The sequence below is a fragment of the Phytohabitans maris genome (assembly GCF_031085175.1).
GTDB lineage: Bacteria > Actinomycetota > Actinomycetes > Mycobacteriales > Micromonosporaceae > Phytohabitans > Phytohabitans maris.
Map to the genome: position 1 here is coordinate 57,231 of NZ_JAVHUY010000035.1, position 47,770 is coordinate 105,000.

At 72.6% G+C, this 47,770-nt stretch carries 32 protein-coding genes, 1 tRNA gene, 2 rRNA genes and 4 pseudogenes (1 of these 39 running past the window's edge); 9 read left to right on the top strand and 30 right to left on the bottom strand.

Translation table 11 applies throughout. The features are described 5' to 3' along the window. Both RB614_RS30740 and RB614_RS30745 read right to left on the bottom strand, forming a co-directional pair. A protein-coding gene (locus tag RB614_RS30740; protein ID WP_308716185.1) for a fibronectin type III domain-containing protein crosses the window boundary here: on the bottom strand, window positions 1–2,679 show its 5' portion. Its footprint begins 2,454 nt before the window's first position; only the first 2,679 of its 5,133 coding nucleotides appear in the window; it begins with the start codon at window positions 2,677–2,679; the stop codon falls past the left edge of the window. Window positions 2,680–2,866: 187 nt separating this feature from the next. Further along, window positions 2,867–3,124: a hypothetical protein gene (locus tag RB614_RS30745; protein WP_308716186.1), complete on the bottom strand. Its 258-nt coding sequence runs from the start codon at window positions 3,122–3,124 to the stop codon at window positions 2,867–2,869. 117 nt (window positions 3,125–3,241) lie between these two features. Between RB614_RS30745 and RB614_RS30750 the strand changes: the two genes are divergently transcribed. The 3 genes and pseudogenes from RB614_RS30750 to RB614_RS30760 form a co-directional block, all read left to right on the top strand. After that, window positions 3,242–6,274, top strand: a complete 3,033-nt coding sequence (locus tag RB614_RS30750) for an AfsR/SARP family transcriptional regulator (RefSeq protein WP_308716187.1) — start codon at window positions 3,242–3,244, stop codon at window positions 6,272–6,274. A gap of 338 nt (window positions 6,275–6,612) precedes the next feature. Then, on the top strand, window positions 6,613–6,891 hold the full coding sequence (locus RB614_RS30755; RefSeq protein ID WP_308716188.1) for a hypothetical protein: 279 nt from the start codon (window positions 6,613–6,615) through the stop codon (window positions 6,889–6,891). Window positions 6,892–6,905: 14 nt separating this feature from the next. Further along, window positions 6,906–7,022: pseudogene (locus RB614_RS30760) on the top strand (ATP-binding protein); the annotation flags it as partial. A 194-nt stretch (window positions 7,023–7,216) separates the two neighbouring features. Here RB614_RS30760 and RB614_RS30765 read toward each other — a convergent pair. Beyond that, window positions 7,217–8,140 carry a hypothetical protein gene (locus RB614_RS30765; protein WP_308716189.1) on the bottom strand — a complete coding sequence of 308 codons (924 nt, stop codon included), beginning with the start codon at window positions 8,138–8,140 and terminating at the stop codon, window positions 7,217–7,219. A 39-nt stretch (window positions 8,141–8,179) separates the two neighbouring features. On the opposite strand from RB614_RS30765, the pseudogene RB614_RS30770 reads away from it, so the two are divergent. Further along, a pseudogene (locus RB614_RS30770) lies at window positions 8,180–8,683 on the top strand (tyrosine-type recombinase/integrase); the annotation flags it as partial. A gap of 26 nt (window positions 8,684–8,709) precedes the next feature. Here the strand turns inward: RB614_RS30770 and RB614_RS30775 are convergent. The 3 genes from RB614_RS30775 to cmk all read right to left on the bottom strand — a co-directional run bounded on the left by RB614_RS30775 (window position 8,710) and on the right by cmk (window position 11,080). Continuing rightward, window positions 8,710–8,783 (bottom strand) — tRNA-Pro (locus tag RB614_RS30775). A 97-nt stretch (window positions 8,784–8,880) separates the two neighbouring features. Beyond that, entirely contained in the window at window positions 8,881–10,260 is a 1,380-nt protein-coding gene (gene der, locus RB614_RS30780; RefSeq protein ID WP_308716190.1) for a ribosome biogenesis GTPase Der, read from the bottom strand. Window positions 10,261–10,393: 133 nt separating this feature from the next. Further along, entirely contained in the window at window positions 10,394–11,080 is a 687-nt protein-coding gene (gene cmk, locus RB614_RS30785) for a (d)CMP kinase (protein WP_308716191.1), read from the bottom strand. A gap of 139 nt (window positions 11,081–11,219) precedes the next feature. On the opposite strand from cmk, the gene RB614_RS30790 reads away from it, so the two are divergent. The 3 genes from RB614_RS30790 to RB614_RS30800 are packed head-to-tail and all read left to right on the top strand — an operon-like array spanning window position 11,220 to window position 14,041. Beyond that, window positions 11,220–12,113 (top strand): DMT family transporter, encoded by an 894-nt coding sequence (locus RB614_RS30790; RefSeq protein ID WP_308716192.1) that lies wholly within the window; start codon window positions 11,220–11,222, stop codon window positions 12,111–12,113. Between the two features lie 10 nt (window positions 12,114–12,123). Then, window positions 12,124–13,146 (top strand): ROK family protein, encoded by a 1,023-nt coding sequence (locus tag RB614_RS30795; protein WP_308716193.1) that lies wholly within the window; start codon window positions 12,124–12,126, stop codon window positions 13,144–13,146. 4 nt (window positions 13,147–13,150) lie between these two features. Next, window positions 13,151–14,041 (top strand): TIGR03619 family F420-dependent LLM class oxidoreductase, encoded by an 891-nt coding sequence (locus tag RB614_RS30800; protein WP_308716194.1) that lies wholly within the window; start codon window positions 13,151–13,153, stop codon window positions 14,039–14,041. Between the two features lie 15 nt (window positions 14,042–14,056). Here RB614_RS30800 and RB614_RS30805 read toward each other — a convergent pair whose 3' ends face one another. The 7 genes and pseudogenes from RB614_RS30805 to ald form a co-directional block, all read right to left on the bottom strand. Then, on the bottom strand, window positions 14,057–14,803 hold the full coding sequence (locus RB614_RS30805) for a phosphotransferase family protein (protein WP_308716195.1): 747 nt from the start codon (window positions 14,801–14,803) through the stop codon (window positions 14,057–14,059). Between the two features lie 651 nt (window positions 14,804–15,454). Then, window positions 15,455–16,216: a pseudouridine synthase gene (locus RB614_RS30810; protein ID WP_308716196.1), complete on the bottom strand. Its 762-nt coding sequence runs from the start codon at window positions 16,214–16,216 to the stop codon at window positions 15,455–15,457. Beyond that, on the bottom strand, window positions 16,203–16,982 hold the full coding sequence (gene scpB, locus RB614_RS30815) for an SMC-Scp complex subunit ScpB (RefSeq protein WP_308716213.1): 780 nt from the start codon (window positions 16,980–16,982) through the stop codon (window positions 16,203–16,205). Before scpB ends, RB614_RS30810 begins: the two co-directional genes overlap by 14 nt. A gap of 1,508 nt (window positions 16,983–18,490) precedes the next feature. Then, a pseudogene (locus RB614_RS30820) lies at window positions 18,491–19,519 on the bottom strand (segregation and condensation protein A); the annotation flags it as partial. Window positions 19,520–19,560: 41 nt separating this feature from the next. Further along, complete coding sequence (locus RB614_RS30825; RefSeq protein ID WP_308716197.1) at window positions 19,561–20,490, bottom strand: ParA family protein; 930 nt, start codon at window positions 20,488–20,490, stop codon at window positions 19,561–19,563. A gap of 314 nt (window positions 20,491–20,804) precedes the next feature. Further along, on the bottom strand, window positions 20,805–21,734 hold the full coding sequence (locus tag RB614_RS30830; RefSeq protein WP_308716214.1) for a site-specific tyrosine recombinase XerD: 930 nt from the start codon (window positions 21,732–21,734) through the stop codon (window positions 20,805–20,807). Beyond that, a complete protein-coding gene (gene ald / locus RB614_RS30835; protein WP_308716198.1) occupies window positions 21,731–22,846 on the bottom strand; it encodes an alanine dehydrogenase in 1,116 nt (371 codons plus the stop codon). The genes RB614_RS30830 and ald overlap by 4 nt, the downstream gene beginning before the upstream one ends. Before the next feature lie 349 nt (window positions 22,847–23,195). Here ald and RB614_RS30840 point away from each other — a divergent pair, with 349 nt between their 5' ends. After that, window positions 23,196–23,519 carry a TM2 domain-containing protein gene (locus RB614_RS30840; RefSeq protein WP_308716199.1) on the top strand — a complete coding sequence of 108 codons (324 nt, stop codon included), beginning with the start codon at window positions 23,196–23,198 and terminating at the stop codon, window positions 23,517–23,519. Between the two features lie 270 nt (window positions 23,520–23,789). Here the strand turns inward: RB614_RS30840 and RB614_RS30845 are convergent, their stop codons facing one another. The 13 genes from RB614_RS30845 to RB614_RS30905 form a co-directional block, all read right to left on the bottom strand. Then, window positions 23,790–24,347, bottom strand: coding sequence for an NUDIX domain-containing protein (locus RB614_RS30845; protein WP_308716200.1), 558 nt, complete (start codon window positions 24,345–24,347; stop codon window positions 23,790–23,792). Continuing rightward, window positions 24,344–26,122: a CTP synthase gene (gene pyrG, locus RB614_RS30850; protein ID WP_308716201.1), complete on the bottom strand. Its 1,779-nt coding sequence runs from the start codon at window positions 26,120–26,122 to the stop codon at window positions 24,344–24,346. The genes RB614_RS30845 and pyrG overlap by 4 nt, the downstream gene beginning before the upstream one ends. A 48-nt stretch (window positions 26,123–26,170) precedes the next feature. Beyond that, complete coding sequence (locus RB614_RS30855; protein ID WP_428983142.1) at window positions 26,171–28,573, bottom strand: hypothetical protein; 2,403 nt, start codon at window positions 28,571–28,573, stop codon at window positions 26,171–26,173. Further along, window positions 28,570–29,709: a glycosyltransferase family 4 protein gene (locus RB614_RS30860; RefSeq protein WP_308716203.1), complete on the bottom strand. Its 1,140-nt coding sequence runs from the start codon at window positions 29,707–29,709 to the stop codon at window positions 28,570–28,572. Before RB614_RS30860 ends, RB614_RS30855 begins: the two co-directional genes overlap by 4 nt. Further along, window positions 29,706–31,292, bottom strand: coding sequence for a murein biosynthesis integral membrane protein MurJ (gene murJ, locus RB614_RS30865; RefSeq protein ID WP_308716215.1), 1,587 nt, complete (start codon window positions 31,290–31,292; stop codon window positions 29,706–29,708). Before murJ ends, RB614_RS30860 begins: the two co-directional genes overlap by 4 nt. Before the next feature lie 103 nt (window positions 31,293–31,395). Further along, complete coding sequence (locus tag RB614_RS30870) at window positions 31,396–32,301, bottom strand: hypothetical protein (RefSeq protein ID WP_428983143.1); 906 nt, start codon at window positions 32,299–32,301, stop codon at window positions 31,396–31,398. Continuing rightward, window positions 32,298–33,239 carry a copper transporter gene (locus tag RB614_RS30875; RefSeq protein WP_308716204.1) on the bottom strand — a complete coding sequence of 314 codons (942 nt, stop codon included), beginning with the start codon at window positions 33,237–33,239 and terminating at the stop codon, window positions 32,298–32,300. Before RB614_RS30875 ends, RB614_RS30870 begins: the two co-directional genes overlap by 4 nt. Before the next feature lie 15 nt (window positions 33,240–33,254). Continuing rightward, window positions 33,255–34,433: a putative cytokinetic ring protein SteA gene (gene steA / locus RB614_RS30880; protein WP_308716205.1), complete on the bottom strand. Its 1,179-nt coding sequence runs from the start codon at window positions 34,431–34,433 to the stop codon at window positions 33,255–33,257. 965 nt (window positions 34,434–35,398) lie between these two features. Continuing rightward, complete coding sequence (gene recN, locus RB614_RS30885; RefSeq protein ID WP_308716206.1) at window positions 35,399–37,108, bottom strand: DNA repair protein RecN; 1,710 nt, start codon at window positions 37,106–37,108, stop codon at window positions 35,399–35,401. A 72-nt stretch (window positions 37,109–37,180) separates the two neighbouring features. Then, window positions 37,181–38,068: an NAD kinase gene (locus tag RB614_RS30890; RefSeq protein WP_308716207.1), complete on the bottom strand. Its 888-nt coding sequence runs from the start codon at window positions 38,066–38,068 to the stop codon at window positions 37,181–37,183. After that, window positions 38,065–38,850, bottom strand: a complete 786-nt coding sequence (locus RB614_RS30895; RefSeq protein ID WP_308716208.1) for a TlyA family RNA methyltransferase — start codon at window positions 38,848–38,850, stop codon at window positions 38,065–38,067. Before RB614_RS30895 ends, RB614_RS30890 begins: the two co-directional genes overlap by 4 nt. Beyond that, window positions 38,850–39,095 carry a hypothetical protein gene (locus tag RB614_RS30900; protein ID WP_308716209.1) on the bottom strand — a complete coding sequence of 82 codons (246 nt, stop codon included), beginning with the start codon at window positions 39,093–39,095 and terminating at the stop codon, window positions 38,850–38,852. Before RB614_RS30900 ends, RB614_RS30895 begins: the two co-directional genes overlap by 1 nt. After that, window positions 39,095–39,730: a phasin family protein gene (locus tag RB614_RS30905; RefSeq protein WP_308716210.1), complete on the bottom strand. Its 636-nt coding sequence runs from the start codon at window positions 39,728–39,730 to the stop codon at window positions 39,095–39,097. The genes RB614_RS30900 and RB614_RS30905 overlap by 1 nt, the downstream gene beginning before the upstream one ends. Window positions 39,731–39,844: 114 nt before the next feature. Between RB614_RS30905 and RB614_RS30910 the strand changes: the two genes are divergently transcribed. Further along, entirely contained in the window at window positions 39,845–40,183 is a 339-nt protein-coding gene (locus tag RB614_RS30910; RefSeq protein WP_308716211.1) for an SCP2 sterol-binding domain-containing protein, read from the top strand. Window positions 40,184–40,256: 73 nt separating this feature from the next. Here the strand turns inward: RB614_RS30910 and RB614_RS30915 are convergent, their stop codons facing one another. From RB614_RS30915 to RB614_RS30930, 4 genes and pseudogenes are all read right to left on the bottom strand, one after another. Next, entirely contained in the window at window positions 40,257–41,255 is a 999-nt protein-coding gene (locus RB614_RS30915; RefSeq protein ID WP_308716212.1) for an HAD-IIA family hydrolase, read from the bottom strand. Window positions 41,256–41,653: 398 nt separating this feature from the next. Continuing rightward, a pseudogene (locus RB614_RS30920) lies at window positions 41,654–42,448 on the bottom strand (hypothetical protein); the annotation flags it as partial. Window positions 42,449–44,348: 1,900 nt separating this feature from the next. After that, window positions 44,349–44,465: ribosomal RNA gene (gene rrf, locus RB614_RS30925) — 5S ribosomal RNA — on the bottom strand. 94 nt (window positions 44,466–44,559) lie between these two features. Then, a 23S ribosomal RNA gene (locus tag RB614_RS30930) occupies window positions 44,560–47,679 on the bottom strand. Window positions 47,680–47,770: the final 91 nt, after the last annotated feature.

Consider the following 47,770-nt stretch of genomic DNA (forward strand, 5'->3'; position numbering starts at 1 on the left):
CCCTTGGTCCAGCGTCTTGCCTTTGATGGTGGGCTGCCTGCGGCGGACCGCCGGCGACGTGGCGACGAGGCCGGCGATGTCCGCGTCGCCGAGGTCGATCGTCGTGGTCAGGTCGGCTTCGTCGAAGACATCGGTCAGCGGCGTCTGCCGGGTCGCGATCCGCAGCAGGCTCCCGTCCCGGGAGACGCTGGTCACCGTGCGGAGCAGGCCGCGGGGGCTGTGCTCGTGCGGCGCGACGGCGAGGATGGTGCCGTTGCGGAGCGCCGTCAGCGACGCGGGCGGGTTGGCGAAGACCAGAGTGGTGTCGCCCTCCACCGCCGCGAAGGCCGCGAGCTCGGCGGCCGAGAGGATCCGGGGTGCCGTCCTGATCTGGAGTGCGGGCCGGATCGGCCGGGTGGTCGTCGCCGCCGGGCCGGTACCGGCCGGATTGGTGGCGGCGACGGTGAACAGGTAGCCGGTCTCCGGGTCCAGCCCGGTGATCCGCGCCGTGGTGCCGGTCGCCGTGACCGTGGTACCGCCGGGGCTGGCCGTCACCCGGTACGAGGTGATGGCGCCGGTGCCGACGTCGACCGGCGGCGCCCAGGCCAGCTCGACGGTTCCCGCCGCGACAGCGGTGGCGCGCAGATCGACGGGGGCGTCCGGGGCGCGCGCCGCGCTGGGGCGGACCGCTGTGGCCTCCGCGGCCTCCCCGGTTCCGGCGCTGTTCGCGGCGGTGACCCGGACGGTGTACGCAGTGCCGTTGGTCAGTCCCTCGATCTTGGCGACGGTGGTGTCGGCGGCTACGGCGACCCGGTGACCGCCGGGTTCGGCGCTGACGGTGTACCCGCTGATCGGGGCTCCGCCGTCGGCCGGCGCGACCCACTGGACGTCGATGCGGCGGTCGAGCGCGACGGTCAGCAGGCCGGCCGGCGGCAGCGGCGCGTCGGCCGGACGCGGGGTGGCGTACTCGGAGGGGAACGAGGCCGCACCCGCGCCGTTGGCGTTGCCGGCGGTGACCGTGAACCGGTACGCCGTACCGTTGCTGAGCCCGGTGACCACGGTCTCGGTGACCGTCCCGGGGACCGTGACCTCACGGCCGCCGGGGGTGGCGCGGATCCGGTACGAGGTGACGCTGTCCGCGCCGTCGGGCGGCGCCGCCCAGGTCACCCGCACGGCCGCGTCCCGGGGAAGGAGGTACGTGACGAACGGCGCGCCGAGCGTGGGCGGTGGCCCGGGTGTCGTGGGGCTGGACGGGGCGGACGGCGGCGACTGCCGCGTGCCGCTGTGCGCGACGACGGTGAAGGTGTACGCGGTTCCGTTGGTCAGGCCGTCGACGATCGCGCCGGCGGCGTTGCCGGGCGCGGTGACGACCTTGTCGCCGGGGCTGGCGGTGACGGTGTACTGCGACAGGGGCACGTCGCTGGCGGGCGGGGTCCAGGAGATCGCGGCGAACCCGTCGCCGCCGGTGGCCGTGACGTCGGCCGGGGGCGGCAGAGGCCGCGGATCGCGCAGGTAGCAGGTCGCGTCGATGGCCAGCCGTCGCGCGTTCGAGCTGGGGTTGTAGATTCTGATGCCGCCGTTGGTGCCGAGCTTGACGTATCCGGATGTACTGGCCCGCAGCCCCCGCAGTGAGGTGGCGCTGATCCCGGCGGGCCGGCTGGCACCGGTGGCGTAGACCGTGAGCCGGCTCGCGGCCGTGGTCGTCGTTGGCTCCGGGTGCACCGTCAGGCAGATCCCGGCGGCGTCCGCGGGCACGCCACCGGCGCCGGCCACCGCGACGTCGACGGTTCCGAACGCGTTCACGGAGAGGACGTCCCTGACCCGGGCCGGTGTGATCGGGACGACCGCCAGCCCCGGCGCCGCTGGCTGGGCGGCGGCGTAGAAGCCGCTCGCGTGCAGGTCGACGGTGACCGGGGCGGCGCTGCTGTTGGTGACGGTGACGGACCCGTCCGGCCCCGGCGGCACCAGGGCGTGGCTGGTGACGGGCTGGCCCTCCGCCAGTTCGAGCTGCGGCATCCTCGCTGGCGACCCGGTGGGATGGACGGTCACCTGACCGGCGGCGGATCCGGTCGCCGAGACGGTCAGCGCCAGCGCACGTACCCCGCTGGTCGGCAGGGCCGACGCGGCCGGTGTGACCGCGGCGGCGGCGCCGGCGGGCACGACCAGGCCGGCCGCGACCGGGACCGGGCCGATCGGGGTCAACGTCGACGCCCCGGGGTCCGGGGCCGAGGTGACGTACCCGCTGGCCTCGACCGAGACCGTCGCGACCGTGGCCGTCCGGTTGGTCAGGTTGACGCGGCCCTGGTCATCGAGGCCGACGATGCCCGCGCCGCGGGCCCACCGCCCCGGATCGAGTCCAAACGCGACGGCCGGCGGCGCGGTCGTCGCGCTCGGGTACACGGCCAGCGTCCCACCTGCGTCGGATCGGGCGCTGACCGTGACCGCCACGCCCGCAGCCCCGGCCGGCACCACCCCGTCCTCGTCGACGTCGACAGTCACCGTCCCGTTCGCCGGGATCGCGACGGCGTCGGCGACCAGCCGCGGTGCGATGGCCACCAGCCGCCCGCTACCCACGGCGTCGGGCGGCGCGGCGACCGCCGCCGACCCACGATCGACGACGTACGACAGGGCGACGAACTGGCTGAGGACAGCGACGAGCGCGGCGGCTCGACGCGACATCCGCGACGATGAACGTGCCATGAGACCTCTACTTCGACGAGGCGGGCGACCGTCTGGCCCGAGCCGGGGTGGCAGAGCGACAAGGGTCATGGCCTCGGCCGCCTCCAGGAGTTACCCGGGGGAGGAGACGGCCGAGGCGGTCGATTGGTCGGCGCCAGCGGCCAGCCGGCCCGGACGCGGCCGCAGGCTTGGCGGGATCAGGCGGAGCTCAGAGGTCCTGCCACATATCGACGCTCATGTCCTGCCAGATGCGGCCGACAAGGCTCATGTCGTACCAGATGTCGGTGTCCAGAGACATGTCGTACCAGATGTCGGTGTCCGGGAGCGCGCCGCGCTGGATCTCGTAGGCGGTGCCCCGGTCGGGGCTGGCTGCCGCCGGAGCCGCCGCCGCGCCTACCGCCAGCCCGGTGGCGGCGGTGGCGGCCGCGATGCCCCGGGCAATTCGTCGGAATGCCGCTTGGTTCATGTCGTACTCCTCGATGGACTCTCAGATCACCGGGTGTTAATACGGAGCCTGTGGGTCCGCGCCATCCACCACTCATCCGTGCGCCATCCATACGTGATCATGGATTTTGGGGGAACGATGCGCTTCCGGCTGCTGGGGACGGTCGAGATCCGCGCGATCGACAGCTGGGTGCGACTCGAACGCCCGCGACGGCGGGCCGTCCTCGCCTACCTGCTCCTGGCCGCGAACCGGACGGTCACAGCCGGGGAGCTGGCCGAGGCGATCTGGGGCGCGCTGCCACCGTCCACGGCGCGCACCCAGACGCAGAACGACATCGCCGCGATCCGCAAGGCGCTCGCGGCGAACGGCCACCCCGCCTCGATCGTGACCAGGACCGGTGGATACGAGCTGATCACCGAGCCTGACGATGTCGACTACCACGTATTCCGGCGCCGGGTGGCGGCAGCGGCGGGCGCGGCACGACACGCGGACTGGCCGGCCGCGGCCGACGACCTGCAGGCCGGTCTGGCGCTGTGGCGCGGCCCGGTACTGGCCGACATCGTCGCGGCATTCGTGGAGCCCACCCGAGCCCGGATGGCCGACCAACGGCTGGACGCCGTCGAACGGCTCGCCGAGGCACGGATCACCATGGGCGCGCACGACGAACAGATCCCGGTGCTCCGCGAACTGCTCGGCGACCATCCGCAGCGGGAGCGACCCGCGGCGCTGCTGATGCTCGCCCTGCACCGGGCCGGGCGGCGTGCCGATGCCCTCGCGGTCGCCCGCGACCTGCGTGGACATTTGCGCGAGCAGCACGGCCTGGACCCGTCCCAGGCGGTCGTCGACATGGAACGCCGGATCCTGCGCGACGCCCCGGTGGCGACGGTGGACGACGCTGTGGCGCCGGCGCGCGGGCCCGATCAGCTCCCGATGGACGTCCGCCTGCTCGCCGGGCGGGAGACCCAACTCGCCGAACTCTCCGCGCTGCTCCGCCGGCCGGCCGGCGACCGGATCGTGCTCGTCACCGGCACAGCGGGCGTGGGCAAGACCGCGCTGGCGGTCCGCTGGGGACACCAGGAGGGCGGCGAGTTCCCCGACGGCGTGCTCTTCGTCGACCTGCGCGGCTACGACCGGCGGCGGCCGCTGACCCCGCTCGAGGCGCTGCACAGGACGCTGACCGGGCTCGGCGTGGACGCACCGCGGCTGCCGTCCGACCCGGACGACGCCTCGGCACTGTTGCGGTCCCTGACCGCGAAGGGGCGCTACCTCGTCGTGCTCGACAACGCCCGCTCCGCCGAACAGGTCCGGCCGTTGCTCCCAGGCGCCGGGTCGTGCTTCGTCGTCGTGACCAGCCGGGACCGGCTGCCGGGGTTGGTGGCGAGCCACAGCGTCACCCGGATCGACCTGCCCGCCCTCGACCCGGCCGACGGCGTACGGATCCTGGAGCAGGTCATCGGGGTACGCCGGACGTCGGCCGAGGCCGCAGCGGCGCAGGCGCTGGTGGACCTCTGCGGCGGGCTTCCGCTGGCCATCCGGATCGTTGCGGCCGACCTCTGCGACGCGCCGGATCGGACGCTGGCCCGGCAGCACGCGCTCCTGCGCGAGCACCGGCTGTCAGCGCTCGACAACCGCGACGACCCCGAGGCCGGCGTCCGATCGGTGCTCCGGACCACGTACGCCACCCTGCCGCAACCCTGCCAGCGACTGTTCCGGCTGCTGTCGGTGCTGCCGTACGCCGAGATCGGGGTGGTGGTCGCCAGCGCGGCGGACGGTCGCGACCAGGCGGCCGTCCAGGCCGACCTCGACCGCCTCCTCGGCGTCCACCTGGTGGAGCGGCGCGCGCCCGGCCGCTACGGTTTCCACGACCTGCCGCGCGCCTTCGCCGCCGAACAGGCCGACGCGGTCGAGACCGCGGCCTCGCGCGCCGCGGCGACGGCACGAGTACTGGCCCGATACCGAGAGCTGCTCGACGAGGCGTCGGCGACCCTCTACCCGGAGGCCATGCGGCTGGTGCGCGGTGCGACGAAGGCGGCGCCGCCGGCAGCGGTCGACCGTCTCGCCGAGCCCGCCGACGCGCGGGAATGGCTCACCACGGAGTACACGAACCTCCTGGCCTGTGTCGCGCTCGCCCACGAACAGGGTCTGCCCGACGCGGCCTGGCGCCTGGCGGGGTCGCTGCGCGGCCACCAGCTCTCGATCGGCGCCTGGCACGACCTCGCGGCGACCGCGTCGATTGCCGTGACCGCCGCGACGATCTGCGGCGACGCACGCGGAGAGGCGCTGTCCCGGCTCAGCAACGGGGACGCGATGCGCCGGCTCGCGCAGCACGCTCCCGCGATCGCCGAGTATGACATGGCGTTGCGCCTCGCCGAGGCGGACGACTGGCCCGAGTGCCAGGCCGCGATCCTCGGCCATCTGGGCATCGTGCACCTGCGCCGCGGACAGCTCACCATGGCTGCCGACTACTACACCCGTGACCTGGAGATCTGCCGGCGGATCGGCTGGCCCGCCGCCCAGGCGGTGGCCCTGGGCAACCTTGGCAACTGCGCCTACCACCTGGGCCAGTACGCGGACGCGGTACATGCCTTCGAGGAGGCCGCCTCCCTGGCCCGGCAGACGTCGTCCACCGCCGTCGAGGCACTGGCCTGCCTCAACGCCGGCACGGTGAGCCTGGAGATCGGGGACGCCGCGCTGGCCCGCGCCTACCTGGACCGGGCGCTGGTGCTGCACGGCGAGCTGTGGCGGACCGGCGACAAGATCACGGTCCACACCGAGCTGGCCCGGGTCAACTGCGCCACCGGCGATCTCGTCGCGGCCCGGCGGCACCTGCGGCGCGCGCGGGAACTCGCCGAGCGGCTGGGCGACGCATCGCTCGACCCGAGCCTGCGCGTCCAGCTGTGCCTGTCCGCCGCGGTCGTGCACGCCGCCGGCGAGGAACTGGCGCAGGCGGAGGCAGCGCTCACCGAGGCCGTCGAACTGGCCGAGACGTACGGGCTGGCGTTCCAGCGGGCCGGCGCGCTGATCCACCTGGCCGGCGTGTTGACCCGGCTCGGGCGCTCCGAACGGGCCCGCGGCCACGCCGCCACCGCCCTCGCGATCTGCCAGCGCAGCGAGTTCCACGGCCTGACGGCCAGAGCCGCGTCACTGCTGGCATCGCTGCCGCCCAACTGACCACACCGGTCCGTTCCTGAGCGCGCGATCATCGTGTACCGGGCCGGAGGAGGCTGCGCTGGACGAGGATGTCGACGACCCGTACCTGTGGCTCGAAGAACTGGACTCACCACCCGCTGTGCGATGGGTCAGAGACCGCAGTACCGAGACGTTGGCCGCGTTCGCCGACGAGGGGTTCGTCCGGGCGAAGGACGCGATCCGGGAGGTGCTCGACAGCAAGGACCGGATCCCTTACCCGGGCCGGCGCGGCGATGGCCGTTACTACGACTTCTGGCAGGACGCGGACCACCCGAGAGGGTTGTGGCGGCGGACCACATTGGAGCAGTACCGGCGCGACGGTGCTGCGGCCCGGTTACGACCGCTGCCTGGTCAGCCTCTCCCAGGGCGGCGCCGACGCCATGGGGGTCCGCGAGTTCGACCTGCGCGGCCGGGTCTTCGAGGAGTACGGGTTCACGCTGCCCGACGCGAAGAGCGACGTGGACTGGATCGACGCCGACCACATCTACGTCGCGACCGACTTCGGGCCCGGTACCCTGACGGCCTCCGGTTACCCACGCGTGGTGAAACGGTGGCGGCGCGGCACCGCGCTGTCGGAGGCGGAACTCGTCGACCTATGACGATGTCGGGATAGGTCGACGACATCGGACTGTTGCCCGTCTCCCCGGACGCCGCCGAGGGCTTCCACCGCCTCGTCGACGCCGCCTACGAACGACGCAGCCTCGCCGTCAGCTCGAACCTGCACCCCTCGAAAGCGCACTTGTTCGAGCGAACGTGTGTTAGGCGTCGCCGAAAGTGGACAGGTTCGCCAGCCGCTCGGGATCGATGCGGTCGGCGAGGCATATCAGAGGTATATCAGCGGCGCTTGTGCGTCGAGTCCGAGCGCGGCGGCGACCAGTTTGGGGTCGAGGGTATTGACGAGGTCGACCAGGTGGGTGCTGCGGATCATGCGTGGTGGGTAGCCGCATCCGTCGAGCACGTGGCTGAGGTATGCCGTCGATGCTGGTGTCTGGCCCGCTTGGTGCCCTTGGTGACGATGACGTGGGGGTTGGCGGTGTTCTGTCCGGCACGGTGCTCGAGGCAGCGCAGCAATACCGCCCAGGTGGCTGGGTCCAGCGGCACGGGTTGGGGGCGTTCGCCCAGCCGCACGCTGCACCGCTTGTGGTCGATGTCGGTAATGCGCAGCAGTCGAGCTTCTTGGCTGGAAGCGGCGTGCAGCAACGCGAGCATGCCGACGAACGCTTCATGGGTATGGGTGTCTGGGCCGGTATTGGTCCAGCGTCGAAACAGTTCGCGCTGCTGTTGCAGTGTCAGCGTCCGGCCGCGGAATGCATTGCTTTCCTTGGCCTGCAACGTCTTTGTCGGGTCGATCAGGATCAGACGTGTCCGATGGGCGAAGCGGAAGTACTGGCGCAGCACGGTCAGCCGCCGTTTCCGCGACTTCGGCACGGCCGCCAGGAACGCCTCGATGTCATTGACGTCGACCAGTGCCCAGTCCTGCTTGCCGCGGCGGCTGGTGAGGAAACGAGCGAGATCTCGAGTGATAGACAGGCCCGTTTCGATGGTGTGGTCGCTGCGTGGCCGGGTTCCTGCCCGCAGAGCTCGCTGCCGAGCCCGCAACATCTGCTCGGCGAATCCGGTGACGGCAGCGCGGAGCGGTTCGGGCACCTCATCGATGCGGCGTTGCCGGCGACCGGCGGCGAGCCGCTCAGCCTGGTCGGTCGGCAGCGCCAACCAGGCCGTGGTGAAGAAGTCCTCCAACGCCCGAGCGAGCGTCCCCATCGACCGTCCCGGCCGGCGTGAGCGTTCCAGCAGTGCCTGCGGATGGCAGGATTGGCCGTCCTGCAGCAGGCGGCCGAGCTCGGTCACGAGCCCGCTGGCGCGGGCGGCGTTGAATCGGGCGGCGACGGCGTGTGCAAGGGCGATGTCGACCGGCAGACGTGGATCTGGACCGTTCGCCGGCAGACCACCCCCGGTCCGGGTGGTCTGGTCGACAAGGGCACCAAGGGCAAGCGCGCTCGCGAGGTGCCGATCATCGAAGAGCTGCGGCCGATGGTCGGGGCCAAGCTCGACGCGGCCGCCGGCGACGATAGCCGGCTGTTCGTCGGCCCCCGGGGCGGTCGGATCAGCACGGCCGTGCTGCGGGACGCGACGCACTGGGACGAGGTCGTCAGCTCGGTCGGGTACGAGTACCTACGCCGGCACGACCTGCGGCACACCGGCCTGACCTGGATGGCCGACGCGGGGGTGCTGGTGCACGTGTTGCAGAAGATCGCCGGACACGGCTCGCTCACCACGACACAGCGCTACCTGCACCCGAATCGGCGCTCGATCACGGCGGCCGGGGAAGCGCTGACCAAGCACCTGAGTGCGATGCGGTCCCCAAATGGTCCCCAAGAGGACGTCGCATGATCGCGAAAAACACCCTCTCACCTGCGTCGGGACGGCCGGATTTGAACCGACGACCCCTTGACCCCCAGTCAAGTGCGCTACCAAACTGCGCCACGTCCCGTTGCCGGTGGGCTCACGCGCCCCGGCAGCCGGTACAGCGTAGCGCAACCGCCGCCCGGACGCGCGCACGCCCCACCGGCCACCCGGCGGGGCACAGCTCAGCCGTGTGCTTTGCCTCGGCCGCCGGGGCCGGTGCGTTTGCGCGGGCGTACCGACACCTCGACCGGGCTGCCGGCGAAGCCGAACTCCTCGCGGAGCTTGCGCTCGACGAACCTCTGGTAGCCCGCGTCCAGCGGCCCGGTGGTGAACAGCACGAAGCGCGGTGGCCGGGTGCCCGCCTGGGTGGCGAAGAGCACGCGGGGTGCCCGCCCGCCGCGGACCGGGTGGGGGGTGGCCTGTACCAGTGCGGTCAGCCACTGGTTGAGCTGCCCGGTCGGTACCCGGGTCTCCCAGCTCTCCAGGGCCGTGCGCAGCGCGGGCGCCAGCTTGTCGACGGCGCGGCCGGTCCGGGCGGAGATGTTGACGCGCAGCGCCCAGGGGATGCGGCGCAGCTCGCGGTCGACCTCCTTCTCCAGCTGGTAGCGGCGGTCGTCGTCGACGAGGTCCCACTTGTTGAACGCGATGACCAGCGCCCGCCCGGCCTCCACCACCATGCCGAGGATGCGCTGGTCCTGCTCGCTGATCGGCTCGCTGGCGTCCAGCAGTACGACGGCGACCTCGGCGGCCTCGATGGCGCCGGCGGTGCGCAGGCTCGCGTAGTACTCGGTGCCGCTGGCCCGCCCGGCCCGTTTGCGCAGGCCGGCGGTGTCGACCAGCTGCCAGGTCTCGCCGCCGATCTGTACCAGGCTGTCGACCGGGTCCACGGTGGTGCCGGCGACCGAGTCGACGACCGCGCGTTCCTCCTTGGCCAGGCGGTTGAGCAGGCTGGACTTTCCGACGTTGGGGCGGCCGACCAGGGCGACCCGGCGCGGGCCGCGCTCCCCCGGCTCGGTGACCGGGGGTGGCTCGGGCAGCGCCTCGAGTACGGCGTCGAGCAGGTCGCCGGAGCCGCGGCCGTGCAGGGCGGAGACCGGGTACGGCTGGCCGAGGCCGAGCGACCACAGGCCGGCCGACTCGAGCTCGATGGCCTGGTTGTCGGCCTTGTTGGCGACCAGCAGCACCGGCTTGGCGCTGCGCCGCAGCATCTTGACCGCGGCCTCGTCGACGTCGGTGGCGCCGACCGTGCTGTCGACGACGAAGAGCACCACGTCAGCGGTGGCGACGGCCGCCTCGGCCTGGGCGGCGATGGCGGCGGCCCGGTCCTTGGCATCCGGCTCCCAGCCGCCGGTGTCGACCACCGTGAACTGGCGGCCGGACCAGTTCGCGTCGTAGGGCACGCGGTCGCGGGTCACCCCGGGGGTGTCCTCGACCACCGCCTGGCGGCGGCCGATGATGCGGTTGACCAGGGTGGACTTGCCGACGTTCGGCCTGCCGACGACGGCCACGACGGGCACCGGACCGGTGAGCGCCTCCTCCTGCGGGACAGCCTCGAGACTCACGCCGCCCCTCCAGGAAAGCCACTGTCGAAAAGGACGCCGCCCGGGAGGACACCGTCAGACCAGGCGCCGCCCAACGGGGCGCCGCCGGAAAGGCCACCGCCGCGCGGGCGAAGGGCCACACGATCGAGAACGCTCACACCACACCGCCGAACGAGCGGTCGAGCATGCCGCGCAGGCGGGTCACGACCTCGTCGATACCCAGCTCGGTGGTGTCCAGGACGACGGCGTCCGGCGCCTGCTGCAGCGGGTCGGCGGCGCGGGTGGAGTCGAGGCGGTCGCGGCGGTCCAGGTCGGCGGCGGTGAAGGAGAGGTCGGCCGCGTTTTCCGCGCTGCGGCGCCGGGCCCGGGCGTCGGCGGAGGCCGTCAGGTAGACCTTGAGGTCGGCGTCGGGAGCGACCACCGAGCCGATGTCGCGGCCCTCGACCACGATGCGGCCGGCGGCCGCGATGATCTTGCGTTGCTGGGCCACGAGCAGCTGGCGCACCCACGGCACGGCCGCCACCGCGGACACCGCGGCGGTCACCTCGGGGCCGCGGATCGCGCGGTCGACCGGGGTGCCGTCCACCCGCGTGTACGGCGCGTCGGGGTCGGTGCCGACCTCCACCTCGATCTCACCGGCGACCTTGGCGACCGCCTCGGCGTCCTGCGGGTCGGTGCCGGAGGCGAGCGCGGCCCAGGTCACGGCCCGGTACATCGCGCCGGTGTCCAGGTACTGCGCGTACAGCGCCGCGGCGAGCCGGCGGGAGACGGTGGACTTGCCCGAACCGGACGGGCCGTCCACGGCCACCACACACCGCCCGGACCCCACCATCTGTGACACCACGCCTCCTCGCGCAGGACAACCAAAATCCACCCTCAATCATGCCCGGTCGCCCGGACACGCATGCCAGCGCCACCGTGTACCGCCGGGTTGCGCCCGTTTGGGTACCCTTCCCCAAGATCGTCTGAAGGGAGCGTGGATGCCGTACGGCGCGGTGCTCGTGATGGCCGCGGCCGTGCTCTGGGGCACCACCGGGACGGCGCAGGCGGTCGCCTCCTACGACGGGTCGCCGCTCCCGCTCGGCTCCGCCCGGCTGGTCGTCGCCGGCCTGGTCTTCGCCGGCATCCTCGCCGCCCGCGGGGCGCGGAAGGTGCCGTGGCGGGCCGCGCTCACCAGCCGCCGTACCGTGGCCGTCGTCCTGCTCGGCGCGGCCTGCGTCGCGGCGTACCAGCCGGCCTTCTTCCACGGCGTACAGCGGACCGGTGTGGGCGTCGGCACCCTCACCGCGATCGGCTCGGCGCCGGTCTTCGCCGGCCTCGGCGCGCTGCTGGCCGGCCACCGCCCCGGCCGGCTCTGGTGGCTGTCGACCGCGACCGTGCTGGTCGGGCTCGGGCTGCTGCTGCGCGGCGGCGGCGCACTCCACGTCGACCTCGCCGGCGTGCTGGCCTGCCTGGTCGCCGGCGCCGCCTACGCCGCGTACACCGCGACCAGCAGGTGGCTGCTGCTCGCCGGGGTACCGCCGACCACGGTGCTCGCGTTCCTCTTCGCCGGCGGGGCGGCGCTGCTGCTGGTCTCCTCACCGGCGGCGAACATCGCCTGGCTCACCCGCCCGGACAACCTCTGGCTCGCCCTCTACCTCGGCGTGGTGGCGACGGCACTGCCGTACCTGCTGTGGGTGGCCGGGCTGGCCTCCGTCCGCACCTCGACCGCGGCCACGCTGAGCCTCACCGAGCCGCTGACCGCGGCCCTGCTCGGCTGGCTGCTCCTCGACGAACCGGTCACGAGCACGGGCCTGGCCGGGGCGGGTCTGGTGATCGCCGGACTCGCGGCCACGGCGGTCCGCCGCTCCCCCGTTCCCGCTTCGAGTCCGTAGGATCATTCTCGTGCGACCCTCAGCGACTGGTGTCGTCGTCGGCCTCGACGTCGGCGGTACGGCCACGAACGCCACGGTGGTGGACCAGACCGGCCGGTTCCTGGTGGACCGGCTCGTGGAGACGCCGAGCTGCGTGCTCGACGGCCCACCCGCGGCGCTCGACGCCCTTGCCCGCTCGGTCGACGTGGTGCTGGAGCTCACCGGCACCGACCCCGGCACGGTGCGCGCGGTGGGGCTGGACACGCCCGGCCCGTCCAGCGCCGACGGCGTGCTCTCCGCCAAGGGCGCGACCAACTTCGCGCTCCCGGAGTGGTACGGCTTCGACATCCGCGGCGCGCTGGAAAAGCGGCTCGGGCTGCCGGTCGTCTACAACAACGACGGCAACGCGGCCGCGCTCTACGCGCACGTGGTCCACTTCGGCGCCGACGCGCCCCGCCGCTCCTCGGTCTCCGCGATCGTCGGCACCGGGCTCGGCGGCGGCGTCATCGAGTCCGGCCAGGTCGTCAAGGGCGCCACCGGGATGGCCGGCGAGCTCGGCCACGTACACATCCCGATGCACGGGCTGCTCGCCGACGGGCAGACGCTGCCGGCCTGCAACTGCGGCTTCTCCGGCGACGTGGAGAGCGTGGCGTCGCTGACCGGCATCGTCAAAAACCTCCTGCCGTACTGGCTGACCCGCTACCCCGACCACGAGCTGGCCGGCGTGCCGATCAAAGAGGCGGCCAAGCTGGTCCGCGGGCTCGGCGAGCGGGGCGACGAGCTGGCCCGCGAGATCTTCGAGCAGCAGGCGATGGCGCTCGGCCGCCTCTTCACCATCGCGGCCAACTTCACCGACCCGCACGCCTACTTCGTGGGCGGCGGCGTGGTCGAGGCCGCCCCGGACTTTCGCGACTGGTTCCTGGACCGGGTGCGGGCGCACACCCTGCTCCGCGCCGAGCAGGCCAAGGTGACCACGTTCGCGCTCGTACCCGACCTCGACATGGCCGGGGCGCGCGGCGCCGCGCTGGCCGCGCTCGGCCCGGTGGCGGCCTGATCGCGTGACGACGAAGCTGGGCGTCTTCATCCCCAACTTCGGGCCGCACGCGACGCCCGACATCCTGCACGGCTGGGTGCGGTTCGCCGAGTCGCACGGCTTCGACCTGGCGATGACCTCCGACCACGTGGCGCCCACACCGGACGTCACCGCCCTGTACCCGTCGCCGTTCTACGACCCGTTCGCGACGCTGGCCTGGCTGGGCGGGCTCACCGAACGCCTCGAGCTGGGCACCACCGTCGCGATCGTCCCCTACCGGCACCCGCTGCTCACCGCCCGCATGGCCAACAACATCGACCAGTTCACCGGCGGCCGGTTCATCCTCGGGGTGGGCGTGGGCTGGTCGGAGGCGGAGTTCGCCGCGGTCGGCGCGCCGTTCCGGGAGCGGGGGCGGGTGACCGACGAATACCTGGCGGCCATCACGGATGCCTGGACCAACGACGTGGTCTCCCTCGACGGCGCCTACGTCACCTACCGCGACGTCACGACCGGCCCGCGCGCCGCCCGCGCGCCGCACCCGCCGCTGTGGGTCGGCGGCTGGGGCCCGACCGCGATCCGGCGCACGGTCCGCTTCGGCGACGCCTGGCACCCCAACCAGCTCGACCTCGAACGGGTCCGGGCCACGCTGCCCATGCTGCGCGCGGAGGCCGAGCGGCAGGGGCGGCCGGTGCCCGCGTTCTGCCCGCGGATGCGCGCCCAGCTCACCGGCGGCGACCTGCTGGAGACCGGCCGCCCCTTCGGCCGCGGCAGCCTCCGCCAGATCCGCCGCGACCTGGCCACCCTGATCGAGCTCGGCGCCGCCTATGTGGTCCTCGACCCGCTCGCCGACAACCCCCACGACCGCGTCTGCCCCGACCGCGACTGGGAGACGCTCGCCGCCGTGGTCGCCCCCTGACCCTTTGGAGCCGCCTCACATCCGGGATCTCAACACGTCGAACTCACAGCCGGGCAGGGACGGGTCGAAGCCGTGCTCGACCAGCCAGCGGGCCGCCACCAGGCTCCGCCACGACCACCACCCGCGGATCACGTCGAGGTCGACATCGGTGCCGTAGCCGGCGACCACATCGTCAAGGTGCTCCTCGTGTCCGAGCGTCAGGACGGCGAGGTCGTACAGGGCGTCGCCCTGGGCCGCCTCGGACCAGTCGATCACACCGGTGATCTCGTCGTCGTCGACGAACACGTGGGTGATCTGCAGATCGCCGTGCGTGAACACTGGTTTCCACGGCCGCAGCGCGGCCTCGGCGACCTGGCGGTTACGGTTGACCACGTCCGTGGGAAGGACACCGTTCGCGACGAGCCACTCGCATCCGCCGTCCAGGCGCGAGGCGAGTTCGTCGAGGCGCCGACCGGGCCACGGCGGCAGGGGCGCGTCGTGCAGCGTCCGCGCGGCCGCACCCGCCGCGGCCCACGCCGCCGACGACGCGGGCGACGGCTCGCCGAGGCGGCCCAGTGCCATCCCGGGCAGGGCGGCGAGCGCGAGCACGGGTGGCTTGCGCCACAGCACCCGCGCGGTCGGGATCGGCGCCAGAGCCATCGCCTCGACCTCGACGTCGGTGCGCGTCTGATCAGCGTCGATCTTCAGGAACACATCACCGACCCGCAGGGTCGCCCGCTCGTCATGGGCGACGACGACCCTGACCTCTTCCACGCCGGCCATTATCGCGAGCCGACCATCGACGCCGCCCGGGTTTATCGGCTGGCTCTGCGGCGGGTCGGCTCCGCGAGAAGCTCTCGAGCTGCCCGCACAGGCGGGGCACTGTGGCCCTGGCTACGGCCAGGCACCACGATCGGCCCGACCCGCCGCAGGCAGCCGCAACCGCCGTCACATCAGTGCGGTGGCCACTAACCTTTGCCGGCTTCGCCGGGCCCGGGTGATCGGCGGCCTTCGGCCGCCGGTCACCCGGTGAACGTTGGTGGCCACCGCACTAGATGCCACTCACGCTAGTTCGATCAAGGCTGTGGGCTGGACGCGCTCAGGAGCGCCAGCCCGTCGCCCGGCCCGGGCGGGTGGTCGAGATCGTGGTACGCAGCTGCCCCCGGGCGGGCCGATTCGTACCATGATCTGCTGGGGCCCACGGCCCGGAAGCGGCAAAGTCCCTGACATTGCTGCTTCCGCCCGTCGATGAGGCAGCAAAGTCAGGGACTTTGTCGGGATCTTGAAGGCGCGCGGCGGGGGCGGTGGATGGTTGTGCGAACGCGGAGGGTGAGGCCGTGGGAACGCACCCCCAAGAAAACGCTCCACGTTTCCTCGGGGAACCCGCGCAACGGTCCGGACCACCGCGGACGTCGCGGTAGCTCGGATCTGTCTTTAGCTCTGGTGCTCCTCGACCGAGCTTTGGCCCTGGCGCTCTTCGACGGAGCGGAAGAGGGACGCGACCTCGGGGTTGGAGAGGCGGCGGGTGCGGCCGACCTTGAGGTCGCCGAGCCGGATCGGGCCGATCGCGGTGCGGACCAGGCGGGAGACCGGGTGGCCGACCTCTTCCATCAGGCGCCGGACGATGTGCTTGCGCCCCTCGTGCAGCGTGATCTCCACTTGGGCCGTGCGGCCGAGCGTGTCGACCACCTTGAACGCGTCGGCCCGCACCGGCCCGTCCGCCAGCTCGACGCCGGCCAGCAGCCGCCGGCCGAGCGCGCGGGGGATGGGGCCGGCGACCTCGGCCAGGTAGGTCTTCGGGACCCCGAACGACGGGTGCATCAGCCGGTGGGCGAGCGTGCCGTCGTTGGTGAGCAGGAGCAGCCCCTCGCTGTCGGCGTCGAGGCGGCCGACGTGGTAGACGCGCTGTTCGACGGTGCCGAGGTAGTCGGAGATCGCCTCGCGGCCGCGCTCGTCGGCCATGGTGGAGACGACGCCGCGCGGTTTGTTCATGGCGAGGTAGACCAGGCGGGTGTCGGCGACGACCCGCTGCCCGTCGACGTAGATCTCCGCGGTCTCCGGGTCGACCTTGTCGCCGAGGCGGGCCACCCGCCCGTCGACCACGACCCGCCCGCGCGCGATCAGGTCTTCGCTCGCCCGCCGCGAACCCACGCCGGCCGCGGCGAGGACCTTCTGGAGGCGCTCACTGGTTGGCATCGGCGATCTCTTCCACGTCGTCGGGCAGGAAGGGGGCGAGCGGGGGTAGGTCGTTGACCGAGTTCATGCCGAGCTTTTCCAGGAACAGCGTGGTCGTCCGGTACAGGAACGCGCCCGACTCCGGCTCCGTGCCACACTCTTCCACCAAACCCCGCGAGACCAGGGTACGGATGACGCCGTCACAGTTGACACCCCGGATCGCCGAGATCCGCGAACGGGTCACCGGCTGCTTGTAGGCCACGACCGCGAGCGTCTCCAGGGCCGCCTGGGTCAGCCGCACCGACTGCCCGTCGAGGACGAAGCGTTCGACGTAGGGTGCGTACTCGGGGCGGGTGTAGAGCCGCCAGCCGCCCGCCACCTTGCGCAGGTCGAAGCCGTGGCCGGCCGCCGTGTACCCCTCGGCGACGGTGACGAGGGTGGCCGCGATGCGCTCGGTGGGCTGTTCGAGGATCTGCGCGAGGACGATCTCGGTGACCGGCTCGTCGACCACGAGGAGGATCGCTTCGAGGGCGCCCTTGAGCTCGCTGTCGTCGATGAGGGCGAGCGCGGACTGCTCCGCTTTTCCTTCGGGCGTGGCTTCCCCTTCGGAGCTGGCATCCGCCGCGGAGCTGGCTTGCCCTTCGGAGCTGGCTTGCCCTTCGGGGGTGGCTTCCGCCTCGGAGCTCGCTTCCCCTCCGGGGGTGGCTTGCCCTCCTGGGGTGGCTTCTGCTTCGGAGCTGGCTTCCGCTTCGGGGGTGACGTCCGCCTCGGATCTGGCTTCCGCCACGGAGCTGGCCTGCCCTTCGGGGGTGGTGTCGGGGCTCTGCGCCGCTTCCTCGCGGGGAACGGTGGCCGGAGCTGCCGTGGCTTGCCGGTCCACAATGGACTCGGTGGCGGCGTCCGTCGCCGCCGCGGGTTCGGGGGGTCCCGCTTCCGCGGGCTCGGCCGGTGCGGGGGCGTCCACCGGTGTGGCCTGTAGATCCGCCGCTGGCTCGGACTCCGCGACCGGCTCGTCCTCCACCGGCGGCTCCGGCTCCGCGACCAGGTCAGGCTCGCTGGTCGGGCTGGGCGCGGCGGTCGGGTCGGTGTCGGCGGTCGGATCGGTGTCGATCGAGGGCTCGGTCTCGGCCGCCGGGTCGGCGCTCGCGGCCGGCTCTGGCTCGTCTACGGGCGTGGGTTCGATCGAGGGCTCGGACACCGGGGCGGACCGGCCGGCCGGCGCATCGTCCACGGGCACGGCCGCCGCGGGCAGTTCGGCTTCCGGGGCTGGCTCGGACTTCTCGGCCACATCGGACCCCGCGGCCGGGTCGGGCTCACCGGCCGGGTCGGCTTCCGGCGACGGGGCGGGCCCTGCGGCTGGCTCGAACCTTCCATCTGAGGCGGAGCCGCCGGCCGGGTCGGCGTCGACCGAGGGAGCAGCCACCGGCACCGGCTCGGACCTTCCGGCTGGGACGGAGCCGCCGGTCGGGTCGGCGTCGACCGAGGGATTGGGCTCCGGGTCTGGCTCTGCCGCAGACGCGTCGGGCGCCGGCTCGGGCTCGTCTTGCGGCTGAGGATCCGCGAGCGACGAAGGGGCCGCGGACTGGTCGGGCTCGGTGGGGGTCGAGGGCTCCGCCGCGGCGCTGGGCGGCGCTGCCGGGTCGTCGACCACGACCGGCTCGTCGGCCACGATCCGCTCGTCGGCTGCGATCCGCTCGTCGGCTGCGGCCTGCGAAGGCGTGGGCGCCGCCTCGGACTCCGCGGGCGGGCCGGCCTGCGCCGGCGGTGCCGGCTCGGGCTCGCTCGACGGTCCGGCGGCGGGGGCGTCCACCGCTACCGGGGCGTCGGTGGCGGGAGTGTTCGCCTCCGACTGCTCGGTGTCTACATCGGACCCGGCCGGCGGTGAAGGCTTGGGGCGGTCCCAGGGTGGGACCCACGCGGCGGCCTGGTCGGCTAGCGTCTCGCGCCGCTCGTCACCCGTCACTGCGGCTCCTTCACATCATCACCGGAGGACCCGCCATCATCGGCGGCCGATGGCCCGCCGCCAGCCGATCGCCCGCCATCAGCGCCGCCAGCACCAGCGGAAGCGCCACCAGCACCAGCGGAAGCGTCGCGAGCGCCAGCGGAAGCGCCACCAGCACCAGCGGAAGCGCCGCGAGCGCCAGCGGAAGCGCCACCAGCACCAGCGGAAGCGCCGCGAGCGCCAGCGGAAGCGCCACCAGCACCAGCGGAAGCGCCGCGAGCGCCAGCGGAAGCGCCACCAGCACCAGCGGAGGCGCCGCGAGCGCCACCAGCACCAGCAGAAGCGCCGCCAGCTTCAAGAGCGGCGGCATCCGCGTCGGGAGGAGAGGCAAGGCCCGCACCGGGAGGGGCGGCGGCCGCGCCGGACGAGGCGGCGCCCGCGTCAGGGGCGGCGTCGGAAGGGGTGGCGTCTGGGTCGGTGGGGGTGGGCGAGCCGGCGTACTCGTCGATGTCCAGGTCGCCGCCTGCGTCGTCGCCGCCGGTCCAGCGGACGGTCAGCTCTCCCAGCGCCTGTACCTGGACGAATCCGACCAGGCCCTCGCGGTACAGCTCGAGCAGCGCCAGGAACCTCGCGACCACCTCGAGCGTGGACTGGCAGTCGGCGCAGAGTACGCGAAATGTGGCGGTCCCGGCCAGCCGTAGCCGGTCGCGCAGGAGGGCGGCGTGCTCGCGGACGCTGACCCGTACGTCGTGCACGTGGGCGATCGACACCACCGGTACCGGTTTGGGGGTCATGGCCTTGATGGCGAGGCGGAGCAGGCGTTCGGGGCCGATGCCGAGCACGAGGTCGGGCAGGGCTTCGGCGTAGCGGGGTTCGAGGGCGACGGCGCGCGGGTAGCGGCGGGCGCCGGCGGTCTCCAGGGCCGCGATGTGCGCTGCGGCCTCCTTGAACGCCTTGTACTGCAGCAGCCGCGCGAAGAGCAGGTCGCGGGCCTCCAGCAGCGCGAGGTCCTCCTCGTCCTCGACCTGGGCGGCGGGGAGCAGGCGGGCGGCCTTGAGGTCGAGCAGGGTGGCCGCGATGATGAGGAACTCGCTGGCCTCGTCGAGATCCCAGCCGTCGCCCATCGCCCGGATGTACGCGATGAACTCGTCGGTGACCTTGTGCAGCGCGACCTCGGTCACGTCCAGCTTGTGCTTGCCGATCAGCTGGAGCAGCAGGTCGAACGGGCCGGTGAAGTTGGCCAGCCGCACGGTGAACTTACCCGAGCCAGCGCCGTCGGCACCGAGAGCGAGACCGCCGTCAGCAGCGGGAACGGCGCCAGCGCCGTCGTCAGGCTCGGGGACGACGGGCGCAGCGTCAGGCGACACCGGCACCGAATCCATCACCTGACCGTATTCCACGGTCGACGTCATCGCCCGGCAGGCTACCTCTCCGCCTGTGCGGCGATGACCTCGCGGGCCAGCTGCCGGTAGTTGCGCGCACCCGATGAGGCCGGGTCGAGCGTGGTGATCGGGGCGCCGGCCACCGTCGACTCGGGGAACTTGACCGTCTTGGTGATCACGGTCTGGTAGACCTTGTCGCCGAACGCCTCGACCACCCGCTGCAGCACCTGGCGGCAGTGGGTGGTGCGGCTGTCGTACATGGTGGCGAGGATGCCCTCGAGCTCCAGGTCGAAGTTGAGCCGCTCGCGCACCTTGTCGATCGTGTCGAGCAGCAGCGCCACGCCGCGCAGGCTGAAGAACTCGCACTCCAGCGGGATCAGCACGCCGTGCGCCACGGTCAGCGCGTTGATGGCGAGCAGGCCGAGGGAGGGCTGGCAGTCGATCAGGATGTAGTCGTACTCCTTGCGGACCGACTTGAGCACCCGGGCGAGCGCCATCTCCCGGGCGACCTCGTTGACCAGCTGGATCTCGGCGGCGGAGAGGTCGATATTGGCCGGGAGCAGGTGGAGGCCGGCCACGTCGGTCTTGATGAGCACGTCGTCGACGGTCACGTCGTCCTGCATCAGCAGGTTGTAGACGGAAAGGTCGAGGTTGTGCGGGTTGACGCCGAGGCCGACCGAGAGCGCGCCCTGCGGGTCGAAGTCGACCAGCAGCACCTTGCGCCCGTACTCGGCGAGCGCGGCGCCCAGGTTGATGGTCGTGGTGGTCTTGCCCACGCCACCCTTCTGGTTGGCCATCGCGACGATCCGCGCCGGACCGTGGCGGTCGGTCGGCATGGGCTCGGGGATGGGGCGGCGCATCGTGTAGGCCGCGGGGTCGGCCGGACCAAGCTCGGCGCCGAGGTCCATCGCACTCTGCTCCGCGCGCAGCGTCGAGGTCCACGACTCGACCTGCTCACCGTTACCAGCCATGGCCTTGTGCGCCCCCTCCCGACGACTGCTCGGCGCCGGAGTCGACCGAACCCCCGCTGCGCCGCCACACGAGCCCGGGCCGTTGCCCGACTGTACGCCACTTCCCTGCTCACGGCCGGGGCGACACTCCGGCCTTGGGCGGCCGCTCCACACTAACCAACGCACGGGCCCGGTGGTGGACACGGGGCCACCCGGGACGGCAAGCGACCCCCTCCACCGGGGAGGGGGTCGGCCGTCGCCGCTCATCGTTTGCGGGATGACTGAGCGGTGAGTCAGCTTAACGCCGGCTGAGCTGGACCTGCGGCAGGACACGCCTAGCGGGCGCGGGGATGGGCTGTGGCGTACACCTCACGGAGCCGTTCGACCGTCACCAATGTGTACACCTGGGTGGTGGTGACCGACGCGTGGCCGAGCAGCTCCTGCACGACCCGCACGTCCGCACCCCCGTCCAGCAGATGCGTGGCGTACGAATGACGGAGCGTGTGCGGCGACACCGCTCGCGGCCCCTCCACCGGCAGCCCCGCCCGCCCGGCGGCGCGGTGCAGGATCGTCCACGCGCTCTGGCGCGACAGCGGCCCGCCGCGCGCGTTCAGGAAGACGCGGGGGGTGCCACGGCCGGCCGCGGCCAGCTCGATCCGGGCGCCGGTGAGATAGGCGCGCAGCGCGTCGCAGGCGTACCCGCCCATCGGCACCAGCCGGGTGCGCCCGCCCTTGCCGTGCAGCAGTGCGGTCCCCTCGTCCAGGTCGAGGTCGTCCACGGCGGCACCCACGGCCTCCGAGATGCGCGCCCCGGTGCCGTAGAGGAATTCCAGGAGCGCGCGGTCGCGTACCTCCAACGCGCTGGCCTCGCCCGCGGCCGCGAGCAACCGTTCCACATCGGACACGTCCAGGGCCTTGGGCAGCCGGCGGGGCGGGACCGGCGGGCGGACGTCCCGGCTCACGTCGTCGGCCACCAGGCCTTCGCGCACCGCGAAGCGGTGCAGGCCGCGCACCGCGGACGCCGCGCGGGCCGCCGACGCCGCCGACAGCGGCGGGTGATCGGGGTCGCCGCCCCGCAGGGCGGCGACATAACCCGAGACATGGCCGGGCGTGACCGACTCCAGGTCCGCCACGCCACCCCCGGCCAGAGTGGTCACATACCGGTCAAGATCCCGCCGGTACGACGAGAGCGTGTTCGCGGAGAGCCCCCGCTCGACGGTCAGGTGGTCGAGGTAGGTGCGCACCGCCTTCGCCAGGTCGGCTATCTGAGAACCTCCTCCAGCGGCACGCTCGCCATCCCGTGCGCCTCGGCCACCGGCCCGTAGGTGACGTGGCCGTCGTGCGTGTTGAGGCCGTTCGCGAGCGCCGGGTCGCGCCGCAGCGCCTCGCGCCAGCCGTGGTTGGCCAGCTCCAGCGCGTACGGCAGGGTGACGTTGGTCAGCGCGTACGTGCTGGTGTGCGGCACCGCGCCGGGCATGTTGGCCACGCAGTAGAAGACCGAGTCGTGCACTTTGTACACCGGGTCGGCGTGCGTGGTCGGGCGCGAGTCCTCGAAGCAGCCGCCCTGGTCGATGGAGATGTCGACCAGCACGCTGCCCGGCTTCATCCGCGAGACGAGCTCGTTGGAGACGATCGTCGGGGCCTTCGCGCCGGGCACGAGCACCGCCCCGATCACCAGGTCGGCGTCGAGGACGGCACGCTCCACCTCGTACGCGTTGGAGGCGACCGTCTGCAGGTGCCCCTGGTAGATCGCGTCGGCCGAGCGGAGCTTGTTGATGTTGCGGTCGAGCAGCAGCACCTCGGCCTGCATGCCGAGCGCGATCGCCGCCGCGTTCATGCCGGAGACGCCGGCGCCGACGACCACGACCTTCGCCGCGTACACGCCGGAGACGCCGCCCATCAGCACGCCGCGGCCGCCGCCCGAGCGCATCAGGTGGTACGCCCCGACCTGGGGCGCGAGCCGCCCGGCCACCTCGGACATGGGTGCGAGCAGCGGGAGCGCGCGGTCGGCGGTCTCCACCGTCTCGTACGCGATGCCGGTCACCTTGCGGTCCAGGAGCGCGTCGGTGCACTCCTTGGAGGCGGCGAGGTGCAGGTACGTGAACAGCACCTGCCCGGGCCGCATGCGCTGGTGCTCCTCGGCGATCGGCTCCTTGACCTTCAGCACCAGTTCCGCGGTGCCCCACACGTCGTCCGCCCCGGGCAGGACCCGCGCGCCCGCCGTGGCGAACTCGTCGTCGGTGATCGTGGAGCCCAGGCCGGCGCCGGACTCGACGTAGACCTCGTGACCCGCGCGGACGAACTCGTTGACGCCCGCCGGGGTGATCGCCACGCGGTACTCGTGGTTCTTCACCTCGCGTGGGATTCCGACCTTCACGTTGCCAGTACCTTTCCCCGGGGCGGCGCCCCCGGGCTTCGGCCGCGACGGCCCCGTTGCCGCCGCGATTCCGCGCCGCTGTCACGCTCTGTCGCCTTACCCGCCGGCACCTTTCGTGGCCGGCTGCGGCTTTTGCCCCACCGCTGGTCGCGATGGGTCCCGCCGTCGGCGGCAGTCTAGGGCCGCTTGGTTTCCGGGATCAGGCGACATGATGACAGTCGGTGAATACCCCAGCTGACGAACTGTCAGCCGCCGGCACTACCCGATCGGACACAATTCTCAGCCTACCGTCTCACAGAGTGGACCCTGCTCCCGACACATTCCGCTTGGATCACTATGGTGGCGCCTCATGACCACTCCTCCGTACCAGCCGCAATACCCCGAGCAGCCGCAGTACGGGCAGCCTCAGTACGGCCAGCCGCAGGCTCCGTACGGCCAGCCCGGCGTGGTGTACTCCGACAAGAGCAAACTCGTCGCCGGACTCCTCGGCATCTTCCTCGGCACCTTCGGCGTGGGCCGCTTCTACACGGGTCACACCGGCCTCGCCGTGGGCCAGCTCCTGGTCGGCGTCCTCACCTGTGGCCTGGGTGGCCTCTGGGGCCTGATCGACGGCATCCTGATCCTCGTGAACGGCGGCACCGACGCCCAGGGCCGCGTGCTTCGCGACAGCTGACCTTTTCCGCCCGTTTCTCGGAGCCGCCGGTCGTCGACCGGCGGCTCTACGCTTTCGCCCCGGTAGGGCCCTCACCCACCACGCCGGTCGCCGCGCGAGTCGCGCGGCGTCCCCCGCCGGTGTTGGGATCGACCGTGTAGTGGGTGGTAACCCATAAACGGCGGGCGCGCGGCGCCCCCCGCGGGTGCTCGAAGCTCCCCTGAAGTCGTTCTACCGACTTCAGGGGAGCTTCGATCACCCTGACCGGGGCAAGGAGCCGGGAGGCGTGGGCTAGCGGGACAGGACGTGGGCGGCGGCGAGGATGCCGGCCACGGTCGGGCCGTTGGTGATCTCGCCGGCCAGGGCCATCGACACGGCTTCGGTCAGCGGGAAGCGGCGCACCTGCATCTCGGCCTCCTCGTCGTGGCGTTCGTAGCCGGAGTCGGGCGCGGGGCGCAGGTCGCGGCCGAGGAACAGGCGGATCCGCTCGTTGGAACAGCCGGGTGAGGTGTGCAGCTCCAGCAGGTGCTCCAGCCGGCCGGCCACCAGGTCGGTCTCCTCGGCCAGCTCGCGCGCGGCCACCTCCGGCAGGGCCTCGCCGGGTACGTCGGCCAGGCCGGCGGGGATCTCCCAGAGGTGGCGGCGCAGCGCGTGCCGGTACTGGCGGATCAGCACCACCTGGCCCGCGTCGTCGACGGCCACGACGCCGACCGCGCCCACGTGTCGCAGGTAGTCGCGGTCGACGACCCGGCCGCCGGGCATCACCACCTCGTCGGTGACGACCCGGAAGACCGGTCCGCGGAAGCGCTCGTGTTCTGCCCGTACCTCGTACGTGTGGGAGGCGGTCACGACTTGGCGGCCGTGGTCGCCGGCTTGGCGGTGGCGGCCTGGCCGCCGCGCGAGTTGCGCGGGGGGCGCGCGGCGGCGGGGGCCGGCGCGTCGGGGGCGGGCAGCTCGACCGGGAGCTGGTCGGCCTGCGAGTACGTGACCGCGGCCTTCACGAACGCGGCGAACAGCGGGTGCGGGCGGGTCGGGCGGCTCTTGAGCTCGGGGTGGGCCTGGGTGGCCACGAAGAACGGGTGCAGCGCCGGGTCGAGCTCCACGAACTCCACCAGCCGCCCGTCCGGCGAGGTGCCGGAGATGCGCAGCCCGGCCTTGGTGAGCGCCTCGCGGTAGGCGTTGTTGACCTCGTACCGGTGGCGGTGGCGCTCGCTCACCTCGTCGATGCCGTACGCCTCGCCCACGATCGAGCCCTCGGCCAGCTGCGCCGGGTAGGCACCCAGCCGCATCGTGCCGCCCAGGTCGCCCTTGCCGGCGACGATGTCCTCCTGGTCGGCCATGGTGGCGATGACCGGGTGCCTGGCCTGCTCGTCGAACTCCGTCGAGTTTGCCCCGTCGAGCTCGGCCAGGTGGCGGGCCACCTCGATGGTCATGCACTGCAGGCCGAGGCAGAGGCCGAGGATCGGGATGCCGTTCTCCCGCGCGTACCGGCTGGCTCCGATCTTGCCCTCGATGCCGCGCACGCCGAAGCCGCCCGGGATGACGATGCCGTCGACGCCGGCCAGGGCCGCGGCGGCGCCGGAGGCGCTGACGCACTCGTCGCTGGGCACCCAGCGCAGCAGCACCCGCGCGCGGTGGCCGAACCCGGCGGCGCGGATGGCCTCGCTGACCGACAGGTAGGCGTCGGGCAGGTCGACGTACTTGCCGACGATCGCCACGGTGATCGTGTGCTGCGGGTGGTGCACGCGCTGGAGCAGGTCGTCCCAGCTGGCCCAGTCGACGTCGCGGAAGGAGAGGTTGAGCCGGCGCACCACGTACGCGTCGAGGCCCTCGCGGTGCAGCACCTTGGGGATGTCGTAGATGCTCGGCGCGTCCGGCGCGGCGATCACGGCCTCGCGGTCGACGTCGCAGTACAGCGAGAGCTTGTGCTTGAGCTTGTCGGGGATCTCCCGGTCGGAGCGGCAGACGAGCGCGTCCGGCTGGATACCGATGTTGCGCAGCTGGGCGACCGAGTGCTGGGTCGGCTTGGTCTTGAGCTCGCCGGAGGGGGCCAGGTACGGCACCAGCGACACGTGCAGGTAGAAGCAGTTGTCCCGGCCGATCTCGTGGCGCACCTGGCGGATCGCCTCCAGGAACGGCAGCGACTCGATGTCGCCGACCGTGCCGCCCACCTCGGTGATCACCACGTCGGGGGTGCGGCCGTCCTCGTCGGGGGCGGCCATCGCGCGGATGCGCGCCTTGATCTCGTTGGTGATGTGCGGGATGACCTGCACCGTGTCGCCCAGGTACTCCCCGCGCCGCTCCTTGGCGATCACCGCCGAGTAGATCTGGCCGGTGGTGACGTTCGCCTTGCCGGAGAGGTCCCGGTCGAGGAAGCGCTCGTAGTGACCGACGTCGAGGTCGGTCTCCGCGCCGTCGTCGGTCACGAAGACCTCGCCGTGCTGGAACGGGTTCATGGTGCCGGGGTCGACGTTGAGGTACGGGTCCAGCTTCTGCATCACGACGCGCAGGCCGCGCGCGGTGAGTAGATTTCCGAGGCTGGAGGCGGTGAGGCCCTTACCCAGCGAGGAGGCGACGCCCCCGGTGACGAAAATGTGCCTGGTCATCCGTGCTGAAGGGGCCAAGGCCTGCTCCCGTGGGGTCGTCCGTCCAGTGGTGCGGACTAGCGTTGATCAAGTGTTGATCGCGCCATCCACGGGATTCCACGGTAACACCTTCGCCGCCAACCGCACGCCGCCGCCCTGCTCGTGTCGCTGATCACTGCTGGTCTCGGGTGCCGGCGCGGCCTCCGGCCGGCGCTCGTCGCCGTCTTCGGCGCCCGCCCCGGAAGGATCGCCGGCCGCCTCGGAGCGGCGGGCGTCCGGGAGCGGGCCGGGCGCCGCCGGCCGCGGGATCTCCGCGTCGGGTGGGGCGACCGGTGGTTGGGTGCGGTCCAGGGCATGGTCCAGCACGCGCAGCGACGCCAGCGCGGCCATGGGTACCGTCAGCGCCGCGACCGCCCCGGCCACGTCCAGCCCGGACCCGCCGAGGACGCCGCCGATCACGGCCGCCGTCGCGATCCCGGCCATCGCCGCCCGGATCGCCGGATATATCCCGAAAAGTCGCTTGAGTCCGCCCCAGGGTCGTAGCAGCGCGAACCACACCAGCACCGCACCCACGACGGCGAGCACCGTCAGCGGGCTGTCCAGCGAGCCCACACTCGACGCGGCCGCCCGCTGCACCGCCCGTCCCCCGGTGCCGTCGCCGAGCGCGCCCAGGAAGCGTCCCAGCCGGTCCCGTTCGGCGTCCGGCCGGCTCAGGTCGAGCACCGCGAAGCCGGCGGTCACCACCAGCCCGGCGATCGTCGCCCAGCCCAGCCGGCTGAACGTCAGCCACCCACCGGTGCTGATCACCGCGGCGATCCCCACCCCGGCGGTCAGGGCGATCGCGCCGACCGCGTCCGCGCCCAGGTACGGGCTGCCGGCCAGCAGCACGCCGGCCCCGCCGACGCCGCCGACCACGTACGGGCGCCAGGTGCGGCGTACCCGCTGGGCCAGGCAGCCGGCCACGAGCAGCGTCCCGGCCACGAAGACGCCGAGCCCGACCCGGCCCAGCCCGGCGTACCGGCCGCCGGTGAGCGCCGAGTAGCCGGCCACGCCGTTGAGCTGGAGCCGCGCGCCGGTGAGCACATCGGCGGCGACGACCACCGCGGCGATCGCGGCGACCATCGCGAGCGGGCCGAGCGTCTGCCGGTACGCGGGCGTGAAGCGCACCGCGGCGGTACCGGCGGCCAGCAGCGCGAGCGTGACCGCGCCGAAGAGCAGCCCGGGCTGGTCGGTACGCCACCAGGGCACCGCGTCGGCGACGAGCGCGGCCGGGATGGCGAGGGCGGCGGCGACCAGTAGCACCTCGATGACGTTGACCACCGGGCGGGGTACCGCCAGCGGCCGGGGCCGGGCCGCCTTGCTCGTCCGCCTGACCCACCCGTGGAAGCCGAACCGTGGCGAGGCCGACTCGACCGGCATCCGGGCCCGGCGCAGCAGCGGTACGACGGCCACGGCCAGCACGAACTGCGCGGCGGCGAGCAGCCCGAAGAACCACGTGGCGATCCGCCGCTGGGCGCCCGCCTCCCGGTCGGCGTCGGCCGGCTGGGTGACCGCCGCGTCGAGCTTCTCCGGCCGGCCGGGGACGCTGCGGGCCGGCTGGCCGGCGAAGACGTTCTCCGGCAGCGCCCGCCCCGTCGCGGTGAGCGCGGTCGGTGCGAGGTCGACCAGCTGCAGGTACCCGTCCCGGCCGGTGCTGGCGCTGGTCAGCCAGCCGCGCTCCCAGCCGGGGCCGTCGGCGACGACGACATGCAGCCGGCGCGAGTCGTCGGTGTCGGAGAGGCCGGCCACGATCACCAGCGAGTCCGGCGGCCGGGCGGCGAGCAGCCGGGCCAGCCGCGCGTCGGCGTCCCGGGCCTGCGCCTGCCGGGCGGCCGGATCGGCGGCGGCGACCGTACCCGAGTCGACCATCGCCAGTACGCAGTCGTCGAGCAGCTCGGTGGCGTCCGGCGGCAGCTCCGGCTCGTACCGGTCGACCCGGCCGAACGGGCGGGCCGCCGCGACCGCCGCCCCGGTGCCGACGGCGACCGTGCACCGCACCGACTCGGCGAGCGCGCCGGGCACCGCGCCGTACGGCAGCTGCTCCTGGTTGTGCCGCACGACGTTGCGCTGCTCGGGCAGGAACGCGCCGATCCCGTCCGGCCGCTCCACGTCGACGGTCACGTCCGGGCAGGCCACGCCGGGGCTGGGCGGGGAGGCCGGGCCGGCGCTCCAGAGGGCGCGGTTGCCGGCGCCGAGCGTGGTCCAGCCGTCGAGCGGGCAGGTCGGCTGGTCCGCGGACTGTACGGAGAGCGAGGCGATCGAGCCCCGCTCGGCCATGCTCCACAGCGTCGGAGTGTCCTGGGCGTTCACGTCCTCCCAGCGCAGCCCCGGGATCCCGGCGATGATCACGTAGTCGACGGTCGGGGCGGGAGTCGCGGGGGCGGCCGAAGCAGGGCCTCCCATGGCCGCGAGTAAGCCGGCGACCAGGGTGAAGACCGCCCACCGCCTCATGACGGATGCGCCCGCTCCGCCGCCACGACCTCGGCGTACACCGCCTGGACCGCCTCGACCGTGTCCGCCTCGTCCGGCCAGGTGTCGGCCCGCTCCGGGCCCCGCCGGGCGTACTCGGCGCGCAGGTCCGGGTCGGCGAGCAGCTCGCGTACGGCCGTGTCGACCGCGTCCACGTCGTCCGGCGGTACGAGCCGCGCGGCGTCGCCGACCAGGCCGGGCACGCCGCCGACGGCGGTGGTCACCAGCGGTACGCCGGCCCGCAGCGCCTCCTGCGCGAACAGCTGCCGCGCCTCCCAGTCGCTGGTCACGACGGCCAGGTCGGCGCCGGCCAGCAGGTCGGAGACGTCGTTGCGGTGGCCGAGCAGGGTGACCGGCGCGCGCATCTCGGAGATCCGGGCGGCCAGCGGCATGTACGCCGGTCCGGTGCCGGCGATCACCACGACCGGCGCCGGGTCCAGCTCCCGCCAGCGGGCGGCCGCGTCGACCAGCACGTCGTACCGCTTCTGCGGGTGCAGCCGCCCCACGGACAAGATCAAGGGCCGCTCTGACGGTGCCGCGCCACCGGCCCGGGTGGGGCCTGGACCGATCGCGAACTCGGCCCGCACCGCGGCCCGGGAGCGGCGGGGCGGCGGGAGCACCGGCGCGGCGACCGGGCTCAGCCGGGCGTCCCGGGCGCCGAGCTCGCGGGCGGTCTCGACCAGGTCGTCCGAGGCGCCGAGGGTGATCCGCGCGGCCCGGGCGACGGCCCGGGCGGCCAGGCGCGACGCGGTCCCCCGCAACCCCTTGGCGATCACCGCGTTGTGCCAGGTCACGACGAGCGGCGGGCGGGGACGGACCAGCGCCGCCACGAAGCCGGCCCGCAGACCGTGCGCGTGCACCACGTCGACCGTACCGATCGCGCGGCGCAGGTCGCCGACCGCGCGGGCGTCGGTGAGGCGCGGGTTGGGCGGGATCTCGACGGCCTCGAACCGGGCACCGCTCTCGGTGAACCGGAACCGCTCGTCGGTCGCCGCCGGACCGCAGACCGTGACGGTGGCGCCGCCGGCGACGAGCCCGCGGGCCAGGGACGCGACGTGCTGGCCAACACCGCCGGTGCTGGAGGCGAGGACCAGAGCGACGGCCCCGTCAAAGCTCACGAATTCGCTCCCTTCCCCCGTGCGCCCCGTCCCAACCGCCGCGTGATCCCCGCGAGCAGGGGGCGCATGTCGCGGCGGTCCAGCGGGTAGGCGACACCGAGGAACACCGCGCCCACGACGGCTCCGGACAGCATGCCCTGCAGCACCGCGCCGCCGTCGCCCGGGGTGCCGGTCGCGCCCGTGACCAGCCATCCGGCCAGCGCGGCGGCGCCACCGGCCAGCACACCCGCGGCCGCGGCCCGGTCGAGGCCGGCCAGCGCGGAACGCCCGGCGCCGCGCAGCACCGCCACCACGAGCAGCGCGCCGAGCAGCACCATCCCGAGCGAGTTACCGAGCGTGAGCGCGAGCACCCGCTGATCGTCGGCGAGTCCGGCCGCCAGCGCCAGCGCGCCCACGGCGGCGGCCGCCCAGCCGGCGACGGTGGCCAGCGCGGCGGGCCCCGGCTCGCCGCGGGCGTACAGGGCGCGGGTCAGCACCGCGAACATCCCGTAACCGAGCAGCCCCGGCGCGAACCCGGCGATGCCGTCCGCGGCGCCCGGCACGTCGAAGAAGCGGGCCACCGGCCCGGCCACCGCCACCAGCGCCGCCGCGCCCGCGCAGCTGAGCAGCAGTACCCCCCGGGCGGTGGAGGCGAGCGTGGCGCGGTACCGCTCCTCCGCCCGCTCGGCGTGCGCGGCCACCAGCGTCGGGTACGCGGCCGTGGCCAGCGGCACCGCCAGCACCGCCCAGGGCAGCAGGTAGACCGTCTGCGCCAGGTTGTACACGACCGGGGTGCCCTTCGGCCCGTTCAGCGCCAGCCAGAGCGTGACCAGCAGCGCCACCTGCTGCGCGCCCACGGTCACCGCGCCGGCCGCGGCGAGCCCGCCGACCGCGCGCCGCGCCTCGCCGTCGAACCGGTACCCGGCCCGCAGCCGCAGCCCCAGCCGCCGCACCGGGATCACCAGGCAGAGCGAGAGCACGACCACGCCGAGCGTGGTGCCGACCGACAGGATCAGCTCGCCGGCCCGCCCGACCTCGGGCAGGTCCGCGCGCCGCCCCTCCACCGCGCCGAACAGCAGGTACGCGCCGATCACGGTCACGCTGGACAGCAGCGGCGCCAGCACCGGCCAGGCGAAGCGGCGGTGCGCCTGGAGCACGCCGGTCAGCACGATCCCGATCCCGTAGAGCGGTAGCTGGGGTGCGAAGACCCGGAGCATGCGGGCGCCGGCGTCCGCGTCGTCGGTCGCGCCCAGCGCCGTCATGATCGGCCCGGCCGCCACCGCGACCAGCGCGGCCAGCGGCAGCAGCAGGGTCAAGGTCCAGGTCAGCAGCGCCGACGTCGTGGCCGAGACCGCGCGCCGGTCACCCGCCGCGACGCTTCCAGCCAGCAGCGGTACGACGAGACTGGCCAGCGCCCCGCCGGCCACGATCTCGAAGACGATGTTGGGAACCGTGTTCGCCACCACGTAGACGCCGCCGAGCCCGGTGTCGCCGACGACCCAGGTGAAGACGCCCGTGCGGGCGAACCCGGCCAGCCGGCTGGCCACGGTGAGCACCGCGATCAGCGCCGCCGCCCCGGCGATCCGTGCGGTACCCGGTGGCATCCTCACGGCCGCGCTCGCCGCACTCCCGGGCGGGCGGCGCCCGCCGTCTTCGTCGTTTCGCTCGTCGGGCCGGCGGTCGCCGGCCCCCGCGGCGGAGGCCACGTCAGGTGCTACGGCGCCCGAGCGCGTCGAGCTGGCGCAGCACCGGGTTGGCCTCGATGACCTTGGTGAAGCTGACCTTCTCGCTGGCCGCGGTCAGCGCGGCGATGGCGGCGAGCGTGGCGGCCCGCCCGGCCGGCCCGGTACGCGCGGCGAGCGCCACGCCGAGCAGCGCGCCCAGCGCGTTCGCCCCGCTGTCGCCGAGCATGACCCGCTCGTCGAGGTCGTCGGGGAGCACGCTCGCCGCCACGCCCAGCGGCCCGGCGGCCAGCCCACCGCCCCGCCCCAGCGTCAGCGGCGCGCCGATCAGCCCGCCCGCCTTGATCGCCCGCCCCGGGCGCAGGTCGAAGAGGTTGACCAGGTTGGCCGTACCCGCGATGACGCCCGCACCGAGCAGCAGGTCGGCGGCGCGTCCCGCGCGGCTGCCCCGGCGCTTGCGGGCCGGGTCGGCGGCGAGCAGCGCGGACGCGGCGAGCCCGGCCGCGCCCACCCCGACGATCTTGACGAGCCCGCTGGTCACCCGCCCCTCGCGGAGCGCGGCGAGGTGCCCGGCGAACCCCTTGGCCGTCTTCTGCTCCGGCCGGTCAACGAACGTTCCTGTCCGGCTGGCGTCCGACGGTCGCCAACGGTCCCCGAGAGGGACCGGCCAAGAACGTTCACCCGCCACGTCGTCGTAGAGCCCGACGGCCCCGGAACCCAGGCCGGCGGTGAGCGCGGCGGCCGCCGCGGCCGGGCTGGGTGCCGCCACCGCGGCCGAGACCGCGGCGCCCGCGGCCAGCGCCGGCCCCCCGGCCAGCGAGACCGTACGGCCCCGGAAGTTGGTCCGGGACAAGGCTTCCCGTGCGCCGAGCGCGCGAAGCACCGCCCGGGCCCCAGCGACCCCGGCGGCGACCGCGAGTGCCCGCCTCACTCCTTGGGCTTTGGCAGCAGGGAGCTGGCGCCGGCGTTGAGGCCGTAGTGCCCGGCCTTGCCGTCGACCAGTTGCTCGGCCACGGCCAGCGCGCTGACCAGGCGGCCCTGCGCCGTGTTGCCGTTGTCCACAGTGGAGATGCTCTTGGCGAGCGCGGGGTCGCCCCGCACCGCGCCGATCACGTTGCCGTTGCCGCCCCAGCTGCCCGCGACGATGACCGGCCCCGCCTTGTCGAGCTGGGACACGATCGTCACCACGGCCTCGTCCTTTTGCGCCGAGTCCTTGTCGGTGTGCGGCTGGCCGGCGACCACCACCACGGCCTCGGCCGGCCCGGTGACGGTGTCGTCCTTGACGCTGATGTACCCCGCCGACGTGTACGCCGTGACCAGCGCCTTCAGGTCGGCCGGCGCCACCTGCGGGGCCGGCGCCGGGCGGTCGAGCAGCGCGGTGCCGAGCAGCGCGCTGGCCGTCTCGACGCCGACGCTGTTGGCCGGCAGGCCGGTCAGCGGGATCGTCGGCTGCGAGGCCCGGTCGGCGAGGTCGAGCAGCTCGGGGCTGTTGTCCGGGTCGACGAACTTGTCCTCGACGTCGATCCGCCCGGTGATCGTCGCACCGGCCACCGTGAGCATCTCCACCACGCCCTCGACCAGGTCGTCACCGCTCGGCGTGGTCACCACCGCGATCCGGCGGCCGGTCAGCTTGCCGGCCAGCATGATCGGCGCGGCCTCGGTGGCGAACTCCTCCTCGCGGTTGGCCTCCTCCTGGAGGCTGCTCACCGTCTCCCGCAGCTGGCGGTTGTCCTTGCGCAGCGCGTTGACGTTGTCGCTGAGCGAGTCGGCGACCGGACCGTTGAGTGCCGCTGTGCCCACCACCAGTCCGATGGCCAGGGCCAAGAAGACCGCGGTCAACGACACCACGTGGTAGCGGAAATTGATCACGCCTACTGCCGTCCCTCAGAAGAGCTGACCGAGCTGGAACACCAAATTGTCCCACCACTCCGAAACCACAGCGAGGTAAGCCTTGCCCACCGTGGAAACGGCGACCGCCGACGCCATCGCGGCCACCGCCGAAAGCACGAGCAGGAGCAGGGAGGATCCGGAGATGCTCTGCCGGTACAGCCGGCTCACACCCTTGGCGTCGACGAGCTTGCCACCCACCTTGAGCCGGGTGAGGAAGGTGGAGGCCATCCCGCCGCGGCCCTTGTCGAGAAACTCCACCAGCGTCGCGTGCGTACCCACCGCGACCAGCAGCGAGGCACCCTTTTCGTCGGCCAGCAGCATCGCCAGGTCTTCGCTGGTCGCCGCCGCCGGGAACGTGATCGCCGAGAGCCCGAGCTGCTGCACCCGGGCCAGGCCCGGCGCGCGCCCGTCCGGGTAGGCGTGCACGACCACCTCGGCGCCGCAGCGCAGCACGTCGTCGGTGACCGAGTCCATGTCGCCGATGATCAGATCCGGCGTGTATCCCGCCTCGACCAGCGCGTCGGCGCCGCCGTCGACGCCGATCAGCACCGGCTTGAACTCCCGGATGTACGGCCGCAGCACGTCCAGGTCGGCCTTGTAGTCGTAGCCGCGTACGACGATCAAGCAGTGCCGGCCGGCGATGTGGGTCTCGATCTCCGGCACGCCGACGCCGTCGAGGAGCAGGTCACGCTCCTGCTTGAGGTACTCCATCGTGTTGGCCGCGAACGCCTCCAGCTGCACCGACAGCCCTTCGCGGGCGTCCGCCATAGCCTTCGCGACGCTCTCGAGGTCTTGCCGCACCCCATGTGCGACCGGCTCGCCGTCGACATACACCGTGTTGTCGTCGACGCGCACGGTGTCGCCCTCGCGCACCTGCTGGAAGATCCCCTCGCCGAGGTCGTCGATCAGCGGGATGCCCGACCGGACGAGGACCTCGGGACCAAGGTTCGGATACCGCCCCGAAACGGACGGCTTGGCGTTGAGCACCGCCGACACCCCGACCGCGACCAGCGAGTCCGCGGCGACCCGATCGAGGTCGACGTGGTCGATCACGGCGATGTCGCCCGGGCGCAACCGGCCCGCCAGACGCTTGGTCCGGCGGTCGAGGCGCGCGGTGCCGGTTACATTGCCCGGTTCGACGCTCCGGGTCCGGCGCAAGGCTGGTAGACGCATCGTGACCATCGTGGCATGTCCGGCCGTGTTTTTCCGGACACGACGCGCATGACCAGGGAGAAGGCGATTTCATGTGACCGGCCTCACTGGGGACGTCGCCGCACATCCGATCTTCAAGAGCCAGATGTTCCCCCGGTCCACCTCACCTGCGGACCGTATGCGCGGGGTCCCCGGGGGAACGTGGAGCGCAGCGGAGCGTTTTCTTAGGGTGCTTTCCCGCGGGCACCGCTCCGGTCGGCGGCCGGCTTCGCTGGCGCTCGCCCCCGATCCTCCGCTGCCAGGCCCGCGCGCCAAGCCCACGCGGCGCGGCAGGGCCTTCGCTGGATCGCGCGACCGCGCGCTCGCCGCTCGCCGCTGGGCGTCGCCCCGGTGTCCCACCCGCCATCGCGCAGATCTTGGAGAGGTGGGGCTCGTATGGAGCCGTTCGCGTAATTGGCGGTGCGCCGTTCGTCAACTCCGCCGGCTTGGTCGTAGGACCGGATCGAAGTAGATCTAGAACATCTAGGGCTGATATAGAGCCCTAAACGTTCTAGATCAGATCTGAATCTACATTCACCAGCGGACATATCGGGCAAGGCTGGCATCCGATCACGTCCGTACGTCGACGTCTCTCTATCGCCGGCCGCTCGGGCAGGGATCTACACCGAGCCCGAGCCAATTACGCGAACGGCTCTATGGCGCCCTAACTCTCCAAGATCTCGGCCAAGCCGCCGTGCCCCGCCTGTGCGGGCAGCTCGAGAGCTTCTCGCGAAACCAACCCGCGCCCCAGCGCGGCGACCCCGGCGGGGCGGTCGGCACGGGGCCGGCGGCCGGCGGGCGGGGTCGTGAAGCGCGGAGGGTGAGGCCGCGGGAACGCACCCCAAGAAAACGCTCCGCTACGCTCCACGTTTCCCCGGGGACCCCGCGCAACGGTCCGGACCACCGCGGACACCGCGGTAGCCCAGGATCTCCGTCTTGAAGATGCTCTAGGAGCGCTTTTCCCGGGCGGCGACGGCCAGGAGCTCCTCGGCGTGGGCGATGCCGAGGTCGGAGTCGGGCAGGCCGGCGAGCATGCGGGCCAGCTCGCGGGCCCGGTCGGTGTCTTCCACGACCCGCACGCCGCTCGTGGTCACCGCTCCCCCGGTGTCCTTGGCGACCACCAGGTGTCGGTCGGCGAAGGCCGCGACCTGCGGCAGGTGGGTGACCACCAGGACCTGGTGGCTGCGGGCCAGGCGGGCCAGGCGGCGGCCGATCTCGACGGCGGCCTGGCCGCCCACGCCGGCGTCGACCTCGTCGAAGACCAGGGTGGGTGGTCCGCCGGCGCCGGCGAAGACCACCTCGATGGCGAGCATCACCCGGGAGAGCTCGCCGCCGGAGGCGCCGCGCTGCAGCGGCAGGGAGGGGGCGCCGGGGTGGGCCAGCAGGCGCAGCTCGACCTCGTCGGCGCCGTCCGGGCCGATCTCGCGCGGTACGACCGCGACCTCGATCCGGGCGTGCGGCATCGCCAGGCCGGCCAGCTCGACGGTGACCTGCTCGGCGAAGCGGCCGGCCGCCTCCTGCCGGGCCGCGGTCAGCCGGCCGGCCAGCTCGGTCGCCTCGGCGGCCAGGCGCTGCCGCTCGCGGTCGAGCTCCTCCAGCAGCTCGTCGGAGGTGTCCAGCTCGGACAGGCGCTGGCGGGCCCGCTCGGCCCAGGCGATCACGCCGTCGACGTCGTCGGCGTACTTGCGGGTCAGCCCGCGCAGCGCGGCCCGGCGCTCGTACACGGCTTCGAGGCGGGCGGGATCGGCGTCCAGCGCGTCCAGGTAGGCGGAGAGCTCGGCCGACACGTCGCCGACCAGCGTGGCCGCCTCCTCCAGCCGGACGGCCAGGTCGCCGAGCTTGCTGTCGACGCCGGCCTGGGCTTCCAGGGTGCGCCGCGCGGCGCCGATCAGGCTGGTCGCGTCGGGGGCCTCGTCGGCGCCCTCCACGCCGGCGGCGACCGACCGGTACGCCAGCGCGGCCGCCGTGCGCAGCCCCTCGGCGTGCTCCAGCCGCTGCGCCTCGGCCTTGAGGTCGTCGTCTTCGCCGGGCTGCGGGTCGACCCGGGTGATCTCGTCGAGGCCGAGCCGCAGCAGGTCGGCCTCCTGGTTGCGCTCGCGGGCGTTGCGCCGGCGGTCGGCCAGGTCGTCTTCGGCCGCGCGCCACTGCGTGTACGCCTCGCGGAACGTCTCCAGCAGCTTTTCGTGCTCCGCCCCGGCGAACCGGTCGAGCGAGGCCCGCTGCTCGGCCGGCCGGAGCAGGCGCAGCTGGTCGGACTGGCCGTGCACCGCGACCGCCTGCTCGCCCACGTCGCCGAGCACGGAGACCGGCATGCTGCGGCCGCCCACGTGCGCCCTGGACCGCCCCTCCACCGTGACCGTGCGGCTCAGCAGCACCGTCCCGTCTTCGTCGGGCTCGGCGCCGGCGTCGGCGATGCGCGCGTTGACCGCGGCGGCGGCGTGTCTGGTGAGCCGCAGGCGCCCCTCGACCACCGCCCGCCCGGGGTCGGCGCGCACCCGGCCCGCGTCGGCGCGACCGCCGAAGAGCAGGCCGAGGCCGGTGACGACCATGGTCTTGCCCGCGCCCGTCTCGCCGGTGATCACATTCATCCCGCGGGTGAGCGGGAGAGTGGTGTCCTCGATGACGCCGAGCCCGGTGATGCGCAGCTCTTCCAGCACGCCACCAGACAGTAGTAGCGGGGTCCGACCTTGGCCACCCGCCAAGCCTCGATCTAGGCGTTTCGGCACACCTCAGGGCCGGCCGCCGCGCCAGCCTTCCACGGGCAGCTCGAACTTCGCGACCAGCCGGTCCGTGAACGGCTCCTCACGCAGGCGCACGATCCGGACCGGCAGCGCGCCCCGCCGCACCGTCACCCGCGCCCCGGGCGGCAGGTCGAAGACGCGCCGCCCGTCGCAGCAGAGCGCCGCCGACGTGGTGTACGGGTCGACGGTGATCACGAACGTGGACGTGGGCGCGGTGACCAGCGGGCGGCTGAAGAGCGCGTGCGCGCTGATCGGCACCAGCAGCAGCGCCTCCAGCTCGGGCCAGACGATCGGCCCGCCGGCCGAGAAGGCGTACGCGGTCGAGCCGGTCGGGGTCGCGCAGATCACGCCGTCGCACCCGTACCGGGACAGCGGCCGCCCGTCGACGTCGACGAGCAGCTCGAGCATGTGCGCCCGCTGTCCTTTCTCGACACTCACCTCGTTGAGCGCCCAGGACTCGGCGATCGGCTCACCGTCCACTTCGGCCAGTACGTCGAGGGTGAGCCGCGAGTCCACTGTGTACGCCCGCGCGACGACGTCACGCACCGCCAGGTCGAGGTCGCCGATCTCCGCCTCGGCGAGGAAGCCGACCTTGCCGAGGTTGATGCCGAGCAGCGGCGCGCCCACCGGCCGGGCCAGCTCGGCCGCCCGCAGGAAGGTACCGTCGCCGCCCAGCGCGAACACGATCTCCACGCCCTCCACGGCCGCCCGCCCGCTCACCGGCTTCACCTCGGGCAGGTCGAGGTCGGCGGCCTCGTCGGCCACCACCCGCACCTCGAAGCCGGCCTTGATCAGGTCGGTCGCCACAGTGCGCGCGTGCTCGGTGCTGTCCTGCCGCCCGGTGTGTGTCACGAGCAGCGCCGCCCGGCTGGTCATGCGCCCGCCACCTCCCGCACCCGCTCCACGTCGACCTCGGGCGCGTCGCGGCGCAGCCACAGGAAGAACTCCACGTTTCCGCTCGGCCCCGGCAGCGGGCTCGCCGCCACGCCGGCCACCCCGAGCCCTTCCGCGCCGGCCGCCCGCGCCACGTCGAGCACGGCCTCCGCGCGCAGCGCCGGGTCGCGCACCACGCCGCCGGCGCCGACCCGCTCCTTGCCCACCTCGAACTGCGGCTTGACCATCAGCGCGAGGTCACCGCCCGCGGCGGTGCAGCCGGCCAGGGCCGGCAGGACCAACCGCAGCGAGATGAACGACAGGTCGGCCACCGTCAGCCCCACCGGCCCGCCGATGGCCTCCACAGTGAGGGTACGGACGTTGGTGCGCTCGTACACGTGCACCCGCGGGTCGTTGCGCAGCGCCCAGGCGAGCTGCCCGTAGCCGACGTCGACGGCGACCACCTCGGCCGCCCCGGCGCGCAGCAGCACGTCGGTGAAGCCGCCGGTGGAGGCACCCGCGTCCAGGCAACGCCGCCCCGCGACCACCAGCCCCTCGAACGCGGCCAGCGCGCCGGCGAGCTTGTGACCGCCGCGCGACACGTACTCGACGGTGTCGCCGACCACCCGTACCGCGTCGGCCGGGTCGACCATCGCGGCCGCCTTGCGAGCCGGTACCCCCTGCACCCGCACCCGCCCGGCCTCCACCAGCTCGGCCGCCTGCTCGCGCGAGCGGGCCAGCCCGCGCCGGACCAGCTCCGCGTCGAGGCGGGCTCGGCGTGCCATCAGGACTGGTCGATGGTGGCGAGCGTCTCCTGGAGTGTGGAGTGCGCGGCCTCGTACTCGGCGATCTGGTCGCGGGGCGGCAGGTCCGCCGCGTTCGCGAGGGCCTGGATGACCGCGTCCACAGCGGGGTGGCCCGAACCGCCACCCTCCACTGTGGCCTCCGAGGCGGGCTCCACAGTGGGCGGTGACACCGGCCGGAAGGGCCCCGGCGCCGGCGGGCGGTACGGTCCCGGTACCGGATGCATCAGGCGCCCTCACCCGCGGGCGGCGACGCCTTCTTGACGGCGGCCTTGCGCGGCGTGGCCGTCTTCTTCGCCGCGGTCTTGCGCGGCGCGGCGGCCTTCGCCGGCGTGTCGGCCGGCTCCGCGGCGGCCGGCGGCTCGGCCTTCTTCGCCACCGTCTTGCGCGCCACGGCCTTCTTGACCGGCGCGGTGGCCGCCGGCGGCGGAGCGTCCGCCGCCTTCTTGGCCACGGTCTTCTTCGCCACCGTCTTCTTGGCGATGGTCTTCTTGGCGACCGGCGCGGCAGCGGCGGCGACCGGTGCGCCGTCGGTGGCCGGTGCGCCCGTCCCGGCGGCGGCGCGGGCCTGCCGCAGCTCCTCTTCCAGGTCGCGCACCCGCGCGGTCAGGTCGGCGACCTCGTCGGCGGTCGCCAGCCCCACCCTGCCGAGCGTGCGGTCCACTTCGAACCGGACCAGTTTGGACAGCGCCTCACGGTTGGCCAGGCTGGTGGAGACCAGGTCCTCCGCGAGCCCCTGGAGCTGCGCCGCGGTCACCCCACCCTTGCCGACGAGCTTCTTGGCGACCTTCTGCGCCTTCTTCCGGGACGCCTCGGTGAGCCCCAGGGCAAGCTCGAGGTACGCCCGCCACGCATCCTGCATTACGACATCCTTCCACCTGCGCCTCATGTTCAACCCCATACGCTACCGGGCGGTCACGCCACCTCCGTGAGGTACGGTGCGGTGAGCTGGTGTGGTGTCGATCGGAGGTTTGGTGTGGCCACCGTGCAGGAGTGCCGGCAGGCGTTGGACGATCTGGCCAAGCGCCTTGCCGCCAACGCGGAGGACGCCCGCAAGCGGATCAACCTCGACCGTACGCTCGCCTGCCGCATCACCGACCTCGGCGCCGCCTTCCACGGGCGGCTCAGCGGCGGCCAGCTGCTCGACATCGACGAGGGCGACGACCCGTCCGCCAAGATCGCACTCAGCACCACGAGTGACGACCTGGTCGCGCTGGTCCGCGGCGAGCTCGACTTCGCCCGCGCGCTCGGCGCCCGGCGGGTGTCGATCAGCGCCAGCCCGTTCGACCTGCTGAAGCTCCGCAAGCTCCTCTAGGCTTTCCTGTGATCAAAGCTCCCTTCATGCCGTTCTAACGACGTGAGGGGAGCTTTGATCACCGACCCGGCCGTCAGGCCAGGCCGAGCGCGTGCAGCGCGTCCCGCGCGGCGGTCGAGTGCGGCGCGACCTCGGTGGCGGCCCCGCCCGACCAGGCCAGCCCGCAGAGCAGCCGCAGCGCGTCGATCGCGGTACCGTCGCCGGCCAGCCGCACCCCGCCGCCGTCCTCCAGCCGCCAGCCCTCGACCTCGTCCGGCGGCACCGTGGCGGCACCGGCCACCTCGAAGAGCCCGCCCAGGTCCGCCGCCACGTACGTCGGCCGCCGCTGCTCCGGCGCCGCGAGCAGGTCCGCCGGCCCGCTCACGCCGGTGAGCACCAGCAGGCTGTCCATGCCCGCCAGCACCGCGCCCTCGATGTCGGTGTCCAGCCGGTCCCCCACCACGAGGGCACGCTGGGCGCCGACCCGCCGCGCGGCGGTCGCGAAGAGCTCCGGCTCCGGCTTGCCCACCACCAGGTCAGGGTCCCGCCCGAGCGCGGTGCGCAGCGCCGCCACCAGCGAACCGTTTCCCGGTAACGGCCCGCGCGGGCTGGGCAGCGTACGGTCGGTGTTCGTCGCCACCCACTGCGCGCCGCCCTGGATCGCCAGGGCCGCCTCGGCCAGGTCGGCCCAGCCCACCCGCGGCCCGTACCCCTGCACCACCGCCGCCGGCCGCTCCTGCGCCAGCGCCACCGGCTCCAGCCCCGCCTCGCGCACCTCCGCGCGCAGCGCCTCCGCGCCGACGACCAAGACCTTCGACCCGGGCGGCAGCCGCCGCGCCAGCGCCGCCGCCGACGCGCCGGCCGACGTGATCACCTCGCCAGCATCAGCGGGTACGCCGAGGCCGTTCAGCAGGTCGGCGACCTCACCCGCGCGGCGTGAGGCGTTGTTCGTCGCGTACGCCAGCGGCACACCCGCCCGATGCAGCTCGCCGATGGCCTCGACCGCACCCGGGATGGGCCGGTCGATCAGGTAGACCACGCCGTCCAGATCAAAGATCACCAGGTCGTACGCGTCGACCAGCCGCTCGCTCACGCCTTGGCCCCGGCTCCGCCGTCCTCGCCAGCGCCGCCGCCCCGGGCGGTCGCGTCCTCTTCGCCGGCCTCGCCGCGCTGGTCGCCGGCCACACTGTCCTTGCCCTCGGCGTTCTCGCTGCCCTTGCCGTCACCGGCCTGGCCGCCCTTGTCCTCGCCGAGCGCGCTGTCCTTGCCCTCGCCGGCCTCGCTGCCCTTCTCCTCGCCTGGCTCGCGACTGAGGTCGTCGAGGTCGTCGGGCTCGTCCTCAGCGTGGCGGGCGGCCGGCTCGCTGTCGAAGTCGTCCTCGTCGTCTCCGTCGTCGAGGTCGTCCCGGTCGTCTTCGTCGTCGAACCCGGCGTCCGGCCGGCCGTCGAAGGTGCCCTCCGCGTCCTCGAAACCGTCCTCATCCTCGTCGTCGTCCTCGCCGTCGAAGCCGTCCTCGCCGTCGAAGCCGTCCTCGCCGTCGAAGCCGTCCTCGTCGTCGTAGCCGGCGGCCGGCTCGTCGTCGTAGGACTCCTCGTCGTCCTCGTCCGGGGCGTCGCCGCGCCGGGCTTCGCCGCCCTCGGCGCCGTCGCCGCCCTCGTCACCGTCCCGCGCCGCGAACTCGTCCTCTTCCAGGTCGGTCTTCTCGTCGCCGCTCAGGACCACGCCGTCGAGCTCGAGCAGGCGTTCGGCCGCGTCGGTGGTGGACTCGGGGTCGGCGTCGGCCGCCCGCGCGAACCACTCCCGCGCCTCCTCGCGCCGCCCCACCGCGAGCAGCGCGTCCGCGTAGGCGTACCGCAGGCGTGCCGCCCACGGCTCGCTGGCGTCACCGGCCAGCTCGCGCACCTGCAGCATCGCCACGGCCGCGTCCTTCTGCCCCATGTCGCCGCGCGCGCCAGCGGCCACGATGAGCAGCTCGATCGCCTCGGCGGGCTCCAGCGCGCCCTTGTCGGCGGCCCGGTAGATGTCGACCGCCCGCTCCGGCCGCCCCAGCGCCCGCTCGCAGTCGGCGAGCACCGCGACGTGGGTCTGCTTGCCGCTCATCCGGTGGTACGTGCGCAGCTCGGCGATCGCCGTCTGCCACTGCCCCGCGGCGTACGCGGCGAGGCCCACCGCCTCCCGCACCACCGCGATCCGGGACGCGAGGCGGCGCGCGGCCAGCGCATGCGCCATCGCCTCCTCGGGGTCCTCGTCGATCAGCTGGCCGGCCGCGACGAGGTGCCGGGCCACGCTGTCGGCCACCGGCCGCGCCAGCGACAGCAGCTCGGCACGCACCTCGCCGTCGAGGTCGCTCGCCTCGATGCCGTCGGGCACGATCGGTGCGGCCGCTCGGCCCCGGTCCTCGCCGGCGTCGGGCCGCTCGTAGCGCGACTCGTCCGCCCCGCCGGCACCCTCGGCGGCCCGCTCCCGGTCGTCCCGGTAGCCGCCCCGCCCGTCGCGGTCGCGGTCCGACCAGCGGTCGCCGCCGTCGCGGCGCCCCGGGCTCCGGTCTTCGAACGTCCGCCGCGGCGGCCGCCCTTCACCGCGCGGGCCGCGCCCACCGTCCCGGTCGCCGTAGCCACTGCGGTAACCCCGCTGCTCGTAGCCGCCCTCGCGGCGGCCACCCCGGTCGTCGCCGTCCCGCCGGAACCCGCCCTCGCGCGGGCCACGGTCGCCATAGCCACGGTTACGGTCGTCGCGACCGCCCTCGCGCGGGCCGCGATCGTCCCGCCCGCCAGCGAAGCCGCGCTCGCGGGGACCTCGGTCGTCACGGCCTCCCTGGAAACCACGTGCGCCCCGGTCACCGCCGAAGCCGCCGGCCGGCCGGCCGCGGTCGCCGCCCTCGCGCGGGCCGCGGTCGCCCTGGAAACCGCGCGGGCCGCGGTCGCCGCCGTCACGCGGGCCGCGATCACCCTGGAAACCGCGCGGGCCGCGATCGTCGCGCCCGCCGCCGAAACCGCCGCCACGGGAACCGCGGTCGTCACGGCGACCGCCGAAGCCACCGCCGCGCGGGGCCCGGTCATCGCCGAAGCCGCCCTGGCGCGGGCCGCGATCACCCCGGAAGCCGCCGCCCCGGTCGTCCCGGTCGCCGGAGAAGCCGCGCGGGCCGCGGTCGTCACGGCGCGGGCCGCGGTCGCCCTGGAAGCCGCGGTCGTCGCGCCGGCCGGTGAAGCCGCCACGATCTCCACGATCTCCGCGCTCTCCCCGGTCGCGGGGGGTGCCGCGGTCGTCGCCGTCGCGGCCGTAGCCGCCGCTCACCCGCCGGTAGCCGCCGTCCTGGGAGCCCTGCTCGTCGCGCCGGTAGCCGCCGCGCCCTTCCCGGTCGCCGTAGCCGCCCCGGTATCCGCCGCCGCGCCCGCTGTCGCGGAAGTCCCGGTCGCGCGGGCCACGCCCGCCGTCGCGGAACTCGCCGTCACGACCGCCCGGGCCGCCCTGGCGGGAGAAGCCACCTCGGTCGCCGCGCGGGCCGCCGTAGCCACCCTCGCGCGGACCACGCCCGCCGAACCCGCCGTCACGACCGCCCCGGCCGAAGCCACCGCCGTCGCGGCCGCCCTCGCGCGGGCCACGGCCGCTGAAGCCGCCCTGGCGCGGGCCGCGGCCTTCGGCGAAGCCGCCGCCCTCCCGGCCACCCCGGAAGTCACCGTCGCGGGGTGCCCGGCCACCGCCGGCGAACCCGCCCTCGCGCCGGCCGGAGGTGCCGCCGCGGAAGCTGCCCCGCGATCCCTCGCCGTATCCGCCGCGCGAGCTGCCCCGGAAGCCGCCGTCGCGACCGCCGGAACGCTGCCCGCGGCTGTCGCCGTCGCGGCGGTAGCCGCCCTCGCGGTCGCCGTAGCCGCGCCCGCGGTCGCCCGAGTCGCGGTAGCCCTCGCGCGGCCCGCCCCGGTAGCCACCGTCACGCGCCCCGCGCCCCGGGCGGTCGCCGGAGCGGCCCGCCTCGCGCGAGCCGCCGCTGTCCCGTCCATATCCTCGGTCGCGGCCGCCGTCCCGATCGCCGTAGCCGCGGTCGTTGCGCTCACCGCCGCGCCGGCCCCGACCCTCGTCGTCGCGGTCGCCGTCACGCGGTGCATCGCCGCGCGGTCCCTGGCTCACGGATCCATCCTCCCAATAAGCAGTGAAGGCCACCCCGGCGGGGTGGCCTTCACTGTAAGAAGTCCGGCGGTGTCCTACTCTCCCACACCCTCCCGAGTGCAGTACCATCGGCGCTGGAAGGCTTAGCTTCCGGGTTCGGAATGTGACCGGGCGTTTCCCCTCCGCCATGACCGCCGTAACACTATAAACCTATCAACCCCGCACCCGACCCCGAACCATCCGGGTGGCTGGTTGTTGGTTCAGATTCGCATAGTGGACGCGTAGCAGCTTTGTAGGTCAAGTCCTCGGCCTATTAGTACCAGTCACCTCAACCAGTTACCTGGCTTACAGCTCTGGCCTATCAACCCAATCGTCTATTGGGGGCCTTAACCCACAAGGGTGGGATACCTCATCTCGAAGCAGGCTTCCCGCTTAGATGCTTTCAGCGGTTATCCCTTCCGAACGTAGCCAACCAGCCGTGCCCCTGGCGGGACAACTGGCACACCAGAGGTTCGTCCGTCCCGGTCCTCTCGTACTAGGGACAGCCCTTCTCAAGTATCCTACGCGCACGGCGGATAGGGACCGAACTGTCTCACGACGTTCTAAACCCAGCTCGCGTACCGCTTTAATGGGCGAACAGCCCAACCCTTGGGACCTGCTACAGCCCCAGGATGCGACGAGCCGACATCGAGGTGCCAAACCATCCCGTCGATATGGACTCTTGGGGAAGATCAGCCTGTTATCCCCGGGGTACCTTTTATCCGTTGAGCGACACCGCTTCCACACGCAAGTGCCGGATCACTAGTCCCGACTTTCGTCCCTGCTCGACCCGTCAGTCTCACAGTCAAGCTCCCTTGTGCACTTACACTCAACACCTGATTGCCAACCAGGCTGAGGGAACCTTTGGGCGCCTCCGTTACCCTTTAGGAGGCAACCGCCCCAGTTAAACTACCCACCAGACACTGTCCCCGACCCCGATCAGGAGCCCGGGTTAGATACCCAAACCCAACAGAGTGGTATTTCAACAACGACTCCACCAACACTGGCGTGCCAGCTTCACAGTCTCCCACCTATCCTACACAATCAAGTCCGAATACCAATGTCAAGCTATAGTAAAGGTCCCGGGGTCTTTCCGTCCTGCCGCGCGTAACGAGCATCTTTACTCGTAATGCAATTTCGCCGGGCCTGTGGTTGAGACAGTGGGGAAGTCGTTACGCCATTCGTGCAGGTCGGAACTTACCCGACAAGGAATTTCGCTACCTTAGGATGGTTATAGTTACCACCGCCGTTTACTGGCGCTTAAGTTCTCAGCCTCGCCCCCGAAAGAGCTAACCGGTCCCCTTAACGTTCCAGCACCGGGCAGGCGTCAGTCCATATACAGCGTCTTACGACTTCGCATGGACCTGTGTTTTTAGTAAACAGTCGCTTCCCCCTGCTCTCTGCGGCCATACCACGCTCCACCCGCAAAAGGGGCTTCACGCGTCCGGCCCCCCTTCTCCCTAAGTTACGGGGGCAATTTGCCGAGTTCCTTAACCACAGTTCACCCGAACGCCTCGGTATTCTCTACCTGACCACCTGTGTCGGTTTAGGGTACGGGCCGCTCGAAACTCGCTAGAGGCTTTTCTCGGCAGCATAGGATCACTGACTTCACCTGAATCGGCTCGGCATCACGCCTCACCCACATGCGCCACGGATTTACCTATGGCACGGGCTACACGCTTACCCCGGCACAACCACCGGCCGGGCTCAGCTACCTTCCTGCGTCACCCCATCGCTTGACTACTACCACCCAGGTTCCCACGCTCCCCACCTCAACCCGAAGGTCTCAGCGGCTCGGGCGGTTAGCACAGATAGGTTCATCATGGTCGCTCCTTCGCGGGTACGGGAATATCAACCCGTTATCCATCGACTACGCCTCTCGGCCTCGCCTTAGGCCCCGACTCACCCAGGGCGGAATAACCTGGCCCTGGAACCCTTGGTCATCCGGCGGAAGGGTTTCTCACCCTTCTCTCGCTACTCATGCCTGCATTCTCACTCGTACCACGTCCACGACTCCCTCACAGGGCCGCTTCACCCGTGGCACGACGCTCCCCTACCCATCCACACACCTGCACCCAAACCCATAAAGAATCCAGGCGAAGTCAAAATGTGAATGCCACAGCTTCGGCGGTGTACTTGAGCCCCGCTACATTGTCGGCGCGGAACCACTTGACCAGTGAGCTATTACGCACTCTTTAAAGGATGGCTGCTTCTAAGCCAACCTCCTGGTTGTCTAAGCGACCCCACATCCTTTTCCACTTAGCACACGCTTAGGGGCCTTAGCTGGTGATCTGGGCTGTTTCCCTCTCGACTACGAAGCTTATCCCCCGCAGTCTCACTGCCACGCTCTCACTTACCGGCATTCGGAGTTTAGCTGATTTCGGTAACCTTGTAGGGCCCCTAGACCATCCAGTGCTCTACCTCCGGCAAGAAACACGCAACGCTGCACCTAAATGCATTTCGGGGAGAACCAGCTATCACGGAGTTTGATTGGCCTTTCACCCCTAACCACAGGTCATCCCCCAACTTTTCAACGTTGGTGGGTTCGGCCCTCCACACGGTCTTACCCGCGCTTCAGCCTGCCCATGGCTAGATCACCCCGCTTCGGGTCTAGAACACGCGACTCAACGCCCTCTTCAGACTCGCTTTCGCTACGGCTACCCCACCCGGGTTAACCTCGCCACATGCCACTAACTCGCAGGCTCATTCTTCAAAAGGCACGCCGTCACCCCACACCCAAAAGATGCAAAGCTCCGACGGATTGTAGGCGAACGGTTTCAGGTACTATTTCACTCCCCTCCCGGGGTACTTTTCACCATTCCCTCACGGTACTCGTCCGCTATCGGTCACCAGGGAGTATTCAGGCTTACCAGGTGGTCCTGGCAGATTCACGGCACATTCCACGAGTGCGCCGCTACTCGGGAAAACCCACAGAAGGTTTGCTGCTTTCGCCTACCGGACTATCACCGTCTACGGTCAGCCTTTCCAGACCATTCAACTAGCAACAAACTTTGTAACTCCTCCGCCGTGTGTCAGCACGACAAGCGGGCTCCCACAACCCCGACCACGCAACCCCTGACAGGTATCACACGCAACCGGTTTAGCCTACATCCGCTTTCGCTCGCCACTACTCACGGAATCACAATTGTTTTCTCTTCCTGCAGGTACTGAGATGTTTCACTTCCCCACGTTCCCCCCTACACCCTATGCATTCAGATGCAGGTGACACCACACAACTAGTGCCGGGTTACCCCATTCGGACACCCTGGGATCACAGCTCGGTTGACAGCTCCCCCAGGCCTATCGCGGCCTCCCACGTCCTTCATCGGCTCCTGGTGCCAAGGCATCCACCGTCCGCCCTTGACAACTTGACCACAAAGATGCTCGCGTCCACTATGCAAATCTCAACAAACAACCAACCCACAACCCCACACCCCAACACCTCGCCACCACCGTGACCGGTAT

What these genes read in the sequence shown, in the direction of transcription:
- RB614_RS30825 (WP_308716197.1), bottom strand. Translation starts at nt 20,490, where the DNA reads ATGGCTGGTAACGGTGAGCAGGTCGAGTCGTGGACCTCGACGCTGCGC.
- RB614_RS30900 (WP_308716209.1), bottom strand. Translation starts at nt 39,095, where the DNA reads ATGCATCCGGTACCGGGACCGTACCGCCCGCCGGCGCCGGGGCCCTTC.
- RB614_RS30905 (WP_308716210.1), bottom strand. Translation starts at nt 39,730, where the DNA reads ATGCAGGATGCGTGGCGGGCGTACCTCGAGCTTGCCCTGGGGCTCACC.
- RB614_RS30895 (WP_308716208.1), bottom strand. Translation starts at nt 38,850, where the DNA reads ATGGCACGCCGAGCCCGCCTCGACGCGGAGCTGGTCCGGCGCGGGCTG.
- RB614_RS30855 (WP_428983142.1), bottom strand. Translation starts at nt 28,573, where the DNA reads ATGAGGCGGTGGGCGGTCTTCACCCTGGTCGCCGGCTTACTCGCGGCC.
- RB614_RS30745 (WP_308716186.1), bottom strand. Translation starts at nt 3,124, where the DNA reads ATGAACCAAGCGGCATTCCGACGAATTGCCCGGGGCATCGCGGCCGCC.
- RB614_RS30805 (WP_308716195.1), bottom strand. Translation starts at nt 14,803, where the DNA reads ATGGCCGGCGTGGAAGAGGTCAGGGTCGTCGTCGCCCATGACGAGCGG.
- steA (WP_308716205.1), bottom strand. Translation starts at nt 34,433, where the DNA reads ATGCGTCTACCAGCCTTGCGCCGGACCCGGAGCGTCGAACCGGGCAAT.
- RB614_RS30840 (WP_308716199.1), top strand. Translation starts at nt 23,196, where the DNA reads ATGACCACTCCTCCGTACCAGCCGCAATACCCCGAGCAGCCGCAGTAC.
- RB614_RS30750 (WP_308716187.1), top strand. Translation starts at nt 3,242, where the DNA reads ATGCGCTTCCGGCTGCTGGGGACGGTCGAGATCCGCGCGATCGACAGC.
- RB614_RS30890 (WP_308716207.1), bottom strand. Translation starts at nt 38,068, where the DNA reads ATGACCAGCCGGGCGGCGCTGCTCGTGACACACACCGGGCGGCAGGAC.
- murJ (WP_308716215.1), bottom strand. Translation starts at nt 31,292, where the DNA reads ATGCCACCGGGTACCGCACGGATCGCCGGGGCGGCGGCGCTGATCGCG.
- RB614_RS30790 (WP_308716192.1), top strand. Translation starts at nt 11,220, where the DNA reads ATGCCGTACGGCGCGGTGCTCGTGATGGCCGCGGCCGTGCTCTGGGGC.
- RB614_RS30810 (WP_308716196.1), bottom strand. Translation starts at nt 16,216, where the DNA reads ATGCCAACCAGTGAGCGCCTCCAGAAGGTCCTCGCCGCGGCCGGCGTG.